We start from the raw sequence: 57,130 nt of genomic DNA on the forward strand, positions 1-57,130 counted from the left end.
CTTGGCGAACTGGGTGATGAGCGTCTTCTCACCCGGCGGCTGGTAGACGGGCACGAACTCCCACAGGGGCTTGTCGGCGATGACCACGCCGGCCGCGTGCATGCCGGGCTGGCGGTGCAGTCCCTCCAGCGCGAGCGCGATTTCCAGCACGTCCTTCGTCGTGACGGGCTTGCCCTCCACCTCGCCGATGTTGCTGGGCTTCTCCATCATCTCCTTGAGGCGAGGCTCCATCTCGATGGCCTCCTTCAAGGTGATGTTGAGCACCTCCGGCACCAGCTTCGCGATGCGATCTCCCTCGCTGAACGGCAGCGCGAACACGCGGCACACGTCGCGCAGCACGCTCTTGGCCTTCAGCGAGCCGAAGGTGATGATCTGCCCCACGTTCATCTCGCCGTACTTGCGGCCGACGTACTGGATGACCTCGTCGCGCCGGTCCTGGCAGAAGTCGATATCGAAGTCGGGCATCGACACGCGCTCCGGATTCAGGAAGCGCTCGAACAGGAGGTTGTACGGGATGGGGTCCACGTCGGTGATGCGCAGCGCGTACGCCACCAGGCTGCCGGCGCCGGAGCCACGGCCCGGGCCCACGGGGATGCCCATCTTCTTCGCCCAGTTGATGAAGTCCTGGACGATGAGGAAGTAGCCGCTGAACCCCATCTTCTGGATGACGCCAATCTCCAGCGACAGGCGCGCCTGGTACTGCTCGCGGTCGATGGGGTAGGTCACCGTGGCCGCCAGCTCGTTGAAGCGCTCGCGCAGGCCCTCGTAGGCCAGCTCCGCCATGAAGCTGTCCGGCGTGTGGCTGTCGGGCACCTTGAAGGTGGGCAGCATGGGCTTGCCCAGCTTGAGCTCCAGGTTGCACTGCTCGGCGATGCGCTGGGTGTTGTGGACCGCCTCGGGCGTGTCCTTGAAGAACTCCAGCATCTCCGTGGGGCTGGTGACGTAGAGCTTGTCGGTGGCGTGCTTCAGGCGCTTGTTGTCCGCCAGCGTCTTGCCGCTGGCGATGCACATGAGCAGCTCGTGTGCGCGCGCGTCCTCCCGCTTGATGTAGTGCGCGTCCGCGGTGGCGCACAGCGGGATGTCCAGGTCCCGCGACAGCTGCATCAGGTTCTCGTTGGCCTTGTCCTGCTCGGGCATCCCGTTGGACTGCACCTCCAGGAAGAAGTGCCCGGGCTCGAAGATGTCCTTGTACTCCTGGGCCGCGCGGCGGGCGTGGTCCATGTCCCCGCGGAAGCACGCGCTCGTCACCTCGCCGCCCAGGCACGCCGTCAGCGCGAACAGGCCCTTGCTGTGGTCGGCGAGCACCTTCTTGTCGATGCGCGGGTGGTAGTAGAAGCCCTGCATGTACGCCGTGGACGACAGGTAGCGCAGGTTGGCGTAGCCCTCCGCGTTCTTCGCCACGAGGATGAGGTGGTGGGAGACCTTCTCCGAGCGGTCCTCACGCCCCTTGGGACCGGCGACGTACGCCTCCATGCCGAGGATGGGCTTGATGCCCGCGTCTTTCGCCTTCTTGTAGAAGTCGATGGCGCCGAACATGTTGCCGTGGTCCGTCACGGCGACACTCGTCATCCCCTTCTCCTTCACCGTCTTGATGAGGTCCTTCATCCGGATGGCCCCATCGAGCAGTGAGTACAGGGTGTGAAGGTGCAGGTGGGTAAAGGACATGGTGAGGCGAACAGTATGGCCCTCGCCCCCTGCTCGCCAGTCCAGTGTGCGCCCCGCGCGCGAGGGGCCCTGGAGGCCGGAAAATCGGCCTCTTGCGCCGTCGTGTCCCCGTCGGAAAATGGCGGCCCGGGGCCCTCGGAGAACTTGACTCCGCGCGCCTCCCCACCCGGCGTCCAGGCGAGCACGTCCGGGGCGGAACTCCGGGGGCGCACGGGCCTTCATGTTTCTTCACGCCCGGTACAAGCGCGCCCAAAACCCGGCCGGCACATTGGGCAGCGTCGCCAGTACGGCGCAGCCACCGGGGCCGCTTTCCGCGCGCCCCTTGCCGGAGAGAAGACCATGATGAAGAAGCTCGCCATCGCCAGTTCCGCCGTCGTCGCCGTCGTGCTGCTCAGCGGCTTCGCCTTTCGCGGAGGGCACCACGGCTGGGGCCACAACCCCGAGCGCATCAAGCAGGTGGTGACGTGGAAGCTCAACGACAAGCTGGATGACCTGGACGCGACGGAGGCCCAGCGTCAGTCCATCCACGCGGTGAAGGACCGCATGCTCGAGCAGGGCGCGAAGCTGGCCGAGGAGCAGCGCGGGGTGCGCTCGGAAGTGGTGGGCCAGCTGGAGTCCGCCACGCCCGACGCGAAGCGGCTGCACGCGCTGGTGGACGAGCGCATCGAGGCCCTGCGCGCGTTCGCCCACCAGGCGACGGACGCCGCGTTGGAGGTGCACGGCACGCTCACGCCCGAGCAGCGCAAGGCGCTGGCCACGGAGTTCCGCGAGCGCACCGGCCTGGAGTGAGGAGCCGCGTCCCCCACTCAACGGCCTTCGTCTGCCCGCGGGTAGGAATGGGTAGGCGACGAGGCGCGCCGCGCATAGGTTGGGAGCGTGAGATACCGGTACACCGACTACGCGCAACGCATCCGCTCCTTCGAGAACCTCGGTGAAGTGGCCGAATACGGACACGTCATCGAGGGCGGGAAGACCTACCCGCTCTTCCGCATCACCGTGCCCGGTGAGCGTTGGCTGGTCATCACCTCCGGCTTCCATGGTGAGGAGCCCGCGGGTCCGCTCACGCTGGCCGAGCGCCTGCCGGAGGTGGTGGCCTACGCGAAGGAGCGCGGCGTGGGGCTGCGCGTGTATCCGTGCATCAACCCCTCCGGCTTCGAGGACGGCACCCGCTACAACCGCAGCGGGGAGAAGCCGAACAACGACTTCATGCGCTACGAGGTGGCGCCGGGCGAGTGGCGCGGAGAGCTGAACCCCGGCCAGGCGCACCTGCGCTGGGCGCTCTACGACGGCGGGCCCAAGGAGACGCGGGCGGTGCGCGCGGACCTGGCGCGCTGGCCCGCGCCGAACGCCGCGCTGGACATCCACCAGGACAACTACCTGGGCGGCGCCGCGACATATGCGTACGTCTTCGGGGACAAGGCCGCGTACCTGCCGCTCGTCGACGCCGCGTCGAAGCACGCCACGGTGATTCGCAACCAGAAGGTGGACGAGAACAACTTCACCGATGACGCGGGCCTCATCTGGTACCACGACGGCAGCGTGACGGACTGGTACATGCGCCAGGGCGTGCCGTACACGGCGGCGCTGGAGACCACCACGCCCACGAGCCTGGACGCGTGCCACCAGGTGAACCTGGCCTGGATCCGGGGCTTCATCGACCTGGCCGCGCGCAAGGAGCGCTGACCGACGCGACGTGCGGCGTGACATGCTGGCTCGCCGGTCCGTTCCCTGCGGGTCGCGCGAGGAGGCTGTCACCGTGCAACGTCTGGAGCGCCGTCCGCTGGGGATGACGGGCCTGAAGGTGTCCGCGCTGGGGCTGGGCGCGGGGCCCTTGGGGAGCGCGGAGCTGGAGGACCGGGCGGTGGAGGCACTGCTGCTCGGCGCGCTGGACGCGGGGGTGAACCTCATCGACACGGCGCCGAGCTACGGCGCGTCCGAGGAGCGCATCGGCCGGTTCCTCGGTGCGCGCCGGGGCGACGTCGTCCTGTCCACCAAGTGTGGCTACGGCGTGCCGGGGGTGGAGGACTGGACGCCCGAGTGCATCACGCGAGGCGTGGACCAGGCGCTGCGGCGGCTGCGGACGGATTACGTCGACGTGATGCATCTTCACTCGTGTCCCGAGGAGGTGCTGCGGCGCACGGAGCTGGTGGACGCCCTGCGGCGCGCGGTCGCCCAGGGCAAGGTGCGCGTGGCGGCGTACTCGGGGGACAACGCCGCGCTCCAGGTGGCGCTGGCCAACGGGGCCTTCGGCTGCGTGCAGACCTCCGTGAATGTGTTCGACCAGCGGGCGCTGGAGGGGGCGGTGCCGCGCGCGGCGGGGATGGGCGTGGGGGTCATCGCCAAGCGGCCCCTGGGCAACGCCGCCTGGCGCCACGACACGCGGCCCCAGGCGCACGACGTGGGGCAGTACTGGGACAGGATGCGGGCGATGCAGGTGGACCTGGGCGGGCTCGAGTGGGATGAGCTGGCGCTGCGCTTCGCGGCCCATGCCCCCGGGGTGAGCGCGTGCATCGTCGGCACCACCCAGGCGTCACGGCTGCGGCGCAACCTGGACATCCTGTCCAGGGGGCCGCTTGCCGAGTCACAGGTCGCCGGGCTGCGCGGGGTGTTCCGCCGCCATGACCAGGGATGGGACGGGGTGATTTGAGCGCCCCACCCCTGTCACGGGTCAGCGTCGCCGTCTCGTCGAGAGGCTCCGCTGAAGCAGGACCATGACGCCGAGCACGGTCAGCACTCCGGATGACGTGGCCCGACCGGGGGTCGCCCCACAGCCGAAGGACTCCTCGGCATCGCTCAGGGCCTCGGTGGACTCGTCACTCACGGACGCCGTGACGCCAGCCCTCACCTGGTGATTCAGGACGCGGAAGTCACTGTCCGCGATGAGGGTCCGGACGGAGGCGCGGCCGAGGTCGTCGATGGGCGGCGCCCCCGTGCGGAAGACAAACCGGTTCGCAATCTGCACCTCACTGCCTCCAGGCGGCCGCACCCAGACGCTGTAGCGACGCGCGGGCAGGTCCGCGAGGATGCGCACGTGGTACGTGCGGCCATTGACATACGGCACCCGGCTGAGTGACGCATACGCGCCTGCATTGCGCACGTCGAAGTACCCCTCCAGGTTCATGCGCACCGTCATGTTCAGCGAGGCGTAGTCCGTCACCGAGGTGGAGCTGTCCGTGTAGCCGATGGTTCCATCCTGCCGGGAGGCGAGCGGCGTCACGTCGAACTCGATGGTGCGCACGCCGGTGTTGCCACTGCCCAGCCGGTGCTGGCTCTCGAAGAAGGAGAGCTTCGAGTACCAGGGGTACGGAGGGTTGGGATTGAAGCGCAGCACCGCCTCCAGGAAGTAGTAGTCGCCGTAGATGAGGCTGACGTCGACCTCCTGGTTCGCGGGCAGGTGCCCCACGCCATGCAGCAGCAGTCCCGGGCTGTTGGTGCCCTGCGCGAAGTACGCGGGAGACACCAGGGTGTCGAGCGTGCGCAGGGCGGCGTCGCGGTAGCGCGTCTTGCGCGCGGCATCCGTCTCCAGCTGACTCAGCTCCAGCAGCGCCGAGGCGACGATGGCCGCTGCGGAGGAGTCCTTCTGCGTGCCTGGCGCATCGAAGTCCCACTTGGGCACCATGTCCGTCGGCACGCGCGACAGGTACCAGTCCGTCACCTTCCGCGCGGCGGCAAGCATCCGAGAGTCCCCCGTGTATCGGTACACCATGGTGTACCCATGGATGAGCCACGCGTGGCCTCGGGCCCAGGTGGAGTTGGTGGAGTACCCCTGGAAGGTGCCCTTGGAGCGGATGGCGCCGGTGGCGGCGTTGTAGTCCACATAGTGGAACGAGCTGCCATCCGGGCGCACCGCGTCTCGCAGCGTGGTGAGCGCATGATTGACGGCCATGGTGCGCAGCTCCGCGCGCCCGCCGTTCGCCGAGGCCCACAGGAGCAGCTCCAGGTTCATCATCGTGTCCGTGACGAGCGGCACGTCCCACGCGGAGTTCCAGTCACAACAGTCGATGATGCCGATGCGCGTGTTGTAGCGGGCCGCCAGGGACTCGGCGGAGGTCAGCAGCACGTTGCGGTAGTAGGCGTCTCCGGTGAGCCGGTAGGCATTGCCGAAGCTGAGGAACATCTTGAAGCCCAGGTCATGCGTCTTCCGGTTCGTCTTCTGCACCTCCAGGGGCCGCGTCCATCGGTCGGCCTTGCTCTGCCACGAGGGCTCCAGCCCCACCTGGTAGAGCTGCCACAGGCCGCCTGGGAAGAAGCCCTGCGTCCACGCGACCTCGTCCGTGTTGGCCACCGTCGTCCACGTCCCATCCGCGCGTGAGGCCTTCGGAGAGCGCGTCTCGTTCGGCATGGCGGCCGCGGACTTCCGAAGCTGCGTCCGCGCGAACCCCACCACCTTCAGCGCGTCCGCGTCATTGAACGCACGGGCCCCACTTCCGCCCAGGAGCAACACCAACCCCAACACCTTCCATGTCCAGGATGCCAACGCCCTCATGCCCCCTCCCCTCACCTGCGGCCAAGGTGGTCGCGAGCGCATCCGGAAGCCAGGGCGCCCAGCACGCGGGGCACTGAACGACGAGGGGAATGTGAAGCGCCGTTCGCGGCCCTCCTTCTCGAGGGCATGACAGATGCCCCTCGTACCATGCCAACCCATGCGAACCCTGCACGCCCCTCTGGTTGCGTTGGTCCTCGCGTCCTTCTCAGGCTGCACCACCCTCGGCAAGCCACCCATGCAGCAGGCCTGGGACGCAGCCGAGGTGGAATGCCACACACCCGAGGAAGACCAATGCGTCTCCCTCCTGTGTCTGGGCGAAGCCTGCGGCTTCTACCCCTGCGAACGCGCTCCCGGAGACATCGAGCTGGCGCGCTTCCCTCCGGCGCGTCCACCTGCGGCGAGCGCGGCTCCAGGCAGAGGGCCCAGGCGGAACTGGGGCGGAGCCCAACAACTCCCACCAGGCGCGGTCATGGTCTTCCCGAACTGGAATGGCGCACCAGCGACGGTCATTCCGCCTTCACGCCAGCTCACTCCGGGGCGATGGGAGAAGCACCACATCTTCCCCCAGGCCCGAGACCTCGCCGACTGGTTCGAGCAACAAGGCGTCAAGATTCACAGCTACACGATGCCCATTCCCCTTCACGTGCACAGGCGAATCCATGACGGCACGGGGCGAGGTGGAGCCTGGAACGATGCGTGGCGTGACTTCATCCGAACCTCTCCCAGGGCAAGTCCCGAGGAGATCTTCCGGCATGCGGGAGAGCTGATTCATCGATTCGACCTCATCGGAGGTCCCATCCAGCCCTACTATTCCCGCCCAGGAGCCTAGGCACGCATGAGCCGTTACTTCTTGTTGGGCGAGGACAGGGCGGCCACCGCGAAGCACGGCGGGGAAGTCGATGCGACGCATCGGTGGCGACTTCCCGGAGTGAAGTGCCCTGCGTGCGGCGCCACCTGGAGCGACGTGGGGCATGACCATCCCTCCGTCGACCTCTCGGGCCTCGCCGAGCACCGCGCATTCGAGCGACCTCGACCGGAACCTCTCGCCGAGCTCAACCGACTGCGCGAGCTGGTGCGTCCCTTGTTACCTCCCCAAGCGGAGCTTCCACCCGGCACGCACTTCGGCCCGCTGGTGGGTCAGGCCTTCGGCGCCTTCGGTCCACTGGTCTGGGTCGGAGGAATCAGACTCCTCCTCCGGTCGGAGGTCCTGGAACAACTTCGCGCCGCCGGAGTCCGTGGACTCGTCGGCTGCCGCACCGAGCTCCGACACCGGCAGAAGAACCCACCCGAGCTGCTGGAGCTTCAACTTCGACCGACAGGCCGGCTGCACCCGAGCAGCCTCCCCGCGGACACGCCTCCGGCCTGCGCAACCTGCGGACGCCAGTCCTTCCGCTGGCCCGATGCGCCCATCCTGGAGGCAGCCACCCTCCCCACCGAGGCGGACCTGTTCCGGTTGGGCGACTTCGCCACGATGGTCATCTGCACGGAGCGGTTTCGCGATGCAGTGAGCCAACTCGCCCTGGAGGGCCTCACCTTCCGCGCGCTGCCGACGCGGTAGACGCTGTCCCTACCGGCCCGACGTCAGCACGCGCGACCAGAGCATCAACAAATCCCTGACCACGGGACCCTCGGGCACCTCCGCCACGGGCGGCACGTCCACTTGAACTCCGTGGGACGCCAGCCGCGTGAACGGATTGTCCGGGTCCTCGGTCTTCAACGGCACCGCCGGGTCCGCCGGCCGGAAGCCGAACTGGAGCGCCCGCTCCTGCACCGGCCGGCTGTGCAGATAGCGAAGCCACTCCAGCGCCGCTTCCTTCTGCGCGGGCGTCACCCAGTCCCCCTGCAGCACCGCCGCCGGGTGGTCGCTCCACAACGTGAGCGCGGGATATGACACCTTCAGCTCACCCCACCGCCCCTGCGCCTGCGACACCTGCGCAATCGCCAGGTTCTCGTACACCACCGCGATGTCGTAGCGCGAAGGCCCGAAGCGGACCATGTCCGCCATGAAGGTCCCCGTCGAGGCCTCGAAGCGCGTCACCCCCCGCTCCAATGCCTTCATCCAATCCTGGTACCCCGGGTCCAGCAGGTCCTCCACCGTGAGCCCACCCCGCTTGCCGTAGTACTCCAGCGTCGCGAGCAGCAACGCCTGCAGCCCCGAGTTCGAGCGCGTCGGGTCCGTGTGGCCCAGCTTCACCAACCCCCACTCCCCCTTGCCCCCAATCGCCGGCCAGCCCCGAGGGCTCGTCACCGCCTTCTGGAGGACCTTCCACGACACCGCGCCGCCACCACTCGCCTTGCGCAGCACCTCCGCCCGGTCCGCCCACACCACGAACACCAACGGCGTTATCACCAGCGGACGCGGCGCCTGCTCACCGGCCTCCGCGAACAACGGCCGACGCGTGGCGTCCGTCGCCCAGTCCGACGCGAGCATCCGCAACACCGCGCTGTCCGCCGGGCTCCACACCGTGGGCTGCTCGCGGCCCTCCAGGATGGCCTGCGCGGCCTCCAGCGAGCCTCGCCCCACCAACGTCAGACGGATGGACGGGTGCGCGCGCTCGAAGTCCCGCGCCGCCGCCTCCACCCAGTCCTTCTTCTCCGTGCTGTAGAGGAAGGTGACGTCCACCACCTTGCCCGGCCTCGAGGGCCGGGACACCGAGGTGGGCAGCGGCGTCCCCGCCTCCGGGACCTCCGTCGACCGGGGCCCCCGCTCCGAGGTCAGGTACAGAACCCCACCCAGCGCGGCGATGAAGCCGACGACGATGAGAACCCTGGGTGTCATGTGCCGCCGCGTCCCCCATCCAGCATGTCGCGCCTCAGGCCTCCAGCCGGGAGAGTCGTCCCGCCAGCGGCGTCTCGCTTCCCGCACTCACGCCCTTGACCCACTCGGACAGCGAGCCGCCGGACTCGGACAGCTTCTTCTCCACGTGCGGCCGCAACTGATTCCAGCGCTTCGCCCAGCCCTCCTCGGAGGCGCTGCCCTTGAACCCGGGGCGCTCCGCCAACAGCAGCCCCAGCCGCAGCGCCAGCTCCGGCTCGCCCAGCGAGTCCGCGCGACGCACCATGCCCAGCTCGCCCGACTCCGGCGCGGACTTCCACAGCGCCACCGCGCGGCTGAAGGCGGCCACGTCCAGCTCGCTCAACAACCCCAGCGCGTGGCGCAGCGGCAAGCGCCCCTCCTTCGGAGTCGCCACCACGCGCTTCATCAGCGCCTCGAAGACGGGCGCCAGCTGCGCGTGCGCGGCCGGGTCCACGCCGCCCAGGGCCCTGAGCGCCCTGCGCGCGCGACGGGCGCGAGAGGTGACCTCCCAGCTGCGCCAGCCCAGGCGGGCCCGGAGCCCCGCGAGCGCCTCGGCGGCGGCGTCCAGCGTCGCCTGCGTCGGCGTGGCCACGGGCACGCGGCGCGGCAGCGGCGTCTGCTTCGGCGCGGCGGGAGGCGCGGCCACGGCGACGGCGGGAGCGCCCCCTTCCGTCACCTCCTGGTAGCCCTCGCGCACCTTCTCTGCGACCTTCTTGTCGTACTCCTTCTGCGCGCTCGCGGCGTCGGCGAAGGCCTTCTCCTTGCGCTGCCCAGCGGTGCCGATGCGGCCGAAGGTGACGATGAAGACGTTGCCCTGAACCTCCGGCTGCCAGAACTTGGAGCTGGTTCCCTCGACGAACTCGAACCTACGCATGGCCCATCCTCCCGGTGCACTGGCCGCCCACAAGGCTACCGCACACGCACCCGGCGCGCCTCAGGCGGCCTGTGACGATTTCTCCTGGAACGCCGCCTCCATCTCCTTCAGTCCCATGGCGCGCGGCATCCGCCCCTCGTAGCCCAGCTCCTGGCGGGCCTTCTCGTCGCTCACCGTCACCTCGCGGCCGATGAGCAGGACCTCGGTGCGGCTGAGCGGCGGCCGGCCCGGAAGTCCGAAGGTCCCCCACACGAGGTCCGCCACCGTGGCCACCACCGCCGCCAGGCCGTACGGAATCGTGCTGGTGCCCGGGTCCACGCCCTGGGTCCTGAGCATCGCGGTGACGAAGTCCCGGAACACCACGGGCTCCCCGTCCGTGAGGAAGTACGCCTCGCCGCCCCGCCCCTTCTCCGCGGCCAGCAGCATGCCCTCCACGCAGTTGACCACGTGGCAGGTGGAGCTCAGGTAGCGCCCGTCTCCCACCCACTTGAAACGTTTGGTGCGCACCGCGTCCACCATCTGCGGCAGCACCGACGTGTCGCCGAGCCCCCACACCAGCCGGGGCCGCACCGCCACGGTGGTGAAGTCCGCCGAGTTCACGCTCAGCACCCGGCGCTCGGACTCGTTCTTGGTGGACGGGTAGTCGCCGATGGGGCGCTCGGGGAGCGGCCAGGACTCGTTGGCCTTCACCAGGGGCGTGCCGTCCGCGAGCACCGCCTCCGTGCTGACGTGCACGAAGCGCTTCACGCCCGCGGCGCGCGCGGCCTCCAGGACGCGCTCCGTGCCGCGCACGTTGGCCTCGTAGTACTCCGCGCGAGGGGCCCACGACTTCACCAGCGCGGCCGAGTGGAAGACGGTGTCGCAGCCCTGCATGCCGCGCGCGAGGACGTCCACGTCGGACAGGTCGCCCTCGAAGGGCTCGCCTCCGGCGGCCGCCACGGTGGACATGGCGACGGGCGAGCGCGCCAGGGCACGCGCCGGCTCGCCGCGCGACTTGAGCGCCGCCAGGAGATACCTGCCCACGAAACCGGAACCGCCGGTGACGAACGCCCGCATGGACCGCTCCTCCACGAATGAGGTCCCGGGCTCCTACCACCTCCTGCCCTCGGGGCGGTAGCCACCCGGGCCCCTGGCGGGCCTGCCGTGTCAGAACATGTCGCGCAGGGACGGCTGGGGGCCGCCGAACAGGGCCATCGCCGAGCGCACCGAGGCGTCATCCGCCTCCACGAGCCCCACCGAGCGCAGCGCGGCCGCGGACTGGAAGCCCGTGTACAGCGTCGCGAGCTGGCGGATGTCCAGCTTCAGCCGGCCCTCGCCTCCGCGCGTCACGCGGCCCACGCCGTCCTGGACGTCGAGCACGAAGCGACCGCGGTTCTCCTCGAACAGCTCGTCGGCCACCTCGAGGTGCAGCGAGCCGGACAGCCCCGGCGTCCAGCCTCGCGACTCAAGCGCGCGCCGCACGTCGAGCACGCGCGCCATCCAGTGCATGTAGACCTTCACGGTGTACGACTGCTCGCGAAGGAGCAGGAGGAACGGGTCGTCCGGGCCGCCGTACCAGACGACCTCCGTGCCCAGGGAGTGGTGGTCACCGAGGAAGCGCAGGAGCCTGCGCGCCGCCGCCGGGGTGCTGGCGACCAGGTCGGTCAGGGCCAGTTCCTGGCGCAAATCCTTGAGGGGCCTGCGCGCGAGGTAGACGTAGCCCTCGATGCCGGAGGCACCCTCGACGAGATAGCCGTGGACCTGCTCGGAGCGGGGGTTTCGCACGCGGGTCCACGAGAACTCGCTGCGGTCCAACCAGCCCGGGCGGAGGCTCGCCTCGCGGTTGTAGCAGGCAGTGATGGCGGCCTCATCGCGCGGCTCGATGGCGCGGAGTGACAGCGTGCGCTCGCCCATCTCGAGCGCGGCCATCTGCACGCGGATCTCATAGCGGGCTCCAGCCTGTTCGTAGCCGGCGCGCCGGTAGAGCGGCTGGGTGGCGGGGTACAGGATGGACAGCGCGGCGCCGGAGGCACGGGCCTCCTGGACCAGCCGGGTCATCAGTCGACTGGCGGTGCGCTGTCCGCGGTGGACAGGGGAGACGCCCACGCCGCCCACGCCGACGACGGGCACGCTGCGTCCGCCGAACCACTGTCCCTTGCGGATGGAGACCAGGGTGCCGGCGACCTTGCCACCTTCGCGCAGCAGTCGGAGGTCGTTGGAGTCCAGGCGCTGTCGCCACGCGGCGCAGTCCGCGGGCGTCATGGCATAGGCATGCATCAAGATGTCCGACACGGCGGAGATTTCCTGCTCGTCTCTCGGCGGTCCAAAGTCGTCCGACGTCGCTTCCACGTCTGATGTCCTCCTGCCGGGCACATCCGCGAGCCCACGCGGCATCCTACCGGCGGTCCACCTCCTGCTCACGAAACTGGCGCGAGGCGGCTGACGCTGGCGGTAGCATGGAGCGCACCCTGCCCCCGAAAGGACGTCGCCTTGCGATTCGGCGCCTGCGCCGTGGTTGTGCTGCTCCTGTCGGCCTGCGCGACGTCGGCACCTGAGCCTCGGGAGCGCACGTCCCGGAGCCCACGGCTCGCCAATCTCCAGCGAGCGGCCTCGCTGCCGTGGATGGACCAGGGCCGGTGCGCCGTTCGCGAAGCCTCCCAGCCGTGGCCCCTGCTCGCGGAGCGGTGCTATCGGGCCCTTGACCATGAACGACTCGAGTTCCGTGACACCACGGGGAGATGCTCGGTGGCCTCCACTGGCGCCGCCGCCGTGGCGCTCGGACTCTGTGTCCTGGCGGCTCCCGAAATCATCGTGGGCACCATCATCGTCCTGGGTGTCGTGGTGGTCGCCGCGGCCATTCACGATGCACTGGAGGTGCATGAGCTACGACACCGCTACGCCGAGGAAGCGGGAGATACCTCCGGAACGACGCAGACGCTCGGAGCAGCAGAAGGCAACCGGAAGCCTGAGCGGGCCCCCGAGGAGCAGGGCGCACAACCGCCTGTGCCACCTCTGCCCGTGGGCCGCTCGCGCCATCCCCACTGCGAGCCCGTTCCCGTGCCACGTGCCTCCAAGGATGTGGCCCACAATGCCTGTGCCGACAGCTTCCCACCCAATCGGTACCCCGGCATGGACGTGAGCGTGAACGGGATTCGCTTCGATGCACTGCAAGTCGGCGCGCGCGTGCTGTGGGAAATCAAGACCCACCGCTTCGACACATACAATGGCTTCATCCAGGAGCAGGAGCTCGCGAAGGAACTCGTGCAACTGAGCAAGGAGCGAGACACGGCCATCGACTGTGGATACGACTTTGTCGTCGGCGTGAGCACCGAGGCACACCGGGACGCGCTGCTCAAACAGGAATCCAACTTCACGATCGTCGTCACGGGATGCCAGAGATGACCCCGCAGAGCCCTCTCGTCCTCAATGTCTACGCGCCGGCGCTCACAGGTGCCGACCCACGGCCGCTCGCCACCGTCCAGGGGCTGGAGCACGCCTTGCCCGGCTTGCGCTTGGATCGGACGGTCACCGAAAGCCGACGGCTCGCCGCTCTGCCTCAACGCGATGAGTGGTTGACCGAAGCGGGCATGCGCGGCGAGTTCCCGTTCGTCTGCAACGGCGACGAGCGTCACCCGGTCATCATTTCGGGACGCCTCCGCTCAGCGAACGTGAGCCCGGGGAGGCGGCCACAACTCCAGGTCCATGCGAAGCTGCCGCTGGATGCGACGGTTGCCACTGCCGCATCAGCCGTGCTCGAAGCCGTGGCCGAGGGCGTACAAGCCTTCTGGGGTCATGCGACACCGGATGACGCCACACTGGACATCGCGTTCCAGACAGCCCCCACACGGGAGGGACCACCCGCGCCTCGCCGGGGACTGCCTGCCCTGAAGCTCTTCCAGCACATCCGTCTGCCCGAGATTCCCTATCACCTGGGATGGTTGAACTACTGGTCCGCGGACGCCGTGCGAGCCCTCGGATTCCCGGACCCTTCGCTCGACGCCGAGTTGCTGTCGCGAGCGCGTCGTACGGAGTCGGGCGGGTGGCTCGTGCAACTCACCGAGACTCCGCTCGACCTGGACAGCCCCGCCCACCTGGAGACGCTCCTGCGAACCTACGAGCGCTTCCCGGAGATAGGCGGACGCGTGTCACGCTGACTCCGCCTCACGTCCCGACGCGCTTCATCTTCGCGTAGAAGGACGGCGCCAGCAGGTACGCGAACGTCGCGTCGCCGAACCCCAGCAGGTCTCCGTCCCGCAGGTGCATCTCCCCCCCGGACTCCACCTCCTGGGCGTTCACGAACGTGCCGTTGCTCGACTTGAGGTCCACCACCGTGCAACCCGCGGACGGCCCCCACCAGCACAGCTTCGCGTGACGCTTGGACACCGAGGGCTCGTTGACCACCAGGTCGCAGTCCGGCTGCCGCCCCACCGTGAGCACGTCCTGTCCGCCCACCGGCGGCAGCGTCGCCACCGTGAGCGCGTCGAAGTGCAGCCACAGCGCCACCTGCTGTCGCTCCAGGCTGGGGATGTCCCGCGCCATCGTCGTGCGCGCCGCGCCCATCTTCAGCGCCAGCTGCGCCATCACCGGACTGGGCGGCTTCTGCACCAACACGAACGGCCCCACCTGCTTGCAGAAGAAGGCCTCGGTCAGCCGCGAGCTCAACGCACGCAACTCCTGAACCGTCATCATCGCGACTCCCCCAGCGCTCTCACGCGCGCGATTCTGCGGGCCCCCCCGTCACGCGTCGAGTCTTCTCGTCACCGAATCCTCCCACCCCTCCCCCAACGCCTTGAGCCGCAGGGGCACATCCAGCCGATGCGCGAGCCAGTGCCCCAGGTGCTCCACCGGCCTCCGGTCCACCGTGTCCCGCATCAACTCGAACGAGCCGTCGGCCGACCGCAGCCACAGCGAGAACACGATGTCCCCTCCGTCCTCCGAATCCTGACGGCGCCGCGTCACCTCGAGCCGCTCCACCGGATAGCGCACCGCGTGAATGCGTCCCAGCCCTCGCGACCTGCGGACCAGCGCCCCCGGACGCACCTCCCAGGCATTGACGCCTCGCAGCGTCCACAACGCGAACCGCAGCATCCACGCCGCCAGCCCTCCCAGCACCCCCATCAGCAACAAGGCCACGACGCTCGTCCCGTCGAAGAGCTGCCGCCAGGCCAGGAGCAGCATCGACAGCAGCAACACCATCCCCAACACCCCCTGCACCCAGGCCCAGCGGAGCCGGGTCGTCCGAGCCGGCAGGACCCAGACACCTCCCTCCACGGCCACCACCTCCCGCCCCATCGGCGCGACGTGCTTCAGCTCCGAGACGGGCCCCCCCACCCCCGACACCTCCCGCATCCGCGCCCACAGCGCTTGATGCTGCTCCGCCGTTCCCCCCTGGGACAAAGCCACCTCTTCGCCCGTGTGCCGCAGCCCCATCACCGCCTGGCCTTCACGTCGGAGATACACATCCACGAGCCCGGAGAAGTCGATCCGCGTGGACCGCCCCCACGGACCGACCATCGAGCGGCGCGTCACCCCTCGCGGGTCCACCGTCACCTCCTCCCGCACGAACATCGCCCACAGCAGCCCCACCTGCGCCACGAGGCCCACCGGAACCCAGACGCACAACCACAGCGCCAGGAACAGCACCGCCAGCACCGCGCCCCAGCTCGACGTGAAGCCTTGCGGCGCATCGACCGCCAGCGGGACGGACCTCAGCAGCGCGAGCACCAGCTTCCCGAGCGCCGCGCCGGGCACCACCACCCCCGCCAACCACCCCACCGTCCAGAACACCCAGCCGAGCCCCATCATCACCCGTGAGTGCGCGGAGGGCCCGAACCTCGCCCGCCAGACCTCGCCTTCCTGGGTGAGCCACGTCACGCGATGCCTCCTGATGAGCCTCCGTGTGCCCCGGTCACAAAGGCCCGTGCCCACGATGAAAAGTCTGTCACCCCGCTGTCACGTCCGCGACGACGAAGCGCGTTCATGCCTCCTCGTCGGACTCCTGGCCGTAGCGCTCGTCCCGCGTGGTGAGGATGTGGCGATAGGGCACCACGCGCACCAGCTCCGCCACCGTGGTGATGCCCGCGTCCACCTTGTCCAGCGCGTCCTCCACCAGCGTGCGCAGCCCATGGGACCGCGCGTGCCGACGCAGGTGCACCGTGGGCTCCCCCCGGGCGATGAGGTCCTGCAGGTCCGGGTCCACCACCAGGAGCTCGAAGATGCCCAGACGCCCCTTGTAGCCCGTGTGGTTGCACGCGGCGCAGCCCTGCCCCACCTGCGTGCGCACGCCGTTCAACAGCCGCCCCAGCAGCTTCGACTGCTCGTCCGTGGGCCGCATGTCCACGGTGCACTGCGCGCAGATGCGCCGCACCAGTCGCTGCGTCAGCACCGCCAGCAGCGAGTCCGCCACGTCCACGTCGTCGAGCCCCAGGCCACGCAGGCGCGCCACCGCGCCCACCGCGTCCGCCGTGTGCAGCGTGCCCAGCACCACGTGCCCCGTGGCCGCGGCCGTCAGCGCCATGCTGCCCGTCTCCAGATCACGCACCTCGCCCACCAGCATCACGTTGGGGTCCTGGCGCAAGAGCGCGCGCAGCAACGTCGCGTACGGCATCTGCGGCGTCACCTGCTTCTGGTTCACCTTGGGGACGTAGTACTCGATGGGGTCCTCGGCGGTGACGATCTTCTTCAGCCCGTCGTTCAGCTGCGCCAGCGCCGAGTACAACGTCGTCGTCTTCCCGCTGCCCGTGGGCCCGGTGACGAGCACCAGTCCCTCCGGATTCGCCAGCAGTTGCAGGAAGACGGCCTGCATCGCGGGAGACATGCCCAGCTGCGCCACCGGCACCAGCCCCACGCTCGCGTCGAGGATGCGGATGACGACGTCCTCCCCCGCGGGGCTCGGCACCACGCTGACGCGGAAGTCCACCACCTTGCGACCCTCGGGCCGCTCGACGAGCGCGCGCAGCCGCCCATCCTGGGGGCGCCGGCGCTCCGTGATGTCCAGTCCCGCCAGCACCTTCACCCGGCTGACGACGCCCGGCAGCGAGCGCGGGTCGATGTCCGTGTACGACTGGTGGAGGATGCCGTCGATGCGATAGCGCAGGTCCACGTCGTCGAAGTAGCTCTCCACGTGGATGTCGGAGGCCTTCAACTCCACGGCGCTCACCAGCACGTGCTCCACCAGCTCCACCGTGGTGGGCGGATTCGACATGCGCGTGCCGGGCGTCAGCACCACGTCCGCGGTGACACGCGGCCCCGCGCCGAAGCCCACCTCCAGCGCGGACTCGATTTCATACGGGTTGAGCCGCACCACGCGCAGCGGCCGGCGCAGGAACTCGGTGATGAGCTCCAGGACGGAGGGCTGGTCGGGGTTCGTCATGCCCACCGTCACCGGCGCGCCGTCGGCCTGAGGGTCCACCTTGTCCAGCACCGCGACCTGGTTGCGACGACAGAAGGACTCGGGGAGCCGGCGGAGCGAGGCACGGTCCAGGGTGAACTGCGCGAGCTCGGCGAACTGAGAGGGGGTGTCCTCGGCCATGTCCCGTCCGGCTTAGCAGCCTCGTCCCGGGGAACGCCATCCTCTGGCGTCCCTACCGCTCGAGCTCGCGCTTGAACCGCACGCCGAGGCGCGGCGCCAGCCAATCGCCCAGGTGCTCCATGCGCGAGCGCTGCGAGCCCGCCTGGGACAGCTCCATCTGGCCCGAGCCCGTGCGAATCCACAGCGAGAACACCTCCCACGTGCTCCCGTCATGTTCGCTCTCGGTGCGTCGCAGCTCGAGCCACTTCACCTGATGACGCACGCGCTCGGGAGTCCCCAGGCCATGCCAGACACGCTCCAGTGAACCCGGGCGCAGCTCCCACTCCCATCGCGCCTGGAGCGCGGGCAGCGCGTTCAGCCCCGCCCAGATTGCCGCGGCCACGAGCACCACCGCGAGCAGCGTGTCCTCCACCGTGAGCCCATCGATGGACTGACGCCAGCCCACCATCGCCGCCGAGGACATCAGCAGGAGCGCCACCCCGCCGCGGACCCAGGCCTTGCGTGCCACATCCCCCCGGTCGTCGCGCAGCACCACGACGCCATCCGGGAGCGTCAGGGTCTCCTTCCCCCGGGGCACGCTCTTCTCGGGCTCCAGCGGCGTGGGCCCCAGCTCCGAGAGCGTGCACAGCATCTTCCACAGCGCATCGTGCTCCGACGACAGCCCCAGTGAAGCCAGCCGGACCACGCGTCCCGAGTGCAGTTGCAGCTCGACGCCGCCGATGGGCTTCGGCACGGCCGCCACCTCGGTGAACGGCAGGTAGCACCGCTCGCTGCCAGGGCCGTTCCACCGCCTCCACGTCACCCCTCGGGTGTCCATCGAGACCTGGTCCTCGCCCCAGAGCGAGCGCAGGAAGAAGCGCCCCACGCGGACGCCCACCACCAGCCACACCGTGAGGAAGGCGATGAGCGCCAGGCCTCCGAGCACCAGCCCCACCGCCTGGACGTTGCGCATGTCCGAACGGAGGCCCATCGGCGCGGGGTCGAACGACACCCGAAGCACCTCGACGAGGAGGTCCAGCCCCAGCTTCAGGCCCCCCAGCCCCACCGCGCACCAGACCAGCAGCATGACGCCATGGAGCGCGCGACGCTGAGGGTCCGCCTTCAGTCGCGTCTGCCAGACCGGTACCGCCCTCGCTTCGGCCATCCTGTGCTTCCCCCTCGATGCGCGACGAGCACGCGCTGCCTCCTCAGGCACTCGGGCCTCGTGAGGAAAGCGTGTCACCGCATTGTCACCCACCCGCCGTCGCGCTGCTATCCTCGGCCGCCATGAAGCGCCCCACGGAGCCGGACGCGCCCGCGATGCCGTCGCTGCTCGTCTTCGCCATCGCGGTGCTGCTCTTCGGCTCGCCGCTCCGGCGTCTGTGGTTGGCGGAGGACGCGCCCGGCTACCTGCCCTTCGTCGTCTGGCTGGGCGTCATCGCCCTGGGCGGTTGGGCCGCGTACCGGGGCGGTGGCCATGACGCTTGAGCTGGGCTCGCTCGTCGCCGCGTCCGTCGTCTACCTGCTCGTGCTGTTCCTCGTCGCCTACGCGGCGGAGCGGGGCCTCATCTCCTCGCGCATCACCCAGCACCCGCTGGTGTACGCGCTCGCCCTGGGCGTCTACGCCACGTCCTGGTCCTACTTCGGCAGCGTGGGCTACGCGGCCCGGCACGGCTACCGCTACCTGGGCATCTACCTGGGCGTCACCCTGGCGTGCCTGCTCGTGCCCGTGCTGTGGCGCCCGCTCCTGCGACTGACGCGTGAGCTGCAGCTCACCTCGCTCGCGGACCTGCTCGCCTTCCGCTACCCGGGACAGACGACGGGCACGGCGGTGACGCTGTTCATGCTGGCCGGCAGCCTCCCCTATCTCGCGCTCCAGGTGCGCGCGGTGGTGGAGTCCGCGAAGGTGCTCAGCCCGTCGGCCTCGCCCACGCTCGTCGGCATGGGCTTCTGCGCGGTGCTCGTCGTCTTCTCCGTCCTCTTCGGCGCGCGCCACCTCACCCCGCGCGAGCGACACGAGGGGCTGATGCTGGCCATCGCCTTCGAGTCCGCCGTGAAGGTGGTGGCGCTCGTCGCCGTGGGCGCGTGGGCGGTGTCGCAGGTGTTCGGCGGCGTGGACGGATTGTGGACGTGGCTGGAGGCGCATCCGGAGGCGGTGGAGCAATTGCAGCGCCCCGCGCGCGAGGCGTCGTGGGCGCCCCTGCTGGTGCTCTCGTGCGCGGCGGCGTTCCTCACCCCGCGCAGCTACCACGTCGCCTTCACCGAGGCGCCCGAGAAGGACGCGCTGTCCACCGCGACGTGGGCCTTCCCGCTGGTGCTGCTGGTGATGAACCTCGCGGTCCCCGTGGTGCTGTGGAGCGGCGAGGCGCTGGGGCTGCCCTGGCCCGCGGACTTCCACCTGCTCGCGGTGCCCGCCTCGCGCGGCGCGACGGGCCTGGCGCTGGTGGCCTTCCTGGGGGGCGTGTCCGCCTCCAGCGCCATGGTCATCGTCACCACGCTGGCCCTGGCGCCCATGTGCCTGACGCACCTGGTGCTGCCCCTGGGCTACGCGCGCGGCCAGCCGCACCTGTACGGCTGGCTGCTCTGGGCGCGGCGGCTGCTCATCGCGCTCATCATCCTGGCGGGCTACGGCTTCTACCGCCTGCTCGACACGCGGGGGATGGGGCTGGTGGACCTGGGCCTCGTGTCCTTCGTCGCGGTGGCGCAGTTCGCGCCCGGCGTGCTGGGGCTGCTCTTCTGGAAGCGGGCCACGCGCGCGGGGCTGCTCGCGGGCCTGGGCGCGGGCGCGGCGCTGTGGATGGTGACGCTGGTGGTGCCGCTGTGGGCCTCGCCGGGCGTCGTGGCGTGGACCCACCGCGTCTCGGCGCTGCTCGGCTTCCCGAGCGACGAGCCGTGGGGCTTCTCCACCTTCGCGTCGCTGACGCTCAACACACTCGCCTTCGTGGGCGTGTCCCTGGTCACCCGACAATCGCAGGCGGAGACCGAGGCCGCGCGGGCGTGCACGCGGGAAGGCCCCGGGCTCGTGTCCGGCGGCGTGGAGGCCGGCTCGCCGCGGGAGTTCCGCGAGCGACTGGCACCCCTGCTCGGCGAGGAGGCCGCGTCGGCGGAGGTGGACCGCGCGCTGGAGTCGCTCGACATGTCCCCGGACGAGCGGCGCCCCTCCGAGCTGCGCCGCCTGCGCGACGGCGTGGAGCGGAACCTCTCGGGCCTGTTGGGTCCGGTGCTCGCGAGGCTCACGGTGGCGGAGGCGCTGCGGCTGGAGCCCGGCACCCGCGCGGCGCTGGCCGAGCAGCTGCGCTTCGTGGAGGAGCGCCTGCGCGACGCGCGCGGCATGCAGGGCCCGGTGCGCGCGGTGGAGGCGGTGCGGCGCTACCTCAATCGCATCCTCGAGGACCTGCCCCTGGGGGTGTGCACCGTGGGGCCCGACGGTGAGGTGGTCATCTGGAACGCCGCGCTGGAGCGGCTGTCCGGGGTGCGCGAGCACGCCTCGCGAGGCCACCCGCTGGGGGACCTCCCCGCGCCCTGGGGCTCGCTGTTGTCCGCCTTCTCGGCCGGCGCGGAGGCCGACACCGAGACGCGCGTCGTCGTGGCCGGCGCCGAGCGCACGCTGCGGCTGCACCGCTCCCGACTGACACCCGACGAGGAGGGCGGCGGCACGTCCGAGGGCATGGCGCTGCTCGTGGAGGACCTGACGGAGAAGAAGGCCGTGGACGCGAAGCTCGCGCACCAGGACCGGCTCGCCTCACTGGGCCGCGTGGCGGCGGGCGTGGCGCACGAGATTGGCAATCCCCTCACGGCCATCGCCAGCCTCACGCAGAACCTCAAGTACGAGCTGGACGACGCGGAGGCGGTGAAGGAGCGCACCGGGCTCATCCTCCAGCAGTGCCGACGCATCGACGCCATCGTCCGCGCGCTGGTGGGCTTCAGCCACGCCGGCACCGTGGGCGGCGAGGCTCGCCCCTTCGCGCGCGTGGAGGTGGGGCCGCTCCTGGCGGAGGCGCTCCAGCTCGCGCGGATGGCGCGCTCGGCGACGCGCTCCCGCGGGGTGAGCTTCGAGCACCGCGGCGCCGAGGGGCTGGTGGTGCTGGGCGACGCGCAGCGGCTGGAGCAGGTGCTCGTCAACCTGCTCACCAACGCGGTGGATGCCTCGCCCGAGGGTGGGCGCGTGGAGCTGGAGGCGCAGGCCCAGGAGGGCCGCGTGCACCTGCGCGTGCTGGACCGGGGACACGGCATCTCCTCGGAGCTCACCCAGCGCGTCTTCGAGCCCTTCTTCACGACGAAGCAGCCGGGCGAGGGCACGGGCCTCGGGCTCGCGTTGGTGGCGGGCATCGTGCGCGAGCACGGCGGCACCATCCAGGTGGACAACCGGCCCGGGGGAGGGACTAGCGTGACGGTGAGCCTGCCCGACGCGCGAAGCCACCCGCCCCCCGCGCGTCCCGTCCCGGGAGCCACCCTGTGAGCCGCATCCTGGTCATCGAGGACGAGCCCATCATCCGCACGGAGCTGCGCCGGCTGCTCGTGCGCGCCGGGCACGACGTGTCCGAGGCGGGCGCGGTGCAGGAGGCCGCGAGCGACTACGCGCTCGACTCCTTCGACCTGGTGCTGTCGGACCTGCGGCTGCCGGGCGCGCCGGGCACGGACGTCATCGCGCTGTGTCCCGGGGTGCCGGTGCTCATCATGACCAGCTACGCCACGGTGAAATCCGCGGTGGACGCGATGAAGCTGGGCGCGGTGGACTACATCGCCAAGCCGTTCGACCACGACGAGCTGCTCCTCCAGGTGGAGCGCGTGCTGCGCGAGGGCAAGCTCACGCGGCAGAACGCGGCCCTCAAGCGCGAGGTGGAGCAGTCCTACTCGGTGAGCGGGATGGTGGGCGGCTCCGCGGCGATGCGCGACGTCTTCGAGCGCCTGCGCAAGGTGGCCCCCTCCCCCGCCACCGTGCTGGTGCTCGGGGAGTCCGGCACGGGCAAGGAGCTGGTGGCGCGCGCCCTCCACGCGCAGAGCCCTCGCGCGGACGGCCCCCTCATCTCCGTCAACTGCGCGGCCATCCCCGAGGGCCTCCTGGAGAGCGAGCTGTTCGGCCACGAGAAGGGAGCCTTCACCGGCGCGCTCACCGCGCACGCGGGCCTGGTGGAGGCCGCGCACGGCGGCACGCTCTTCCTGGACGAGGTGGGCGAACTGCCCGCGCCCGCGCAGGCGCGCCTGTTGCGCATGCTCCAGGACGGAGAGGTGCGGCGGGTGGGCTCCACGCGGCCTCGCAAGGTGGACGTGCGCATCGTCGCCGCCACGCATCGGGACTTGCCCCGCCGCGTGCAGGAGGGCGCATTTCGCCAGGACCTCTACTTCCGGCTGCGCGTGGTGGAGATCCGCCTGCCGCCCCTGCGCGAGCGCGGCGAGGACCTGCCCGTGCTGGCGAAGTACCTCCTGGAGAAGGCATGCCGCAGAATCGGCCGCCCGCCCGCGACGCTGTCCCCCGAGTCCCTCCAGGCCCTGATGACGCACCCGTGGCCCGGCAACGTGCGCGAATTGGAGAACGCCCTGGAGCGCGCCGTCATCCTCTCCGAGGGCCCCGTCATCACCCCGGACCTGCTCGCGCTGGAGCTGCCCGGTGGCGAGCTGCTCGACGCCGCCGAGCCCGCCGAGCCGGAGCCCGAGGAGACGGGCGGCGGCTCCATGGAGGAGTACTTCCGCCGCTTCGTGCTCGAGAACCAGGAGCACATGGGCGAGACGGAGCTGGCCAGGCGTCTGGGCATCAGCCGCAAGGCCCTGTGGGAGAAGCGCCAGAAGCTCGGCCTCCCTCGCACCCGCGCATGACGCACCGCCGCGCCGTCCTCGACGCGACAGGTCGCTTGCGCACGATTCGTTACGACGCATTGCGCGATTCGTTACCGAGGTAACGCACACGTCACCTTCCGTAACACCCTGACGCGCCGAGCCAACCTGCAACGTCCCGAATCTTGTCGGAGGCGGGGTTGGCCGGAGTGTTGCTCAAGGAGGGTGCATGCCCCCCTCCCCCCTGCGCTCGTCGCCGCTCCTGGTCGCGCTCGCCGTGGTCCTCCTCCCGCTGGGCTCCGCAATCGCAGGCAAGATAACCATCAACGACGAAGCGAACCTCAACATCAACCTGCTGCTCCAATCGCAGGCACAGGTCATCAAGGACGGGGCGCCCAGCGGGGGCGTGGGCACGGACTTCTTCATCCGCCGGGTGCGGCTGCTCGTCTATGGCAACGTGACGAAGCGCCTGTCCTTCTTCATGGAGACGGACCAGCCCAACTTCGGCAAGGACAACAACTACAACGTCGACTTCTTCGTCCAGGACGCGTTCGTGTCCTACGAGTTCGCGGACAAGCTCTGGGTGGACGTGGGCATGCTCATCGCCCCGTTCTCGCGCCACAACCTCCAGGGCGCCATCGCGCTCAACTCGGTGGACTACCACTCGAGCGTCATCCGCTTCACCGCGGGGGTGGGGAAGATATGGCGGGACATGGGCGTGCAGCTGCGCGGCTTCGCGGGGCCGGTGGGCTTCCGCGCGGCCATCATGAACGGCGCCGAGGGCACCAAGCGCGAGGACGCGCCCACCGTCAACCCGGATGACCTGCCGCGCGGCGTGGCGATGGTGCGCTGGAACTTCCTCACCCGCGAGGAGGACCTCTTCTTCCAGGGCATCTACTTCACCGACAAGCCGCACCTGTCCGTGGGCGTGGGCGCGGACTACCAGCCCTCCGCCATCGCCACCGCGTCGGGCGTGCACGACTCGGTGGCCTTCTCCGCGGACACGTTCCTGGACTGGCCCATGGGCCATGACCAGGAGCTGGTGTTCCAGACGGGCGTGTTCCACTACCGCCAGGGCATGGACAACCCGCAGAGCGGCACGGGCGTCCAGGCGGAGCTGGGCTACCGCATCGCCAAGGTGGAGCCCCTGGTGTCCGTCGAGTACTTCAACTCGCGCGTCACGAACCAGGACTCGCTCATCTTCCGGCCCGGCTTCAACGTCTGGTTCCAGAAGCACACGTTCAACCTGAGGACCGAGGTCGCCATCGCGCGCGTGGGCGACCTGTCCAACGCGGACACCGGCGTCACCGGCACCGCGCAGCTCCAGTTCTTCTACTGACCCCCTGCCCGTCGAGGACCCCCGATGACTGCCCAGAAGGATTCGTTCGTCGCGCCCAAGGAGCACTTCTCCCGCCAGGCGCACGTGAAGAGCATCGACGAGTACCGCGCCCTCCACGAGAAGAGCCTGCGCGAGCCCGAGGCGTTCTGGGGCGAGCAGGCCCAAAGGCTCACCTGGTTCCACCCGCCGGAGGCCATCCGCGAGGTGGACGCGGAGCAGGTGGACTTCTCCTGGTTCAGCGGCGGCAAGCTCAACGTGGCCTACAACTGCGTGGACCGCCACGCGCGCGAGCGCTCCGGCAAGGCCGCCATCATCTGGGCGAAGAACGAGCCGGGCGAGTACGAGACCATCACCTTCCGCGACCTGCAGCACCACGTGGGACGCGTGGCCAACGTGCTCAAGGCCCACGGCGTGAAGAAGGGCGACCGCGTCTGCATCTACCTGCCGATGATTCCGGAGCTGGCGTACACCATGCTGGCGTGCGCGCGCATCGGCGCGGTGCACTCGGTGGTGTTCGCGGGCTTCTCGTCGGAGTCCTTGCGCGAGCGCATCCTGGACTCGGGCGCGAGGGTGCTGGTCACCGCGAACGAGGGGCCTCGCGGTCCCAAGAGCGTGCCCACCAAGGCCATCGCCGACGAGGCGGTGGAGGGGCTCACCCAGGTGTCCTCCGTGCTGGTGGTGCGCCGCACCTCGCGCGAGGTGCCCATGGTGGAGGGCCGTGATTCATGGCTGGACCAGGAGATGTCGCGCCACCGCGGCGTGTGTCCGGCCGAGTGGATGGACGCGGAGGACCCGCTCTTCATCCTCTACACCTCCGGCTCCACCGGGAAGCCCAAGGGGGTGCTGCACACCACGGGCGGCTACCTGGTGTACGCGGCGACGACGCACCACTACGTCTTCGACGTGCGCCCCGACGACGTGCACTTCTGCACCGCGGACCTGGGCTGGGTGACGGGCCACAGCTACCTCCTGTACGGCCCGCTCACCAACGGCACCACCACCGTGCTCTTCGAGTCCACGCCGTCCTATCCGGACTCCGGCCGGCTCTGGCAGGTGGTGGACGACGTGAAGGCCACCGTCCTCTACACCGCGCCCACCGCGCTGCGCGCGCTCATCAAGGAGGGCGACGGCTTCGTGAAGAGGTCCTCGCGCAGGTCGCTGCGGCTGCTCGGCAGCGTGGGCGAGCCCATCAACCCGGAGGTATGGCGCTGGTACCACGACGTGGTGGGCGAGGGCCGCTGCCCTATCATCGACACGTGGTGGCAGACGGAGACGGGCGGCATCCTCATCTCCCCGCTGCCGGGCGCGACGCCGTGCAAGCCGGGGAGCGCCACCCTGCCCTTCTTCGGTGTGGAGCCGGTGCTGCTGGACGACGAGGGCCGCGTCATCGAGGGCAACGGCGTCAGCGGCAACCTGTGCCTGGCGCGCTCGTGGCCGGGGCAGGCGCGCACGCTGTACGGCCACCACCAGCGCTTCGTGGAGACGTACTACTCGCGCTTCCCCAACCTGTACTTCACCGGCGACGGCTGCCGGCGCGACGAGGACGGCTACTACTGGATTACGGGCCGCGTGGACGACGTGCTCAACGTGTCCGGCCACCGGCTGGGGACGGCGGAGGTGGAGAGCGCGCTGGTGGCGCACGAGGCCGTGGCCGAGGCCGCCGTGGTGGGCTTCCCCCACGACATCAAGGGCACCGGCGTGTGCGCCTTCGTCACCGTGAAGCCCGACTGGCAGGAGACCTCCAGCGAGCAGATGGTGGGCGCGCTCAAGGAGCAGGTGCGTCACGTCATCGGCCCCATCGCCACGCCGGACCGCGTCGTGGTGGTCAACGGCCTGCCCAAGACGCGCTCGGGCAAGATCCTGCGGCGCATGTTGCGCAAGATTGCGTCGGGCGAGACGGAGAACCTGGGTGACTCCACCACCCTGGCGGACCCGACGGTGCTGGACGAATTGCTCACCAAGGCCACGCCCGTGCAGGCGCGGCGCTGATTCCCACCCCTACCCGGAGCTCAAGCGATGTCCTCCCCATCTCAAGAAGAGGCGTTGGAAAGACTCGCGGCCGCGCGCTGGCGGGTGGCCGCCGTCCTCACCGTGGCCACGCTGGTGGCCTACTTCGGCTTCATCCTGCTGGTGGCCTTCAACAAGCCGTTGATGGGCCAGCAGCTCGTCCCCGGTCTGTCGGTGGGCATCCTCCTGGGCGCGCTCGTCATCGTGACGGCCTGGGCACTGACGGGCATCTACATGATCTGGGCGAACGGCAAGTACGACCGGGCCCTGCGCGAACTGCGTCGTTGAGAGGAGAATCCGCATGAATCCCCCTTCGGCAACGGGCACGCAGCTGGGCCAGCCCAACTCCACGGCCATCCTCTTCTTCCTGCTCTTCGTGGGCGTCACCCTGGCAATCACGTACTGGGCGGCGCGCAAGACGAAGACGACGTCCGAGTTCTTCGCGGCGGGCGGAGGGGTGAGCGCGCTGCAGAACGGCTTCGCGCTGGCGGGCGACTACATGAGCGCCGCCAGCTTCCTGGGCATCGCGGGCCTGGTCGCCATGTCGGGCTTCGACGGCCTCATCTACTCGGTGGGCTGGCTGGTGGGCTGGCCGGTGGTGACGTTCCTCATCGCCGAGCCCCTGCGCAACCTGGGCAAGTACACCTTCGCGGACGTCGTGGCGTACCGGCTCAAGCAGACGCCGGTGCGGCTGGCCGCGGCGCTGGGCACGCTCACGGTGGTGAGCTTCTACCTGATTGCGCAGATGGTGGGCGCCGGCAACCTCATCCACCTGCTCTTCGGGCTGTCCTACGAGGTCGCCGTCGTCATCGTCGGCGCGGTGATGATCCTCTACGTGCTCTTCGGCGGGATGATCGCCACCACGTGGGTGCAGATCGTGAAGGCGGTGCTGCTGCTGGCGGGCGCGTCCGCGCTGGCGCTGGCGGTGCTCTACAAGTTCGGCTTCAGCCCGCTGGCGCTCTTCAGCGAGGCCACCCGCCAGTACGGGGAGAAGACGCTGGCGCCGGGCACGCTGGTGAGCAACCCGCTGGAGACGATTTCGCTGGGCCTGGCGCTGATGTTCGGCACCGCGGGCCTGCCGCACATCCTGATGCGCTTCTACACGGTGCCGGACGCGAAGGCCGCGCGCAGCAGCGTGTTCTATGCCACGGGCCTCATCGGGTACTTCTACCTGGTGACGTTCATCCTCGGCTTCGGCGCGTCGGTGCTGGTGGGCCGGCAGGCGATCACGAGCGTGGACAAGGGCGGCAACATGGCGGCGCCCATGCTCGCCGAAGTTGTGGGGGGCACGGGCTTCCTGGGCTTCATCTCCGCGGTGGCCTTCGCCACCATCCTCGCGGTGGTCGCGGGCCTGACGCTGTCCGGCGCGGCGGCGCTGTCCCATGACTTGTGGTCCAGCGTGGTGCGCAAGGGCCAGGCCCCCGAGCACGAGCAGCTCAAGGTGGCGCGGCTGGCGAGCCTGTTGCTGGGCGTGCTCGCCATCATCCTGGGCGTGGCCTTCAAGGGACAGAACGTGGCCTTCATGGTGGGGCTGGCGTTCGCGATTGCCGCGAGCGCCAACTTCCCCGCGCTGCTGTTGTCCATGGCGTGGAAGAAGTTCACCACCTACGGCGCGGTGGCGAGCATGTTGACGGGCTCGTTCAGCGCGGTGGTGCTCATCTTCCTGTCGCCCACCGTACAAGTGGACCTGATCAAGAACACGAGCGCCCTGTTCCCGCTGAAGAATCCAGGCATCATCACCATGCCATTGGCTTTCATCGTGGGGGTGCTCGTGTCGCTGATGTTCCCGGAGCGCGAGTCCAGCGAGCGCTTCGCCGAGGTGAAGCACCGCATGCACATGGGCGCGGGCAGGCCTTCGGTGGCGCCCGAGGCCGCGGCGGCCTCGGTGGAACACACAGGTCGGACACCGACTCCCACGCCCAGCAAGGCTTGATGCCATCGAGATAGCCCTCCTCCGTCACTGCTCCTGGGGAGGAGGGCGGGGGTGGGCGCCGGGCCTCCAAGGGGCCCGGGGCCCGCCCCTCTTGCTCAATCCCTGACAGCAGACACGCTGGAGCGCTGCTCCCGCTGGCGCGTGCGCGCGGTGCAGACGGCGCTTGTGCGCGGGCGCGTCGATGCCCGACGGGCGCGCGGCCTCCTCCGCGGACAAGCCCTCCACGTCCCAGGGGCGCAGCGACTCCCGGTCCGACGTGGACAGTGTCCCGGGCGCATCCCAAAGCACCGCCCCCGACTCACGCGCGTGCGCCACGTCGTCGAGCGCGGGCTCGGAGGAGACCACCGGCCGCCCCTGATTCATGCGCGTGCGCCACGCCGTCGAGCACAGGCCCGGAGGAGACCACCGGCCGCCCCTGATTCACGCGTGCGCCACGTCGTCGAGCGCGGGCTCGGGGAGACCACCGGCCGCCCCCGATTCGCGCGTGCGCCACGTCGTCGAGCGCGGGCTCGGGGAGACCACCGGCCATCCCTGAGTCACACGCGTGCGCCACGTCGTCGAGCGCCGGCTCAGGGAGACCGTCGGCCGCGCCTGATTCACGCGCGTGCGCCACGTCGTCGAGCGCCGGCTCAGGGAGACCACCTGCCGCGCCACGGGCGCATCGAGCGACACGCGAGCCCCTTCCGCGCGCCTCCTTCCGGCGCTCCCGTGAGCAGTCAGCGCGCGCCACCGGGTAGAGCCATGTCGACAGCCGCGCCTGCTCCCGGAACGCCGTCACCAGCGTTTCCTGGAGCAGGTCCCTGGAGCCGCACAGGCGCAGCAGCCCGAAGCCGTGCACCGAGGGGAGGCTCATCGGGCGAGCAGCGCCTCCCGGTCCCCCCGCGTCGCCGCGGAGACGAGCACCGCGTCGCCGCGCCCCTTCGCCCTTCGTCTCACCACCGCGGCCCTGTCCTCTCCGCGCGTCGAGGCCCCGAGGGAGCCCGCGCGCCATGCCCGCCGGCCTGGGAGAACCCACCCGCCTCAACACGGGCCCCTGGGTGCTTTTCCCGGGGGCGGGCTCTCACATCCTGACCGGCGGCGTGCCACGCTCCTGAGCCGGTCGCACCCGCTTGCCTCGATTCTCTTCCTCGTCAGGTGCCTGCATCGATGAACACGTTCCTCCTTCCGCTCCTGGGCGGTGTCCTGCTGGGCCTGGGCGCGGCCCTCCTGCTCCTCTTCAACGGCCGCATCGCCGGCATCAGCGGCATCGCCGGTGGGCTCTGGGCGCCCGCGTCGGGTGACACCGGGTGGCGCGTAGCCTTCATCGGAGGGCTGATGCTGGGCGGCTTGGTGCTCGCGGCCGTGCGGCCGGAGGTGCTCGGGGCGCCGGTGCTCACTGGGGTGGCCACCCCGCTCATCGCCGGGCTGTGCGTGGGCTTCGGCACGCGGCTGGGCAGCGGCTGCACCAGCGGCCACGGCGTGTGTGGCCTGGCGCGGGGCTCCAAGCGCTCGCTGGTGGCCACGCTGACGTTCATGGCGGCGGGCGCGGCCACCGTCTTCGTCACCCGGCATCTCGTGGGAGGTGCGTCATGAAGCAGGCCCTCACGGCGGGCGCCGCGGGGCTGCTCTTCGCGCTGGGGCTGGGCTTGGGCGGCATGACGGACCCGGCGAAGGTGGTGGGTTTCCTCGACGTGGCGGGCGCTTGGGACCCCAGCCTCGCCTTCGTCATGGCGGGCGCGCTGGGCGCGTACGCGCTGGCGCGCGGGCTCATCCTCCGCCGCGCGGCCCCTGTGCTGGCGGACGCCTTCCCGAAGGCGCCCTCCGCCTCGGTGGATGGACGCCTGGTGGCGGGCGCGGTGCTCTTCGGCGTGGGCTGGGGCTTGTCGGGCTACTGCCCGGGACCGGCCCTGGTGGTGTTGCCGGTGGGCGGACTGACGGTGGCGCTCTTCGTGGTGGGGATGGTGGCCGGTATGGGCGTGTTCCGCGCCCTGGTGAAGCAACCTGGGTGAGCAGGCTCATCACACACAACCCTCACGGGTGTACGGTGCGGGCTGAAGTCACGCATTGCGGGGCACCAAATCTCAGACTTCCGGGCATGTGAAGTGATTGGGACATCACATCCGGACATTTGAGTGCGTTTGCAAAGCTTTGAGTGGATCACCGCGAGGGGCGGGGGTGGCTAGGATGACTCCTCAATGCCACGCGCCGCGAATAGGTTGCTGGACGTCGACGAAGAGAAGCTCGTCCACCAGTTCCCCGGAATCGACCGCAAGGCGGTGGGGGCGTTCTTCACGCCCGCGCCCCTGGTGGAACGCACGCTATCGCTCGCGATGGCGCACCTGGGAGCAGGGCCGCTCACGGTGATTGACCCGGCTTGTGGAGCCGGGGCCTTCCTGTCGGCGGCCTCGAAGCTCTGGCCCGGAGCCCGCCTGTGCGGCCTGGAGCTGGACCCGGCCGTGGCCCGGCTGTGTCAGGCCCGCGTCCCCGAGGCGGACGTGAAGGAGGGCGACACGCTGCGAGGCGGGCTGGAGCCCATGCTCGCCGCCACGCCGCCCGAGCACCGCGAGCTGTGGGTGGGCAATCCGCCCTACAACGGCACCTCGCCGGTGCTGAAGGACGCGGGTGCGTACGCGAAGCTGCGTGCCTTGTTGCCGCTGGCGCTGCCGCCGGGCACGAGCCTGCGCGACGACTTCGCCTTCTTCCTGCTCGTCGCCGCGCACCGGCTGTCCACGCGGCCCGGCGTGCTCGCCTTCATCACGCCCGCGAGCCTGCTGGACGCGTTCCTCTACGCCCCCCTGCGCCAGTCGCTCTTGCGCATGCTGACGCTGCGTGAGGTGGTGGACCTGGGGCCGGGCGCCTTCGCCGGCACGCAGGTGCGCACCTGCATCACCGTGTGGTCCTCGCTGCCGGGCCACGTGGACCCGCCGCGCTTCGAGCGCCGGGGGGCGTGGCAGCACTTCACCCCCGAGGCGCCCGAGTGGCGGCTGGCACCCACGACGCCGGAGGCGAGCGCGCTGGACGCGCGGTGGAGCGCGGAGGGCGAGCCGCTCACCACGCTCGTCCCCGTGAGCCTGCCCGGGGTGAAGACGCGCTTCGACGAGCTCCTGGTGGACGCGGACCCGGAGCGGCTGCTCGCGCGCATCCGCGCCTTCGCGGCGTCCTCGCTGGACGACCTGCCGGACTTCGCGCGGGTGCATGGGCTGTCCGAGGAGCTGCTCCCGAAGCTGCGCGCGCTGAAGGTGGGCCCCGCGCTGGAGGTGGACGCCAGGCACCTGCGGCCCTTCTTCCGGTATGGCGGCGCTCGGCACCGGGGCACGCTGCCTCCAGAAACGCGGGCGTACTGCTACCTGGACCGGCGGCTGATTCCGCGCGGAGACCACCGGCTGCGCGGGCCGTACGACCCGCACGTGGGCGCGGTGAAGCTGCTCTTCAACGTGCGAGAGCTGCCCCTGTCCGCGGCGCTGCTGCAGGAGGAGGGCTGCGTCCACGACCACCGGCACGCGCGCTTCGCGCCGCTGTTCGTTCCCAAGCGGCTGCGCGACGAGGGCCTGCGCGTGACGCGCTCGTCCGCGTCCGCCGAGGAGCTGGGGCCGCTGGTGCCCAACCTGTCGCCGCGAGGCCTCGAGTGGGCGGAGACGCTGGGAGGTCCTGAGGAGGCCTTCAAGGCCATCGTGCGATTCCTCAACGGCCCCGAGGTGCAGCGCACCTGGGCACCGGCCTTCGGCGCTTCACGCGTGGTGCCGGTGCCGCTGGTAGTGCCACCCATCGGACAGGAGTGACGAGGCGGTGGGCGGCCCGCATGGTTTCCCTGCGGGCTGCGCGGACAACCGCTAGTGTCCACCTTCGCTGAGCAGCATTTCCCCTCTGGAGGAGGACCCCGACCCATGAAGATTCGCGCGCTGCTGACCGCCACCGTTCTCACCGCCGCCGCGCCCGCGCTGGCCCAGGCCCCCGCGGCGACGCCCCCCGCGCCCGCCCAGGCCGCCCCCGCCGCCGCGGCGCCGGCGAAGAAGGAGGCGCCCAAGGGCGAGACGGCGAAGGCGACGGTGAAGGACGCGCAGGGCAAGGACGTGGGCGAAATCACCTTCGAGCAGGCCAAGCAGGGCGTCCTCATCAAGGGCACGCTGCACGACCTGCCCCCCGGCCAGCACGCCTTCCACATCCACGAGACGGGCAAGTGCGAGGCGCCGGAGTTCAAGACGGCCGGCGCGCACTTCAACCCGACGAAGAAGGCGCACGGGATGATGGCCCACAAGGGCAAGCACCTGGGCGACCTGCCCAACCTCTACGTGGGCCAGGACGGCAAGGTGCAGTTCGACACGTTCGCCCAGGGCGGGCTGACGGTGAAGTCGCTGTTCGACAAGGACGGCTCGGCCGTCGTCGTCCACGTCAAGGAGGACGACTACGCCACGGACCCGACCGGTGACGCCGGCGGTCGCCTGGCGTGCGGCGTGGTGGAGAAGCAGTAGCGGCCCGATTCACCCGGTGACGCGCCCGTCTGGCATTGCTGGCCGGACGGGCGAGTCCCAGAGCGGCCCCTCTTCAGGGCACGGGCTTCGCGACGGCGTCAGGCGCCTTCTTCACGGGCGTGAAGCGCAGGTCCTGGAAGTCGAAGCTGAAGTCGGTGAGCGGTGAGACGGGCTGCATGCGCATCTCCCCCACCGCGCCGTCGGGCTTGAGCGAGAAGGACACGAACGCGTCCGCGTTGAGCGAGCGGTCCTTCCAGCGCGCGACGAAGGTGTCGTATTGCCAGTGCTCCACCTCACCCACGAGACCCGGCGTCCGGCTGAAGCGCAGCACCAGCTTGTCCGCCTCCCGCGTCAGCGTCACGTCGCCGTACCAAGCGTCGCGGAACGTGCCGGTGTACGCGTCGAGCGGGAGCGACGGCTTGCTCTGGGCGTTGCGGCTGCCGCGGAGCCCCGCCACCTGGGCCTCCGCCTTGGCGCGCTTCGCGTCGTCATCCGCCTTGAACGCGGCCACCCAGTCCGTGGCGGGCCCGCCCATGAACGCGTCCAGCACCGTCCACATCGGCGCCTCGATGGCCCCGCGCTCCTCCTGGTTCGTCAGCACCGCGACGCCCAGGTTCAGCTCCGGCACCAGCATCACCCGCGAGTAGTAGCCCGGCAGCGCGCCGCCGTGGCCCACCAGCTTATAGCCCTTGTAGTCGCGCAAGGACCAGCCCAGCGCGTACGCCGCGAAGTTCGCGCGCAGCCCGGCGAGCGGCTTGGACGGCTCGGTGACGTTCATCACCGTCTGCGCCGCCCACATCTCCTTCGACTGCGCCTCGCTGAACAGCCGCTTCTTGCCGTCCGTCCCCGGAATCACGCCCAAGGCCAGCTGCGTCATCATCCACTTGGACAGGTCGTTGACGCTGGAGTTGATGGCCGCCGCGGGCGCGTTGTTCTCGAAGCCCATGGGCGAGATGGCCTTGAGCACCCCGTCCGCCTTCGCGTGCGGCGTGGCCACGTTGCCGCTCACGCGCAACGCCTTGAAGAGCGTGCTGCTGTCGCGCATGCCCACCGGCACGAAGATGCGCTCACGCACGAAGTCGCGCCAGTGACGGCCGCTGACCTTCTCGATGACCTTGCCGGCCACGAGGTAGAGGATGTTGTCGTACGCGTACTTGCTGCGAAAGCTCGACGCCAGGGGCAGGTGGCGCAGCTTCGAGACAATCTCGTCCTCGGTGAACGTCGACTGCGGGAAGTAGAGCAAATCCCCCGCGCCCAGCCCCAGCCCGCTGCGGTGCACGAGCAGGTCCCGAATCGTCAGCTCGCGCGTGACGTACGCATCGTGCATCTGGAACGACGGCAGGTGGTCCACCACGCGGTCATCCCACTGCAGCTTGCCCTCCTCGACGAGCATGGCCAGCGCCGCCGCCGTGAAGGCCTTGCTGTTGGACGCGATGCCGAACAGCGTGTCCGCCGTCACCGGCGTCTTGTCCCCGAGCTTGCGCACGCCATAGCCCTTGGACAGCACCACCTTGCCGTCCTTCACCACGGCCACGGCGATGCCGGGCACGTCGAAGGTCTTCATCGCCTTCTCGAGGGTGGCGTCGAAGTCGGTGGGCAGCGACTGCGCGAAGGCCGGGGACAGCGGAAGGACGACGAGGAGTAGCGCGAGGACGTGACGCACGAAGGGCTCCAGGAAGGGGCTCGAACGTCCCCTCTCTACCGCACCTGGCGAACACGCCCCAGCCGCCCTTGTTCCGGGCTGGCGCGTCAGACGTAGCCGAAGCGGCGCCGCGCGAACCACTCCGCGCCGAGCAGCCCGATGAGGGCCACCAGGTAGTACCAGCGGTCCCACAGCGGCTGGTCCTTGGCGCGGCCCACCTCCACCACGGGCGGGTCCAGCAGCGGCACGTCCGGCAGGCTGTCCTGGGGCAGCTTGTACGCCTTGCCGCCCGTCACCTTGGCCACCTGCTCCATCAGCTCCGGCCGCACCGACGCGTCCGACAGCTCCGGGCCCACGGCGCGCACCGCCACCGCGTCCTCGCCCTGGCCCAGCTCCGTGTCGCCCTTCTTCGCCGTGGCGAGGAGCTTGTAGGGGCCCGGCTCCGGCGGCGCGAACTCCAGCCGCACCACGCCGTCCGGCCCCGTCGCCCCCGTCTGCACCGCCACCGGCTTCTGCGCGGCCACGGAGAACAGCTCCACGCGCACCTGCGCGTCCTGCGCCGGCTGGTAATCCGCGCTGCGCGCCTGCACCACCACTGCCACCGGACGCCCCGGCTCCACCGAGGGCGGGTCCGCCGTCACCTTCAGCGTCGTCAGGTCCGGGTCCCTCACCAGCCAGCGCAGCGCGTTGCCCCAGAAGCGGTCATACGCGCGGCTGGGCGAGCCATCCCGGTGCGCCGCGAAGGCCCAGTACCACGACGCATCCGTGGCCATCACCAGCGCGCGCCCCCGGCCGTAATCCCACACGGCGACGAGCGGCGCGTTCTTCCCGTCCGAGGTGAGATGCGGATGCTCCAGCAACACGGTGGCGCCCTGCCGCGCGCGCGTCAGGTTGATGCCGGGGATGGGAGGCAGCTCGCCCCACGCGGCCTCGGTGCTGGAGGCGCCGGTGCCGATGGCCGTCACCGGGTGGCGCAGGCCCTCCGGCGTCAGGCGCGCGGTGAACGCGTCCAGGTTGGCGGGGCCCGCGGCGGCCACGGGCAGCGCGTCCATCAGCGTGGGCATGGTGGCGCGGCCCTCGCCCAGCACGCTGTCGCCGCCAATCATCACGAAGGCGCCGCCGTTGTGGATGTAGCGCTCCAGGTTGCGCTCGTACTCAGCGATGGACAGCGACGGGTCCGAGTGCCCGAAGTTCTGGAAGATGACGACGTCGAAGGTGTCCAGCTTCGTGTCGAAGATCTCCTCCATGGGGAACGGGATGAGCGACAGCTCCCGGTCGTTCGACGTCCCCGGGTCGTCCGACAGCGTGCGCAGGATGTAGAACGAGATGAGGTCCACGTTCGCGTCCTGCTTGAGCAGCCCGCGCAGGTAGCGCTCGTCCCACGAGGGGCGGCCCACCACCAGCAGCACGCGCACCCGGTCCCGGATGACCTTCAGCGTGAAGGAGCGGCTGTTGTTGTCCGCCACCGCCTCGTCCGGGAAGGTGGGCACCGACACCGTGTAGACGAAGCGGCCCGTCTGGTCCGGCGTGAAGGTGAAGGACACCGGCTTCACGTCGTCGTTCGTCTCCAGGCGCACCGTCTTGGTGGCCACCGTCTTGCCCTCCTGGCTGAGGACGACGGGAATCTCCTTGCCCCGGAAGCCCTTGCCGTGGATCTCCGCCTCCACCGTGAGCGAGTTGCGCACGAAGGCGAAGTCATCGACCTTGAGGCCTTCAATCGCCAGGTCCTTGAGCGCCTCCTGGCCCACGGTGAAGGTGGACACCGGCACGCCCAGGTCCGCGAGCGCCGCGCGCGCGCGGCCCACCACGCCCGCCTTCAGCTCCGCGTTGTCCGCGCCGTCGCTGAACAGCAGCACGCCGGAGAGCTTGCGAGCGCCCTGCCCCGCCCCCGCCGACGCACGCAGCGCGGCGAGCAGGTCCGTGGTGCCCGCCCGGGGCGGCTCCTTGGCGAGCGACGCGGGCGTCACCGGCGAAAGCTCCGGGTCCACGCCGTACATCTCCACCGTGAAGCGGTCCTGCAGCCCCGCGAACGCCGGGCCCGCCTTCTCCAGGAACGCGGCCACCTGCGCGTTGCGCGTGGGCCCGCCCGGCTCGGTGGGAAAGCCCATGGACGCCGAGCGGTCCACCAGCACCGCCACCCGGTTCTTCATCCGCGCCACCTGGAGGTGACGGATGCCCGGCTCCAGCAGGAAGAAGAGCGCGGCCACGCCCGCGCCCACGCGCAGGGCCCACAAGAGGATGCGACGGCCACGCGCGGGCTCGCGGCGCACGCCCCAGGCCGCCAGCCCCACGCCCAACAGCAGCCCGAGCGCGAGGAACACCAGCGCCCACGAGGGCAGCGGAGAGAGGCTGACGAGCTTCCAGGCGTTGAAGGTGGGGGAGTTCATCCAGGCTCTTGAGGTGAGGCCCTTCGCGTCAGCGCCGCTTGTTGAGGATGAGCTGCAGGTGGACCGCGTCGTCCTTGTAGTCCAGGCAGAGCGCGTACATGCAGACGTTGATGCCCAGGCGCACCGCCAGCTCGCGCTGCGGCTCACCGCCGGGGCTCACGTCGAACTCGTAGTCGCCCGTCTCGTTGCGGCTCCACGCCCCCGCCACGTCGTTCTGCGAGTACAGCACCGCGGCGCGCTTGCCCAGGTTGGCCGCCAGGAGCTGCGGCTTGTTGAGCAGCCGCCCGGGCGCCGCGTCCAGCATGAAGAAGGACTTGAACACCACGTGCGTGGAGGGCACCTCGGTCAGCGGGCTCTGCGGCAGCACGCGCCGCATCTCCCGGCGGAAGCTGGCGTCGAAGCCGTCCCCGTCGCTGCCGTCGTTGGCGTCCGCCAGCATGAAGCCGCCGTACGTCAGGTAGCGGCGCAGGTTGGTCACCTCCGCCTCGCTGAGCGCGGGGAACGCGCCGTCGCCGCCGAAGTACAGGAAGGGGTACTCGAAGAGGTCGGGGCTGCTCAGCGCGAACGGGCGCGCGTCCGGCACCACCTCCACCGAGGTGCGCCGCTGCAGCTCCCACGCAATCCGACGCAGGCCCGACAGCCGCCCGTCCCAGCGGCCGCCGTGCTTCGCCACCGCGGGGATGAAGCGGTTCTTCTCACCGAAGGCGCGCGCACGCCCAGACAGCAGCGGGACGAGCGCGGAGGTGCCGAGCAGGAGGTTTCGTCGGGTCAGGCGCCGCGCGGACATAGAGCGCATCTATATACCGTCGACGGGTGCTCGCATTCCCCGGTATACAGCGGGCCCATGGCGAAAGGCGGACAGACGCCCGAGCCGCCCGGCGCCCCCGAGGTCCGCGCGGCCTGGGCCCTCAAGGAGGCCGGTGACGTCGCCGGGGCCCGACGCCAGGCCGAGCGTCTGTTGGCGAGCAATCCGGCCCCCCAGGACCGCGCCCAGGCCGAGGAGCTCTTGCGCCGCACGTCCACGCCCCGTGCCCTCTACGGCTTCGCGGCGCTGGGGGCCGCCGTCTTCGTGGTGCTGCTGCTGTTGGCGCTGAGGCGCTACGCTTAAGCTACATCGTCGGCGCCCGCGCCCCTCGGGGGCGGCTCGAGCCGCGCCGCAATGCGAAGGAGTCGGAAGTCATGGAAGGCCTCCTCCAGGCACTCAGGGCCTATCAGGAGTTCAATCCGTCGGGCTGGGTCGCCATCTACCGGCTCCTGCCGATGTGGGCGGGCATCGTCTGCTGTGTCCTCGGGGTGACGCTGCTCTTGGTCGGCGGAGGCCCCCGGGTGTTCCGGGTGCTCGCCGGCCCCATCGGCGCGCTGCTGGGCCTGGTGTGGACGGGCGCGGTGGCCGTGAAGCTGGGCCTGCCGGACCTGGACCCCCGGGCGCCGTCCATCGCCGCGGGGGTGCTGCTGGTGCTGGGCTTCCTCTTCCCGCCCGCCATCACCTTCGTGGGCCTGGGCGTGCCGCTGGGCCTGGTGGCCGGGCAGATCGCCGGCCCGCAGGACTTCCTGCTCGGCTTCGCGCCGGGGTTCATCATCGGCGGGCTGGTGGGCGCGCTCCTGCACCGGGTGGTCAGCGCGCTCGTCGCCTCCGCGGCGGGCGGGTGGGTGCTCGTCATCGGCGCGCTGGCGGCGCTGCACCAGTTCGGCAGCCTGGTGGAGGCGGTGGCGAGCCGTCCCTGGGGCGTCATCGTCGCGGCGGGCATGTTCGCCATCGCGGGCTCCGTCTACCAGCTGGCCATGCGCCCCTCCCCCGAGGAGGCCGACAAGCAGCGCGCGGAGAAGGAGCGCGTGAAGCTGCGGCAGGCGGAGCAACGGGCGCTCGAGAAACGTTGGGGGGTCAAGTAGCCGGCCTCCCCCGGTCGTCGGCCGTGCTTTACCTCCACCCGGGTGGCGCGTAGATTCCGCCGCCTTTCCCCCCGGAAAACCCCCGAAGGATTGATGGGCCAGGCCAGGCGCAAGGAGAAGGAGAAGCAGGAGTCCCCCCCGGAGCCATCCCCCGGGCAGGAGCCCCTGGCTCAGGGAGCCTGGGTGAAGCCCGAGGGACTGTCGCGCCGGGGCTGGGCCGTGCTCGTCGGCCTCATCGTCGTCATCCAGTTCCCCCTCATCCACTACGTCCTCTTCCGCGGTGACGCGGAGGTGACGGCGACAATCCCCTACACCCAGGACTTCAGCGACCCGGGCGTGGTGAAGCGCGACTTCTTCACCACGGGCGGCTACTGGCGGGTGATTCAGGGCGAGCTGCTGGCGCCGGGGGTGAAGAACAACCCGCTGTGGCTGCAGGCGCCGCTGCCGGACGACGTGGCGGTGGAGCTGGACGTGCGCTCGGAGCTGCCCGAGGGCGACATCCGGGTGGAGCTCTTCGGCAACGGCGTGGACCCGGCTTCCGGCTACGTGCTGATGCAGGGCGGCCAGAACAACTCCGTGTCGGCCATCGCCCGGCTGGACTTGAACGCGCCCACGCTGGACGCGCTCCAGCGCCGCGCGCAGCGCAAGGCGGAGTCGTCGGGCGCCGCCGCGGACCTGGCTTCCGTGTTCAAGGACGACACCCGGGTGAAGGTGGAGGCGCGGGGCACGCCGGTGCAGGCGGGCCGCACGTACCACTGGCGCATCGAGCGCCGGGGCACGCTCTTGCGCTGGTCCATCGACGGGGAGCTGTTCCTGGAGCTGGATGACCCGCGCCCGCTCAAGGGGCCGGGGCACGACCGGCTGGGCCTGTCCGGCTTCGAGTCGCAGATCTTCTGGGACAACCTGCGCGTGGACACGCCGGACCGGCTGCCCGCCAAGGTCGCGGCCGTGACGCCGGCCATCCCCCCGGGTCCGTACGCGGACGACTTCGAGCGCGACACGCTCGGCGACGCGTGGAACGTCACCAACCCCACCGCGACGCGCATCGTCGACGGCGCGCTGGTGGTGGAGCAGCTCCACAACCGCCCCGTGTGGCTCAAGCGCCCTTTGCCCCGCGACGCGGTCATCGAGTTCGACGCATGGACGGACAGCCCGCAGGGCGACATCAAGGTGGAGGCCTGGGGCGACGGCCGCTCGTTCTACGCGGGTGATTTGCGGCTGCAGTACACCGCCACCGGCTACGTGTTCATCTTCGGCGGCTGGAAGAACACCCAGTCCGCCATCGCCCGCAGGAGCGAGCACACGCCCGACCGCGTCACGCGGGATGGGGCCGCGGTGGTGCCGGGCAAGCGCCACCACTTCAAGCTGACCCGCCGCGGTGACACCCTCGCCTGGGAGCTGGACGGCCAGCCGTTCCTGACCCTCAAAGACGCCACGCCCCTCGAGGGCTCGCGCAACCAGTACTTCGGGTTCTCGGGCTGGCAGACCCGCGTCCACTTCGACAATTTGAAGATTGAGCCGCTCGCCCCCTAGCGGCCCAAGGAAAGTCACACCGTGCGCAGAGTTGGCATCTTCGGCTGGGGCGTCGTCGCCCCCCGGTCCAGGAACATCGAGGCGTTCGAGAGGAACCTCGCGTCCTCCGAGAGCTGGCTGTCCCCCTTCAACGGCTTCGGGCCGGACAACTTCCTGGTCGGTACGCCGGACTTCCAGCTGGCGGACTACAAGCCGTGGATCGACGAGCGCTTCCCCGCCAACCGCTTCTCCCAGCTGGAGCGGAAGATGGGGCAGCCGACGCAGTTCGCCATCGGCGCGTTCATCCAGTCGCTCGCGCAGAACCCGGGCCTGGAGCAGGAGCTGCAAGCCCTGGGGCCCCGCGCGCACGTGTACGTGGGCACGGGCCTGGGGGACCTGCCCACCATCCAATCCATCTCGCTGGATTTGTACCGCGCCCAGCGCCGGTGGGACCGCTTCTGGTCCGCGCCCGAGCGCAACGCGGTGCTGCGCCAGTGGCTGGAGACGCGCGAGCCCGCCGAGGGCGTGCCGCCCGAGCCGTCCACGGTGGACGAGGGCGTGCGCGACGAGGCCGAGGACGCGTGGTGGCACTACTGGACGGGCCGGTCCACGGAGCTGCGCGAGTACCTGGCGGAGCTGCGCGACATCGAGGCCATCGGCGTGCCGGACGGCGCGGACGTGGAGTCCGCGAAGCTGGCCGTCATCAAGGAGAAGCGCACGCGCAACGGCCGGCTGCAGAAGAAGTGGAACGCGCCGGAGCCGCCCTGGAACGCCGTGTCCTCCAACGTGCTGTGGAACATCCACAACACGCCCGCCTCGCAGATTTCGATGCTCGGCCGCATCACCGGCATGACGTTCGCCCCGGTGGCCGCGTGCTCGTCGTTCGGCTACGGGCTGAAGCTGGCGATGAACGCCCTGCAGCTGGGTGAGGCGAAGGCCGTCGTCATGGGCATGACGGACGCGGCGCCCAACCCGCTCGTCGTGGGCGGCTTCTACAACGCGCGCGTCATCTCCGCGGACGCGGCCATCTCCAAGCCCCTCACCGCCCTGCGCGGCACGCACATCGCGGGCGGCGCGGTGGTCTGGGTGCTGGGCGACTACGACTACTTCACGGCCAAGGGCTTCAAGCCCCTGGGCATGGAGCCCGTCTCCGTGGGCGTCACCGCGGACGCGGACCACATCATCACCCCGTCCAAGGAGGGCCCCACGCTGGCCATCCGCGAGGCGCTGGCCCAGGCGGGCTGCGGCCCCGCCGACGTGGGCAGCTGGGACCTGCACGCCACCGCGACGCCGGGGGACTACCTGGAGGTCCAGAACCTGCGCGACGTGATGCCGGAGTCGGTGCTCATCACCGCGCGCAAGGGCACCTTCGGCCACGGCATGTCCGCGGGCGGCGGCTGGGAGCTGACGGCGCAGTACCTGGGCTACGGGCGCGGGCAGGTGTTCCCCACGCCGCTGAAGAAGACGGAGCTCAACCAGCAGATTTCGCGCGTCCACGGCCGCTTCGTCTTCGACGAGGCCCAGGCCGCGCCCGAAGGCTGCGCGGGCAAGCTGTCCATGGGCGTGGGCGGCATCAACGCCTGCGTCATCTCCCGCCCCTGGAAGAAGTGACGCGCCGGGCGGCGCTGGGAGGGCCCCTGGTTCAGGGGTACTCGAGCGCCGCCTGCTGCGCCAGCCGGCCGGCCGCGTCGGGCTCGATGCGCCGCAAGAGCTCCAGTTCCAGCTCCAGGTCCCTCGCGTAGTTCTGCTGCGTGGGCAGCACGCCGGTGGTGTTGGCGTTGGCGCGCGCCACGGCCTGCTCCTCCTGCGCGCGGGCGGAGCCTCCCTGGGCGATTCGCTGCTCCACGTTGCCCCCGCCGATGGCCTGCGACATCCGGTTGCCGCGCATCACCCGGAGGATGCTGCCGCCGTTGGGCAGCGTGTGGCCCTCAATCAGGAAGCGCGAGGACGACGTGGGCCCCAGCGTGCCGCCCCCCGCGTCGCGCCACTCCGTCTCCAGCACGTAGCGGCCCGGCATCTCCTTCCAGGAGTAGCCCTCCTTCTGGAGGTGCGCCTTCACCTCCGGCCACAGGTCCGGCAGCGTGCGCTGGTAGACATGGCTGGCCGCCTTGTCGCGCTGGTAGTTCTCCCGGAGCGAGCGGGAGCACCCCGCCAGCAGGCACAGCACGACGACGAGCAGACTGCGCATGGAGCAACCTCCGACCCGCGGAGACGGGGGCGCCCAGCATAACGCCCCCACCTCTCCACCGGGCAGCCCCCCGCCCGGGCCGGTCCGTCAGCTCTTGGGCGTGGCCACCAGGTCGAAGTCCGGGATGTGTTCGCGCATGAACTCCCGCATCCGCGCAATCAGGGCGGCTTCAATCTGACGGGCGCGCTCGCGGCTGACGCCGTACTTGTCGCCGATGTCCTGCAGCGTCAGGGGCTCGTCGGAGGTGAGGCGGTTCTCGAAGATGAAGCGCTCCTTGCCCTCCAGCGTCCGGGAGAACTCGGCGAGCTTCTCGCGGAACAGGGCCTTGAGCTGCTCGGCGCCCAGCCGCTCGTCGGCGGGCACCGCGCCCGACGGCAGGTAGCGGTCCGCGCGCGTGGCCCGCGAGCCCTCGTCGTCCCCGCCCAGCGGCGCGTCGATGGACACCTCGTCGTGCCCCAGCCGCTGGTCCATCTCCATCACGTCCTGCTCGGAGACGTTGAGCCGCTCCGCCAGCAGCTTGGGGCTCGCCTCGAAGCCCTGGGCGATGAGCTTCTCCTGCTCCTGGCGCAGCTTGAAGAAGAGCTTGCGCTGGGCCTCGGTGGTCCCCAGCTTCACCATCTTCCAGTTGTCCATGATGTAGCGGAGGATGTACGCGCGTATCCACCAGGCCGCGTAGCTGGAGAGCTTCACGCCCCGCTCCGGGTCGTACTTCTTCACCGCCTGCATCAGCCCGATGTTCCCCTCCTGCACCAGATCCAGCAGGGACAGGGGGTTGCGGTGGTACTCGTGGGCCAGCTTCACCACCAGCCGCAGGTTGGAGGCCACCAGCCGGTACGCCGTCCTGACGTCCCCCGTCTCGCGGTAGTGCCGCGACAGGGCCAGCTCCTCCTCGCGCGTCAAAAGGGGGTGGCGCGTCACCTCGGCCATGTAGGCCTGCAGCGGGTCCCGGTTGGACAGCCCCGACTCGCTCGCCCGGACCAGGGCCTGGGCGGGCGCGGGCCGGGGAGCGGCCTCCTCCTCGGGCTCCACGTCGGTCAGCTCGGCCTCGTCCGGCTCCAGGGAATCCGGGTCTGGGGAGGCCTCCACCCCGGTGTCCTCGACCTCGGCGTCGACGGTATCCGCCCTGGCGGGGGCGCTCGCGGGCGCCCGCTTCGCCCGGCGTCCGGGCGACGTTCCTTTGGTTCTCTTCCCTCCACTCGCCATCGGCTCTCCATACCCCAAAGTGCCGCGATTGTTGCCAGAGGGTAATGCAGGGGCTATGCCCCTGCTTGATGAGCGACATCCAAGAGCCCACCGCGCCGGGCAGCCCGGCCACTGACGAAGCCCCGACGCGTCCCGCCGAATACATCGCGGACATCGGCTTCGACGACATGAATCTGTCCGAGCCCCTCCGCCGCGCGCTGGCGGAGCGCGGCTACACCCACCCCACCCCTGTCCAGGCGCGCGCCTTCCGGCCCGCCATCGAGGGAAAGGACCTGATTGTCCGCAGCAAGACGGGCACGGGGAAGACGGCCGCGTTCGGCCTGCCGCTGCTGGAGAAGATTCCCGCGGATGAGAAGCGCGTGCGCGCGCTCATCCTCTGCCCCACGCGCGAGCTGGCGCTGCAGGTGGCGGAGGAGCTGACGCTCCTGGCCAAGTACAAGGGCGTGAAGGTGGCGGCCATCTACGGCGGCGCCTCCATGAAGCAGCAGGAGGACGCGCTCGAGGAGGGCACGCCCATCATCGTGGGCACGCCCGGCCGCGTGTTCGACCACATCAACCGCGGCAACCTGAAGCTGGACGGGTGCGACCACGCGGTGCTGGACGAAGCCGACGAGATGCTCAACCAGGGCTTCTACGAGGAGGTCACCCGCATCCTCGACCGCCTCCCGAAGTCGCGCCAGGTGCTGCTCTTCAGCGCCACCGTCCCCACGGACATCCAGAACCTCATCGCCCGGTACACGACGAACGCGGAGACGCTCTTGCTCTCCGGCGACGTCTTCACCGTGGAGCACATCCACCACGTCCGCTACGACGTGTCGGACGCCTTCCCCAAGCCGCGCAACCTCATCTACATCCTGGAGAAGGAGGAGCCGCCCAACGCCATCATCTTCTGCAACACGCGGGATGACACGGCGCTGGTGACGGCGGTGCTCAACCGCAACGGCTTCGACGCGGAGCTGCTCAACGGAGACCTGCCGCAGAAGGAGCGCGAGCGGGTGATGGGCAAGGTGAAGCGCGGCGAGGTGGCCTTCATGGTCGCCACGGACATCGCGGCGCGCGGCATCGACATCTCCGGGCTGGAGTACGTCATCAACTACTCGCTGCCCGAGGACCCGGCCGTCTACCTGCACCGCGTGGGCCGCACCGGCCGCATCGGCAACAAGGGCACGGCCATCAACCTCTTCTCCGGGCGCGAGCTGGCCACGTACACCGCGCTGGAGAAGAAGTACGGCATCAAGTTCGACAAGCAGGAGATGCCCGCCCCCGAGGAGGCGATGCGCCTTTGGACCGAGCGCCACGTGCGCGAAATCCAGGAGGCCGCCGGCGGCTCGATTTTCGAGGGCTTCCTGCCCCTGGCCGCGCAGTTGAAGAACCGCCCCAACGCGGATGACCTGGTCGCGTTCCTGCTCAAGTACTTCTTCAGCCACCTGCGCATGGAGAAGCTGCAGGCGGCCCAGGAGACGGAGCGCCGCGAGCCCGCGCCCGAGCGCAAGTCCAGCGGCGGCGAGGGCCGTCGTCGGGACCGCGAGGAGCGCGGTGGCCGGGGCGAGCGTCGTGAGCGCGAGGACCGTCGCGAGCGCGGTGAGAAGCCCATGGCGCGTCCGGAGCATCCGGACCGCGAGCGCCGTCCGCGCCGCGACGAGCCCCGGCGGGAGCGTGACTCCGGCCGTGGCGGCGCCGCCGCGCTGGAGGCGGGCCCCGGCGAGGCGAAGCTGTGGGTGAACCTGGGGACCGCGGATGGCCTGGGGCCGGGCAGCATCGCCACGGCGCTGGAGGACGCGGGCGCGCCCCTGGGGAAGGTGGTGCGCGCGGAGCTGCGCCCCACGTTCGCGTACGTCTTCGTCGCGGAGGAGGACAGCGCGGCGTTCGAGACGCTCAACGGCAAGCAGCACGGGACGAAGACGCTGCGCGTGGAGAAGAGCAAGCCGCGCACCGAGCGTGAGCCCGGCACCCGTCCGCCCCCGTCCCCGGACGCGGGCCCCGGCGAGGTGAAGCTGTGGACCAACCTGGGCATGGACGACGGGATGGACGAGGCGAAGCTGCCCGCCGCCCTGGAGGCCGCGGGGGCTCCCGCCGGCAAGGTGCTCAAGGCGCTGCTGCGCCCCACCTACGGCTACGCGTACGTGGCCGAGGCGGACGCGGCGGGCTTCGAGGCGCTCAACGGAAAGCAGCACGGCGAGAAGGTGCTGAAGATTGAACGGCACCGTCCGCGCGGTTCACGCGAGGAGCGTCGCCCGCGTCACGAGGCGCTGCCGGACCTGCCGGGCCAGGTGCGCCTGTGGGTGGGCCTGGGCAAGCAGGACGGCCTGGACGAGGCGGGCGTCACCAGCGCGCTCGAGGCCGCCGGGGCTCCGGCCGGCAAGGTGGTGCGCATGGACCTGCGCCCCACGTACGCGTACGTGTTCGTCGCGGACGAGGACGCCGCGGGCTTCGAGGCGACGCACGGCAAGCAGCACGGTGAGCGCACGCTGAAGGTCGAGCGCGCTCGCAAGAAGTAGTCACACCGCATGGGCGTCCAGCGGGCCTTCGGGCCATGCCGGACGCCATGGGCGCGGAGGGCTCGGACAGGGCCCCGCGCGTCAGTCCCAGGCGGGCCGTGCGCCAGCCCTCCTCTCAGGGTTCCTCGGACGCGGCGGCCTTCCTGCGCCGCTCCCGGTGGTAGTGCGCGGTGCACAGGCCCCGGGCCAGCACGGGCCGCTCGCAGCCCGCTTGCGAGCACGGGACGGGCTCGGGCCGCGCGGGCCGCGTCGCCGACGGGCCGCCGCTGAACATCACCTCCGCCACCTCGAGCAGCCGGTCCACGTCCGGACGGGAGAGGTGACGGGTGCGCGCGAAGCCCTCCAGCCGGTGGCCCCCGGCGTCGTCCACGTCCTCCACCCGGAGCAGCTCCCACAGGGGCATCTCCAGCGCGGAGGCCACCTGGAGGAGCGTCTCGTAGCTGGGGCTGCGCTCCCCGCGCTCCAGCAGCGACGCGAAGGACACGGAGATGCCGCACCGGACGGCGAAGTCCTCCTGGGTGAGGCCCCGGCGCTCCCTCAGCGCGCGAATCCGTCGGGCCAGGCCCTGCAGGTGTCCGTTCACCGTGGAAGCATCCGGGGGACCGGGTGACATGGCAGTTTCCTATGGTAGCGCACCCCTTCTGTTAAGGTCTCGCGCGCGGTGCGGGCCCACCCGGGTCCACCGCCACCAGGAGCCCTGCGAATCATGAGCGCCGTCGAGGGTACCAACTACTACTTCCGCAAGGCCGCGCGGATCATGGACGTGGGAACCCCCATCGAAACGCTGCTCGCCACGCCCCTGCGCGAGGTGAAGGTCCAGGTCTCCATCGAGATGGACTCCGGGGAGATTCGCACCTTCCTCGGCTACCGCATCCAGCACGACAACAGCCGCGGCCCCATGAAGGGCGGCCTGCGCTACCACCCCGCGCTGAACCAGGACGAGTCCTCGTCGCTCGCGTCGCTGATGACGTGGAAGACGGCCGTGGTGAACGTGCCCTACGGCGGCGCCAAGGGCGGCATCGCGTGCGACCCGTCGCAGCTGAGCCTCAAGGAGCTGGAGCGGCTGACGCGCAAGTTCGTCGACCAGATCCAGGACGTCATCGGTCCCACGCGGGACATCCCCGCCCCCGACGTCAACACCAACCCCCAGGTGATGGCGTGGATCATGGACCAGTACTCGCGCTACCACGGCCACTCGCCCGCCGTCGTCACGGGCAAGCCGCTGGAACTCTACGGCTCCAAGGGCCGCGAGGCGGCCACCGGGCGCGGCCTGTTGTACGTGTGCCGTGAAATCCTGAGGGATTTGGGCCTGCCGGTGAAGGGCACGCGCTTCGCGGTGCAGGGCTTCGGCAACGTGGGCAGCCACACCGCGCAGCTGTTGTGGGAGGACGGCGGCGTGGTGGTGGCCGTGGCGGACGTGCTGGGCGGCATCCGCAACCCCGCGGGCCTGGACATCCCGTCGCTCTTCGAGCACGTCAAGCGCACCGGCACGGTGACGGGCTTCACGGGCGGCACGGCGTGCACCAACGAGGAGGTGCTCGCGGCCGACTGCGAGGTGCTCATCCCCGCGGCGCTGGGCCACGTGCTCACCCGCGACAACGCCAACCATGTCCGCGCGCGGCTCATCATCGAGGGCGCCAACGGCCCCACCCAGCCGGAGGCGGACGAAATCTTCGAGAAGCGCGGCATCTTCGTGGTGCCGGACGTGCTCGCCAGCTCCGGCGGCGTCACGGTGAGCTACTTCGAGTGGGTGCAGAACCTCCAGCACCTGTCCTGGGAAGAGGACCGCGTCAACGCGGAGCTGGAGAAGACGATGAAGGAGGCCTACGAGCGCGTGGCGCAGATTGCCCGCTCGCGCAAGGTCTCCATGCGGACGGCGGCCTACATCCTCGCCATCGGCCGGGTGGGCAAGGCCACCGTGCTGCGCGGCATCTGATACTCCGGGCGCCCGTCCGTCCCCCGGGCGGGCGAGCCTGCCGCATCGCGGCAACGCGTCGGGGCCCCAGGTCCGGTGCAGGCTGTCCCTTCCGCCCGGGGCGCGCTTCCGCTAGACGCGCACGCTCATGGTCACCCTCCAGGACATCCTCACCGCGCGGGAGCGTCTGCGCGACGCCATCCGGCCCACGCCCTGCCCCGCCTCGGACTACTTCACCGAGCGCACCGAGTGCGGCGCGGTGTACTTCAAGCTGGAGAACCTCCAGCGCACCGGCGCCTTCAAGGAGCGCGGCGCGCTCAACAAGCTCTTGACGCTGTCGCCGGAGGAGCGCCAGCGGGGCGTCATCGCCGCGTCCGCCGGCAACCACGCGCAGGGCGTCGCGTACCACGCGCGCCGGCTGGGGGTGAAGGCCACCATCGTCATGCCGGAGCGCACGCCGCTCATCAAGGTGTCGCGCACGCGCGACGACTACGGCGCGCGCGTGGTGCTCAAGGGCACCAACTACGACGAGGCCTACGCGGAGGCGCTGCGCATCCAGCAGGCCGAGGGGCTGGTCTTCGTGCACCCCTTCAACGACCCGCACGTCATCGCGGGCCAGGGCACCATCGGCCTGGAGCTGCTCGAGCAGTGGCCGGACGTGGAGGTGGTGCTGGTGCCCATCGGCGGCGGCGGGCTCATCTCCGGCATCGCCTGCGCGCTGAAGGAGAAGAAGCCCGGCATCCAGGTCATCGGCGTGCAGACGTCCACCATCGACAGCATGAAGGCCTCCGTCGCGGCGGGGAAGCTGATGGAGCTGCCGGCGGCGGGGACCACCATCGCGGACGGCATCGCGGTGAAGCGGGTGGGCGAGCTCACCTTCGAGATGGTGCGCAGGTACGTGGACACCATCGTGTCGGTGGACGAGGAGGAGATCGCCGCCGCCATCCTCACGCTGCTCGAGCAGGAGAAGAGCGTGGTGGAGGGCGCGGGCGCGGTGGGCGTGGCCGCGGTGCTCAACGGGCACGTGCCCCAGGCGAAGGGCAAGCGCACCGCCATCATCCTGAGCGGCGGCAACATCGACATGAACGTCATCAGCCGCATCATCGAGCGGGGCCTGGTGAAGGCGGGCCGCCTGGTGCAGCTCGAGGTGCGGCTGCCGGACCGGCCCGGCATGCTCGCGCGGCTGACGACGCGCATCGCGGACCTGAGGGCCAACGTGGTGGACCTGCACCACGAGCGCGCCTTCTCCAAGGCGGGGCTGGGCGAGGCCATGGTGGAGGTGACGCTGGAGACCACGGGCCCCTCTCACATCCGCGAGCTGGAGCAGGCCCTGGAGGAGCTGGGCTGGCAGGTGGCCCGGAAGTAACGGGAGGGGGCCTTGCACGCGGCCCGAGGGGGTCGGCCATACTGGGCCCATGCGTTCCCTGCTCGTCGCGCTGCTGGTCGCCGCCACTCCGCAAACCCCCGCCCAGAAGGCGAAGGAGCTCTCCGGACAGAAGGCCTGGGAGGAGCTGTACCTGGCCTTCTCCTCCGGTGACGCGACGGCGGTGCCCCCCGAGCAGCGCGCCGGGGTGTCCGGCGCGCTCGTGAAGGGCTGCCAGGCCCTGCTGAAGGACGACGCGGTGATGGCGTACTCGCTGGGCGAGCGCGCCGTGGTGTTCCAGGAGTCCGCTCCCGCGCTGCGCTGCCTGGCGAGCGCGGCCCGGAAGACCGAGCAGCGCGCCGCGGCCGAGGCGACCCTGGTCAAGGGCGTGACGCTCTTCCCCAAGGACGGCGCCTTCCCGCTGGAGTTGGGCAAGCTGCTGCTGGAGGAGCAGGACTCGGCGGGCGCCCAGGCGGCGCTGGAGAAGGTGCCCCCGCGCAGCCGCGAGGCCGCGGAGGCGAAGAAGCTGCTCCAGCAGGCGCGGCAGCAGACGCTGCAGGAGGACTCGGCGCGGGCGGAGGCGTCGCGCATCGAGAAGAAGCTCGGGGGCTCCCCCTCCCGGGGCGCTGAGACACGGCCGGCGAGCGCCCAGGCGGGCGACGACTCCACCGTCGTGGCCCTGGAGACGCGGCCAGGGATGAGCGTGCGCACGCCGCGCGTCGGCTTCGAGTCCGGCGTGAACTCCCTGGGCATGCGCGTGCGCGCCAACAGCCGGTACGTCATCACCTACTTCAACAACGACCGGGACTTCGCCCAGCGCGCCGAGTACGAGGGCCGCATCGTCGAGATACTCGATACGGCGCACCACTTCGTCCAGAAGGTCCTGGGCGAGACGCGTGAGCAGCCCGTGACGGTCGTCCTCTACACGTCGGCGGAGTTCCGCGTCGTGTTCGGTGACAGGGTCGCCAACAGCGTCGCGGGCATCTACAAGACCAACGCCATCCACATCAACAACGCCGCCGAACTGAACAGCCAGAACAAGGCGACCATCGTCCATGAGTACGTCCATGCCGTCATGGCGGAGATCTGCGGCAGTGGTGACCTCGACACCGCCTTCCTCCCCATGTGGTTCAGCGAGGGCGTGGCCATGTTCGTGGAGTGGAAGTACCTGGACATCCCGGGCCCCACCCCGGACATGATGGAGCAGATTCACGCCCTCCTCTCCACGTCGGACGTTCGCGTCATGAGCCTCCGGTCGATGACGAAGATCCCCCCTATCCGGATGGGGAACGCGGGGATGGCGTACGACATCTCCGGACTGGGGGTTAAGGAGCTGATGCGCCGTGAGGGGGCCTACCGCCTGATGACCCTCACCCGAGCCGTATGCAGGGGCCGGGGGCAGCCCTCCTTCGAGAAGGCGTTACTGACCCACTATGGGATGACCATGGATGACCTCGAAAAAGAGGTCGAGGAGTCGGTCCAGAAGAGGTAGCGGCCGGGCAAGCTCGGTCCATTTGGTTTACCCCTCCCCGGGAGTCACCTACACTCGCAGCCCCCCCATTTGCGCTGCGACGGTAACCGGGCAGTCCGCCGTCCGCAGCAAGGTGACGGATGTCGGACACGCGCGCGGCAATGAGAGAGTTTCGCTTCCTCGACGAGAAGCGAAAGCTGGGAAGCCTGTCTCCCGTGGAGGAGGCTCGCTGGGGTGAGCTGCGTGGTCTCCTCGGCATCCAGGATGCGCCCGCCGACGCCTCCGCGTGGCAGCAGCCGGAGGCCGCGCCCCAGGGCTACTACGGCGCCGATGGCCAGTGGTACGCCTACCCCGCCGGCTACGACCCCAACCAGGCCTATGCCCAGCAGGCCCAGGGCTACTACGGCGCCGACGGCCAGTGGTACGCCTACCCCGCCGGCTACGACCCCAACCAGGCCCAGGGCTACTACGGCGCCGATGGCCAGTGGTACGCCTACCCCGCCGGCTACGACCCCAACCAGGCCTACGCCCAGCAGGGGTACGACCCGAACCAGGCCTACGCCCAGCAGCCGTACGATCCGAACCAGGCCTACGCGGGCTACCCGCAGCAGGGCTACGACCCGAATCAGGCCTACGCGCAGCAGGGCTACGACCCGAACCAGGCCTATGCGCAGCAGGGCTACGACCCGAACCAGGCCTACGCGCAGCAGCAGGGGTATGATCCGAACCAGGCCTATGCGCAGCAGGGGTACGATCCGAACCAGGCCTATGCGCAGCAGCAGGGCTGGGCAGGGCAGGACCCGAGCGCCTACGCGCCGCAGCCCGCCGCCGAGCCGGAGAACCTGCACCTCAGCTCGGACGACATCGACATCCCGGCGCTGAGCGAGCCCGCGCCGTGGATGGCGCCCGCCGCGACGCCCGAGGTCAGCGCGCCCGCCTCTGACGCCACCTCTTTCGAGGACGTGCTGGAGGTCTCCGAGGCGGAGGTCGCGTCGGGGTCCGAGGCGGCGACGCCCGTGGAGGTTCCGACGAGCGCCGAGGATGACTTCAGCGCGCTGGGTGGCGCGGAGGAGCCCGCGGCCGCCGCGCAGGCGCCCGAGTCTTCGCTCGAGTCGTCCTTCGCCGACCTCTCCCTGGAGGTCGAGACGACGCCGGACGTCGCCGAGACGCCGGTGCTGGAGGCGCAGCCCGTCGAGGAGTCCTCGCTCGAGTCCTCCGATGTGGAGGTTCCCTCGTCCGAGGTCGAGCTGCTCGATGCCTCGGCGGAGAGCGAGCCGGTGCTCGCGGAGGACCTCTCGTCGGCCCCCGTGGACGAGGCGTGGGCCTCGGCTCCGCTGGCGGTGGATCCACTCGAGTCCTCGCCGACGGAGGTCGCCGACGCGAACGACATCATCGATGTCGGCGCCATGGAGTCCGCCGAGCCCATCGCGCTCGACGCGGGTGATGTGGCGGAGGAGTTGGTGCTCGAGGCCTCGGAGGTGAGCGACGCGTCGTCCTCCACCGTGGAGCTCTCGGCTGGGGACGTCGATGCGGGCACGGCCGAGGAGATCTCGCTCGACGCCTCCGACGTCAGCGAGGTGTCCGCGTCCACGGATGACACGGCTGCCTCGACGCAGCCTGAGCCCACGCAGGAGGCGACGGACGCCGAGGTGTGGATGGCCTCCACGGCCACGCAGGCGACCTCGGGCGAGGACGGCACATCCGCGGGCGAGTCGCCCACGCTCGACGTCGCGGAGGTTGGAGCGGAGGCGGTCTCGACGACGCCGCTGCCCTTCAGCTCGAGCACGGTTCCCTCGTTGGAGCTTCGCTCCGTGCAGGTGGGACCCGACCTCCAGGCGGACACCATCGAGGTCGACACGGAGGCCGCGCCCGCGTCGCAGGATGCGTTCGACCTGAGCGGCAGCCCCGAGGAGGCCGTTCCCCTCGCGACCGCGGGAGACTTCCTGGAGCCCGGGCAGTTCACCGCCTCGGCGGAGCGCAGCCTGGACCTTCCGGCCTACGGCGGCGCGGAGGAGGACTGGAGCACGCAGTCGAGCGAGCTGGAGCCGCTGGCCAGCAGCGCGGGCATGGCGTCACAGACGACGGGCGGCGCGGAGTGGTCCTCCGGCGAGGCGCCGGCCGAGGGTGGTTCCGCGGAGTGGAGCGCGGAGGCGCAGGGCTCGGAGGTCATCGAGCTGCAGCCGGAATGGGCTTCGGCCAACGCCGAGGCCGCGCAGCCCACCTGGGACGCGACGGGAGAGCAGACGGCGGAGGCCGCATCGACCGAGTGGTCGACGTCCGAGGCACAGCCCGAGTGGAGCGCGACGAGCGAAGGCGCCTCGGCGGGCGAACTCGCGGCGACCACGTCATCGGAGTGGTCGACGGGTGAGGCGGGAGCAGAGGCCCCGGCGACCGACGCCGCGGCGGACGCGACCTCGGCCGCGTGGAGCGCGTCCGAGACGGAGCAGGCACACGACACGTCGGAGAACACCGCCGCGCAGTCCGAGTGGGCCGCCACGGAAGAGCTTCCTGCTGACGCCGTGCAGACGGATGAGTCCGCGCCCGTGACGGAGTCGCCTGGAGCGCAGCCCGAATGGATGGCGGCCGAGGAGCTTCCCGCGGACACCGTGCAGTCGGAGTGGTCTGCGTCCTCCGCGCAGACGCCGGATACGCAGGCTGAGTGGGCGGCCACGCCGGAGATTGCTCCGGACGCGGTGCAGACCGACGGGGCTGCCTCATCGACGGAGACGCCTGCCGCGCAGCCCGAGTGGGCCGCCACGGAAGAGCTTCCCACCGATGCCGTGCAGGCTGAGTGGTCGGCCACGTCGACGGAGACGCCCGCCGCGCAGCCCGAGTGGGCCGCCACGGAAGAGCTTCCCGCCGACGCGGTGCAGGCCGAGTGGTCCTCGTCCACGACGGAGACTCCCGCCGCTCAGTCCGAGTGGGCGACCACGGAAGAGCTTCCCGCCGACGCCGTGCAGGCCGAGTGGTCTTCGTCCACGACGGAGGCACCTGCCGCTCAGCCGGAGTGGGCTGCTACCGAAGAGCTTCCCGCCGATGCGGTGCAAGCCGAGTGGTCCGCCACCTCAACGGAGACTCCCGCCGCTCAGCCTGAGTGGGCCGCCACGGAAGAGCTTCCCGCCGACGCCGTGCAGTCCGAGTGGTCGGCCACGTCGACGGAGACTCCCGCTGCGCAGCCCGAGTGGGCCGCTACGGAAGAGCTTCCCGCCGATGCCGTGCAGGCTGAGTGGTCTGCCACGTCGACGGAGACTCCCGCCGCGCAGCCCGAGTGGGCCGCCACGGAAGAGCTTCCCGCCGACGCCGTGCAGTCCGAGTGGTCTTCGTCCACGACGGAGGCACCTACCGCTCAGCCCGAGTGGGCTGCTACCGAAGAGCTTCCCGCCGACGCCGTGCAGGCCGAGTGGTCTTCGTCCACGACGGAGGCACCTGCCGCTCAGCCCGAGTGGGCCGCCGCCGAAGAACTTCCCGCCGACGCCGTGCAGGCCGAGTGGTCCGCCACCTCGACGGAGACGCCTGCCGCTCAGCCCGAGTGGGCCGCCACGGAAGAGCTTCCCGCCGATGCGGTGCAAGCCGAGTGGTCCGCCACCTCGACGGAGACGCCCGCCGCCCAGCCCGAGTGGGCCGCCACGGAAGAGCTTCCCGCCGACGCCGTGCAGTCCGAGTGGTCCGCCAGGTCGACAGAGACGCCCGCCGCCCAGCCCGAATGGGCCGCCGCCGAAGAACTCCCTGCGGATGCGGTGCAGGCCGAATGGTCTTCGTCCTCGACGGAGACGCCTACCGCGCAGTCCGAGTGGGCCACCACGGAAGAGCTTCCCGCCGACGCCGTGCAGGCCGAGTGGTCCGCTTCCTCGACGGAGACTCCCGCCGCCCAGCCCGAGTGGGCCGCCACGGAAGAGCTTCCCGCCGACGCCGTGCAGTCCGAGTGGTCCGCGACAGAGGCGAGCGCTCCGCAGCCCGAGTGGGAGGCGACGCCGGAAATTGCCCCGGACGCCGTGCAGGCAGAGTCATCCTCCTCAACAGATGTAATTGCCGCGCAGCCCGAGTGGGCGACCACGCCGGAGATTGCCCCGGACGCCGTTCAGACGGAGTGGACTGCGTCATCAACGGAGACGCCTGCCGCGCAGACTGACTGGTCTGCCGCGGAAGAGCTTCCCGCGGACGCGGTGCAGGCCGAGTGGTCTTCGTCCACGGCGGAGCCCCCTGCGGCGCAGCCTGAATGGGCCGCCACGGAAGAGCTTCCCGCGGATGCAGTGCAAGCCGAGTGGTCCGCCACCTCGACGGAGACTCCCGCCGCTCAGCCCGAGTGGGCTGCCGCCGAAGAGCTTCCCGCGGATGCGGTGCAGACTGACTGGTCCGCGACCTCCGCGGAGACTCCAGCCGCGCAGCCCGAGTGGGCGGCCACGTCGGAGCTTGCTCCAGACGCGGTGCAGACCGACTGGTCTGCCTCGTCGACCGCCGCGCAGCCCGAATGGGCCGCCACCGAAGAGCTTCCCGCGGATGCCGTGCAGTCCGATTGGTCCGAGACCTCCGCGGAAACTCCCGCCGCGCAGCCCGAGTGGGCGGCGACAGAAGAGCTTCCCGCGGACGCCGTGCAGACCGATTGGTCCGCATCCTCGACGGAGGCGCCTGCCGCGCAGCCCGAGTGGGCCGCCGCCGAAGAGCTTCCCGCGGATACGGTGCAGCCCGAGTGGTCCGCCACGGAAGAGCTCCCTGCGGACGCCGTGCAGTCCGATTGGTCCGCAGCCTCGACGGAGGCTCCTGCCGCTCAGCCCCACTGGTCCGCCACCGAAGAGATTCCCGTGGACGCGGCGCAGCCCGAGTGGGCTTCCACGCCGGAGATTGCCCCAGACGCTGTGCAGACCGACTGGTCTGCCTCGTCAACTGCCGCGCAACCGGAGTGGGCCTCCACGACGGAAGAGCTTCCCGCGGACGCCGTCCAGGCCGAGTGGTCCGCCAACGCCACGGCGGCCCCCTTCGAACAGTCCCAGTGGTCCGCGACGCCGGAGATTGCGGCGGACGCCGTGCAGACCGATTGGTCCGCGTCGGCCGCAGAGTCCCCCACCGCTCAGCCCGAGTGGTCCGCCACCGAAGAGCTCCCCGCCGACGCCGTCCTCTCTGAAGAGCCCACTGCTTCGACCGAGCCCCCCACGGCTCAGCCCGAGTGGTCCGCCACCGAAGAGCTCCCTGCCGACGCCGTCCAGGCCGAGTGGTCCTCGACCGACGCGCCCCACACGGCTCAGCCCGAGTGGTCCACCACCGAAGAGCTCCCGGCCGACGCCGTCCAGTCCGAGTGGTCCTCCGCCCAGGACTCGTCGACCTGGAACAACACCGCCACGGAGGAGCCGTCCAACGCGCAGGCCGAGTGGAGCGAGGCCCCGGTCGACGTGGAGCCGATGGTCGAGCTCTCCGCCACCGAGCAGCTCCCAGCCGAGCCCATCCAGGCCGAGGAGGTCTCCTGGGCCGAGGAGCAGCCCGCCGCGCCCGCCTCTTCCTGGCAGGCCCAGAACGGCCACGCGTTCGGCGCCCCCGCGACGGACCTCTCCGCCTCCATCGAGGAGGAGGTCCCCGTCGAGCTCGAGCAGGAACAAGAACAGGAGCTCGCCGAAATCGAGCTGGTGGAAGAGGCCCCCGAGCCCACGCCGACGCCCGCCACCGCCGTGGCCGCCGCGGCGATGAGCGCGGCCCTGCGCTCGCCCTACCCCGCGCCTCCCGCGCGAGCCACGCCCTCCCTGGCCTCGAGCCCGCAGCCGCTCGCCGCCGTGAGGGAGCCGCTCTTCGCCGCCGCCGTGCCCCTGCACGCCGACTCCATCACCTCGTTCATCGAGGGCGAACACCGCGTCATCATCCACACCGTGGAAGGCCAGGTGAAGCGCGGCACCATCCGCGACGCGGACCTGCTCGACGAGGTCATCTCCCTGGAGCAGCAGAGCGGCTTCGCCCCGGAGCAGATTCCCGGCAAGCGCGTGAAGGCCATCTTCTTCATGCTCCCCGCCGGCGCGCGTCAGCCCCAGGCCGAGGGCCAGAAGATTCGCGTCACCTTCAACGACGGCCGCCAGGTCGCGGGCTTCTCCCAGGACTTCAAGAGCACCACCCCGGGCTTCTTCGTCGTCCCCGCCGACCAGCGCACCAACACCGCGCGCATCTTCATCTACCGCGCCAGCGTGCAGGCCGTCGCCGAGGGCTGAAGCCCTCCACGAAAGCCACACCCGAGGGGCCCCACCACCGTGGCGGCCCCTCTTTCATTTCCGCGC

At 70.5% G+C, this 57,130-nt stretch carries 45 protein-coding genes (1 of these 45 cut by a window edge); 27 read left to right on the top strand and 18 right to left on the bottom strand.

The window, feature by feature from the left end; translation table 11 throughout:
- On the bottom strand, positions 1–1,665 hold the 5' portion of the coding sequence (gene dnaE / locus AC6JA9_RS33340) for a DNA polymerase III subunit alpha (protein ID WP_408889413.1). Its footprint begins 1,887 nt before the window's first position; the window shows 1,665 of its 3,552 coding nt (coding positions 1–1,665); it begins with the start codon at positions 1,663–1,665; its stop codon lies beyond the left edge, outside the window.
- Between the two features lie 339 nt (positions 1,666–2,004).
- On the opposite strand from dnaE, the gene AC6JA9_RS33345 reads away from it, so the two are divergent.
- The 3 genes from AC6JA9_RS33345 to AC6JA9_RS33355 all read left to right on the top strand — a co-directional run bounded on the left by AC6JA9_RS33345 (position 2,005) and on the right by AC6JA9_RS33355 (position 4,312).
- On the top strand, positions 2,005–2,454 hold the full coding sequence (locus tag AC6JA9_RS33345) for a Spy/CpxP family protein refolding chaperone (protein ID WP_141325788.1): 450 nt from the start codon (positions 2,005–2,007) through the stop codon (positions 2,452–2,454).
- A gap of 87 nt (positions 2,455–2,541) precedes the next feature.
- Positions 2,542–3,348, top strand: coding sequence for a M14 family metallopeptidase (locus AC6JA9_RS33350; protein WP_497958365.1), 807 nt, complete (start codon positions 2,542–2,544; stop codon positions 3,346–3,348).
- A 73-nt stretch (positions 3,349–3,421) separates the two neighbouring features.
- Complete coding sequence (locus AC6JA9_RS33355; RefSeq protein ID WP_497958366.1) at positions 3,422–4,312, top strand: aldo/keto reductase; 891 nt, start codon at positions 3,422–3,424, stop codon at positions 4,310–4,312.
- A gap of 21 nt (positions 4,313–4,333) precedes the next feature.
- Here the strand turns inward: AC6JA9_RS33355 and AC6JA9_RS33360 are convergent, their stop codons facing one another.
- Positions 4,334–6,151: a glycoside hydrolase family protein gene (locus AC6JA9_RS33360; RefSeq protein WP_223781721.1), complete on the bottom strand. Its 1,818-nt coding sequence runs from the start codon at positions 6,149–6,151 to the stop codon at positions 4,334–4,336.
- Positions 6,152–6,308: 157 nt separating this feature from the next.
- Here AC6JA9_RS33360 and sitA6 point away from each other — a divergent pair, with 157 nt between their 5' ends.
- Both sitA6 and sitI6 read left to right on the top strand, forming a co-directional pair.
- Positions 6,309–6,980, top strand: coding sequence for a SitA6 family polymorphic toxin lipoprotein (gene sitA6, locus AC6JA9_RS33365; protein WP_426745289.1), 672 nt, complete (start codon positions 6,309–6,311; stop codon positions 6,978–6,980).
- A 6-nt stretch (positions 6,981–6,986) separates the two neighbouring features.
- On the top strand, positions 6,987–7,709 hold the full coding sequence (gene sitI6 / locus AC6JA9_RS33370) for a SitI6 family double-CXXCG motif immunity protein (RefSeq protein WP_497958367.1): 723 nt from the start codon (positions 6,987–6,989) through the stop codon (positions 7,707–7,709).
- Positions 7,710–7,718: 9 nt separating this feature from the next.
- Here sitI6 and AC6JA9_RS33375 read toward each other — a convergent pair whose 3' ends face one another.
- The 4 genes from AC6JA9_RS33375 to AC6JA9_RS33390 form a co-directional block, all read right to left on the bottom strand.
- On the bottom strand, positions 7,719–8,930 hold the full coding sequence (locus tag AC6JA9_RS33375) for a substrate-binding domain-containing protein (protein WP_223748064.1): 1,212 nt from the start codon (positions 8,928–8,930) through the stop codon (positions 7,719–7,721).
- A 34-nt stretch (positions 8,931–8,964) separates the two neighbouring features.
- Positions 8,965–9,822: a WGR domain-containing protein gene (locus tag AC6JA9_RS33380; RefSeq protein ID WP_223748063.1), complete on the bottom strand. Its 858-nt coding sequence runs from the start codon at positions 9,820–9,822 to the stop codon at positions 8,965–8,967.
- Positions 9,823–9,882: 60 nt separating this feature from the next.
- Entirely contained in the window at positions 9,883–10,878 is a 996-nt protein-coding gene (locus AC6JA9_RS33385; RefSeq protein WP_223748062.1) for an NAD-dependent epimerase/dehydratase family protein, read from the bottom strand.
- 90 nt (positions 10,879–10,968) lie between these two features.
- Positions 10,969–12,150: a GNAT family N-acetyltransferase gene (locus AC6JA9_RS33390; RefSeq protein WP_497958368.1), complete on the bottom strand. Its 1,182-nt coding sequence runs from the start codon at positions 12,148–12,150 to the stop codon at positions 10,969–10,971.
- Positions 12,151–12,546: 396 nt separating this feature from the next.
- Between AC6JA9_RS33390 and AC6JA9_RS33395 the strand changes: the two genes are divergently transcribed.
- Together AC6JA9_RS33395 and AC6JA9_RS33400 are read left to right on the top strand one after the other, a co-directional pair.
- Positions 12,547–13,203: a DUF6310 domain-containing protein gene (locus AC6JA9_RS33395; protein WP_370640357.1), complete on the top strand. Its 657-nt coding sequence runs from the start codon at positions 12,547–12,549 to the stop codon at positions 13,201–13,203.
- Positions 13,200–13,955, top strand: a complete 756-nt coding sequence (locus tag AC6JA9_RS33400; protein WP_223748059.1) for a DUF5953 family protein — start codon at positions 13,200–13,202, stop codon at positions 13,953–13,955. The genes AC6JA9_RS33395 and AC6JA9_RS33400 overlap by 4 nt, the downstream gene beginning before the upstream one ends.
- 7 nt (positions 13,956–13,962) lie before the next feature.
- On the opposite strand, the gene AC6JA9_RS33405 is transcribed toward AC6JA9_RS33400, so the two are convergent.
- From AC6JA9_RS33405 to AC6JA9_RS33420, 4 genes are all read right to left on the bottom strand, one after another.
- Complete coding sequence (locus tag AC6JA9_RS33405; protein ID WP_141332062.1) at positions 13,963–14,490, bottom strand: FHA domain-containing protein; 528 nt, start codon at positions 14,488–14,490, stop codon at positions 13,963–13,965.
- A gap of 48 nt (positions 14,491–14,538) precedes the next feature.
- A complete protein-coding gene (locus AC6JA9_RS33410) occupies positions 14,539–15,675 on the bottom strand; it encodes a hypothetical protein (protein WP_497958369.1) in 1,137 nt (378 codons plus the stop codon).
- Between the two features lie 103 nt (positions 15,676–15,778).
- Positions 15,779–17,332: a GspE/PulE family protein gene (locus AC6JA9_RS33415; protein ID WP_497958370.1), complete on the bottom strand. Its 1,554-nt coding sequence runs from the start codon at positions 17,330–17,332 to the stop codon at positions 15,779–15,781.
- A gap of 52 nt (positions 17,333–17,384) precedes the next feature.
- The gene (locus AC6JA9_RS33420) at positions 17,385–18,476 is read right to left on the bottom strand and encodes a hypothetical protein (RefSeq protein ID WP_497958371.1); all 1,092 of its coding nucleotides are present in this window, start codon (positions 18,474–18,476) and stop codon (positions 17,385–17,387) included.
- 122 nt (positions 18,477–18,598) lie between these two features.
- Here AC6JA9_RS33420 and AC6JA9_RS33425 point away from each other — a divergent pair, with 122 nt between their 5' ends.
- The 7 genes from AC6JA9_RS33425 (at position 18,599) to AC6JA9_RS33455 (ending at position 28,362) form a co-directional block, all read left to right on the top strand.
- Complete coding sequence (locus AC6JA9_RS33425; RefSeq protein ID WP_046715727.1) at positions 18,599–18,799, top strand: hypothetical protein; 201 nt, start codon at positions 18,599–18,601, stop codon at positions 18,797–18,799.
- Entirely contained in the window at positions 18,789–21,770 is a 2,982-nt protein-coding gene (locus tag AC6JA9_RS33430; RefSeq protein ID WP_426745283.1) for an ATP-binding protein, read from the top strand. The genes AC6JA9_RS33425 and AC6JA9_RS33430 overlap by 11 nt, the downstream gene beginning before the upstream one ends.
- The gene (locus tag AC6JA9_RS33435) at positions 21,767–23,125 is read left to right on the top strand and encodes a sigma-54-dependent transcriptional regulator (protein WP_223748054.1); all 1,359 of its coding nucleotides are present in this window, start codon (positions 21,767–21,769) and stop codon (positions 23,123–23,125) included. Before AC6JA9_RS33430 ends, AC6JA9_RS33435 begins: the two co-directional genes overlap by 4 nt.
- Positions 23,126–23,489: 364 nt before the next feature.
- Complete coding sequence (locus AC6JA9_RS33440) at positions 23,490–24,422, top strand: porin (RefSeq protein ID WP_483578578.1); 933 nt, start codon at positions 23,490–23,492, stop codon at positions 24,420–24,422.
- Positions 24,423–24,446: 24 nt separating this feature from the next.
- Positions 24,447–26,411 carry an acetate--CoA ligase gene (acs, locus tag AC6JA9_RS33445; RefSeq protein ID WP_497958372.1) on the top strand — a complete coding sequence of 655 codons (1,965 nt, stop codon included), beginning with the start codon at positions 24,447–24,449 and terminating at the stop codon, positions 26,409–26,411.
- A gap of 27 nt (positions 26,412–26,438) precedes the next feature.
- Positions 26,439–26,717: a DUF485 domain-containing protein gene (locus tag AC6JA9_RS33450; RefSeq protein WP_046715732.1), complete on the top strand. Its 279-nt coding sequence runs from the start codon at positions 26,439–26,441 to the stop codon at positions 26,715–26,717.
- Positions 26,718–26,730: 13 nt separating this feature from the next.
- On the top strand, positions 26,731–28,362 hold the full coding sequence (locus AC6JA9_RS33455) for a sodium:solute symporter family transporter (protein ID WP_497958373.1): 1,632 nt from the start codon (positions 26,731–26,733) through the stop codon (positions 28,360–28,362).
- Between the two features lie 24 nt (positions 28,363–28,386).
- Here AC6JA9_RS33455 and AC6JA9_RS33460 read toward each other — a convergent pair whose 3' ends face one another.
- Both AC6JA9_RS33460 and AC6JA9_RS33465 read right to left on the bottom strand, forming a co-directional pair.
- Positions 28,387–28,725 (bottom strand): sigma-70 RNA polymerase sigma factor region 4 domain-containing protein, encoded by a 339-nt coding sequence (locus AC6JA9_RS33460; RefSeq protein WP_426745279.1) that lies wholly within the window; start codon positions 28,723–28,725, stop codon positions 28,387–28,389.
- A 57-nt stretch (positions 28,726–28,782) separates the two neighbouring features.
- The gene (locus AC6JA9_RS33465; RefSeq protein WP_497958374.1) at positions 28,783–29,034 is read right to left on the bottom strand and encodes a hypothetical protein; all 252 of its coding nucleotides are present in this window, start codon (positions 29,032–29,034) and stop codon (positions 28,783–28,785) included.
- A 474-nt stretch (positions 29,035–29,508) separates the two neighbouring features.
- Here AC6JA9_RS33465 and AC6JA9_RS33470 point away from each other — a divergent pair, with 474 nt between their 5' ends.
- From AC6JA9_RS33470 to AC6JA9_RS33485, 4 genes are all read left to right on the top strand, one after another.
- Positions 29,509–29,934, top strand: coding sequence for a YeeE/YedE family protein (locus AC6JA9_RS33470; RefSeq protein ID WP_223781705.1), 426 nt, complete (start codon positions 29,509–29,511; stop codon positions 29,932–29,934).
- Positions 29,931–30,350, top strand: coding sequence for a DUF6691 family protein (locus tag AC6JA9_RS33475; protein WP_223781704.1), 420 nt, complete (start codon positions 29,931–29,933; stop codon positions 30,348–30,350). The genes AC6JA9_RS33470 and AC6JA9_RS33475 overlap by 4 nt, the downstream gene beginning before the upstream one ends.
- 186 nt (positions 30,351–30,536) lie before the next feature.
- Complete coding sequence (locus AC6JA9_RS33480; RefSeq protein ID WP_141333196.1) at positions 30,537–32,120, top strand: HsdM family class I SAM-dependent methyltransferase; 1,584 nt, start codon at positions 30,537–30,539, stop codon at positions 32,118–32,120.
- Positions 32,121–32,225: 105 nt separating this feature from the next.
- The gene (locus AC6JA9_RS33485; protein WP_223781703.1) at positions 32,226–32,810 is read left to right on the top strand and encodes a superoxide dismutase family protein; all 585 of its coding nucleotides are present in this window, start codon (positions 32,226–32,228) and stop codon (positions 32,808–32,810) included.
- A gap of 73 nt (positions 32,811–32,883) precedes the next feature.
- Here the strand turns inward: AC6JA9_RS33485 and AC6JA9_RS33490 are convergent, their stop codons facing one another.
- From AC6JA9_RS33490 to AC6JA9_RS33500, 3 genes are all read right to left on the bottom strand, one after another.
- Positions 32,884–34,473: a serine hydrolase gene (locus AC6JA9_RS33490; protein ID WP_408889394.1), complete on the bottom strand. Its 1,590-nt coding sequence runs from the start codon at positions 34,471–34,473 to the stop codon at positions 32,884–32,886.
- A gap of 86 nt (positions 34,474–34,559) precedes the next feature.
- Positions 34,560–36,839 (bottom strand): glutamine amidotransferase, encoded by a 2,280-nt coding sequence (locus AC6JA9_RS33495; RefSeq protein WP_426745276.1) that lies wholly within the window; start codon positions 36,837–36,839, stop codon positions 34,560–34,562.
- A 28-nt stretch (positions 36,840–36,867) separates the two neighbouring features.
- Positions 36,868–37,626 carry a DUF4159 domain-containing protein gene (locus AC6JA9_RS33500; protein WP_223748044.1) on the bottom strand — a complete coding sequence of 253 codons (759 nt, stop codon included), beginning with the start codon at positions 37,624–37,626 and terminating at the stop codon, positions 36,868–36,870.
- A gap of 57 nt (positions 37,627–37,683) precedes the next feature.
- On the opposite strand from AC6JA9_RS33500, the gene AC6JA9_RS33505 reads away from it, so the two are divergent.
- The 4 genes from AC6JA9_RS33505 to AC6JA9_RS33520 all read left to right on the top strand — a co-directional run bounded on the left by AC6JA9_RS33505 (position 37,684) and on the right by AC6JA9_RS33520 (position 41,852).
- Positions 37,684–37,947: a molecular chaperone DnaJ gene (locus AC6JA9_RS33505; protein WP_497958375.1), complete on the top strand. Its 264-nt coding sequence runs from the start codon at positions 37,684–37,686 to the stop codon at positions 37,945–37,947.
- Between the two features lie 71 nt (positions 37,948–38,018).
- Positions 38,019–38,729, top strand: coding sequence for a hypothetical protein (locus AC6JA9_RS33510; protein ID WP_223748042.1), 711 nt, complete (start codon positions 38,019–38,021; stop codon positions 38,727–38,729).
- A 93-nt stretch (positions 38,730–38,822) separates the two neighbouring features.
- Complete coding sequence (locus tag AC6JA9_RS33515; RefSeq protein WP_255653188.1) at positions 38,823–40,262, top strand: DUF6250 domain-containing protein; 1,440 nt, start codon at positions 38,823–38,825, stop codon at positions 40,260–40,262.
- 21 nt (positions 40,263–40,283) lie between these two features.
- The gene (locus AC6JA9_RS33520) at positions 40,284–41,852 is read left to right on the top strand and encodes a beta-ketoacyl synthase N-terminal-like domain-containing protein (protein WP_223781699.1); all 1,569 of its coding nucleotides are present in this window, start codon (positions 40,284–40,286) and stop codon (positions 41,850–41,852) included.
- 31 nt (positions 41,853–41,883) lie between these two features.
- Here AC6JA9_RS33520 and AC6JA9_RS33525 read toward each other — a convergent pair whose 3' ends face one another.
- Together AC6JA9_RS33525 and AC6JA9_RS33530 are read right to left on the bottom strand one after the other, a co-directional pair.
- Positions 41,884–42,429 (bottom strand): hypothetical protein, encoded by a 546-nt coding sequence (locus AC6JA9_RS33525; protein ID WP_267699759.1) that lies wholly within the window; start codon positions 42,427–42,429, stop codon positions 41,884–41,886.
- A gap of 87 nt (positions 42,430–42,516) precedes the next feature.
- Entirely contained in the window at positions 42,517–43,632 is a 1,116-nt protein-coding gene (locus AC6JA9_RS33530; RefSeq protein ID WP_223781698.1) for an RNA polymerase factor sigma-32, read from the bottom strand.
- A 68-nt stretch (positions 43,633–43,700) separates the two neighbouring features.
- Here AC6JA9_RS33530 and AC6JA9_RS33535 point away from each other — a divergent pair, with 68 nt between their 5' ends.
- Positions 43,701–46,130, top strand: coding sequence for a DEAD/DEAH box helicase (locus AC6JA9_RS33535; protein WP_223748037.1), 2,430 nt, complete (start codon positions 43,701–43,703; stop codon positions 46,128–46,130).
- A gap of 115 nt (positions 46,131–46,245) precedes the next feature.
- Here AC6JA9_RS33535 and AC6JA9_RS33540 read toward each other — a convergent pair whose 3' ends face one another.
- Positions 46,246–46,743, bottom strand: coding sequence for a helix-turn-helix domain-containing protein (locus AC6JA9_RS33540; protein WP_223748036.1), 498 nt, complete (start codon positions 46,741–46,743; stop codon positions 46,246–46,248).
- A gap of 93 nt (positions 46,744–46,836) precedes the next feature.
- Between AC6JA9_RS33540 and AC6JA9_RS33545 the strand changes: the two genes are divergently transcribed.
- The 4 genes from AC6JA9_RS33545 (at position 46,837) to AC6JA9_RS33560 (ending at position 57,064) form a co-directional block, all read left to right on the top strand.
- On the top strand, positions 46,837–48,066 hold the full coding sequence (locus AC6JA9_RS33545) for a Glu/Leu/Phe/Val family dehydrogenase (protein ID WP_223748035.1): 1,230 nt from the start codon (positions 46,837–46,839) through the stop codon (positions 48,064–48,066).
- Positions 48,067–48,193: 127 nt separating this feature from the next.
- Complete coding sequence (gene ilvA / locus AC6JA9_RS33550; RefSeq protein ID WP_223748034.1) at positions 48,194–49,411, top strand: threonine ammonia-lyase; 1,218 nt, start codon at positions 48,194–48,196, stop codon at positions 49,409–49,411.
- Between the two features lie 49 nt (positions 49,412–49,460).
- Positions 49,461–50,900 carry a peptidase MA family metallohydrolase gene (locus AC6JA9_RS33555; protein ID WP_141323531.1) on the top strand — a complete coding sequence of 480 codons (1,440 nt, stop codon included), beginning with the start codon at positions 49,461–49,463 and terminating at the stop codon, positions 50,898–50,900.
- Positions 50,901–51,019: 119 nt separating this feature from the next.
- Positions 51,020–57,064, top strand: coding sequence for a DUF6982 domain-containing protein (locus AC6JA9_RS33560; protein WP_497958376.1), 6,045 nt, complete (start codon positions 51,020–51,022; stop codon positions 57,062–57,064).
- Positions 57,065–57,130: the final 66 nt, after the last annotated feature.

The sequence above is a fragment of the Myxococcus sp. MH1 genome, assembly GCF_059738865.1.

What these genes read in the sequence shown, in the direction of transcription:
- AC6JA9_RS33455 (WP_497958373.1), top strand. Translation starts at nt 26,731, where the DNA reads ATGAATCCCCCTTCGGCAACGGGCACGCAGCTGGGCCAGCCCAACTCC.
- AC6JA9_RS33540 (WP_223748036.1), bottom strand. Translation starts at nt 46,743, where the DNA reads ATGTCACCCGGTCCCCCGGATGCTTCCACGGTGAACGGACACCTGCAG.
- AC6JA9_RS33375 (WP_223748064.1), bottom strand. Translation starts at nt 8,930, where the DNA reads ATGACACCCAGGGTTCTCATCGTCGTCGGCTTCATCGCCGCGCTGGGT.
- AC6JA9_RS33475 (WP_223781704.1), top strand. Translation starts at nt 29,931, where the DNA reads ATGAAGCAGGCCCTCACGGCGGGCGCCGCGGGGCTGCTCTTCGCGCTG.
- AC6JA9_RS33400 (WP_223748059.1), top strand. Translation starts at nt 13,200, where the DNA reads ATGACCCCGCAGAGCCCTCTCGTCCTCAATGTCTACGCGCCGGCGCTC.
- AC6JA9_RS33495 (WP_426745276.1), bottom strand. Translation starts at nt 36,839, where the DNA reads ATGAACTCCCCCACCTTCAACGCCTGGAAGCTCGTCAGCCTCTCTCCG.
- AC6JA9_RS33535 (WP_223748037.1), top strand. Translation starts at nt 43,701, where the DNA reads ATGAGCGACATCCAAGAGCCCACCGCGCCGGGCAGCCCGGCCACTGAC.
- AC6JA9_RS33480 (WP_141333196.1), top strand. Translation starts at nt 30,537, where the DNA reads ATGCCACGCGCCGCGAATAGGTTGCTGGACGTCGACGAAGAGAAGCTC.
- AC6JA9_RS33385 (WP_223748062.1), bottom strand. Translation starts at nt 10,878, where the DNA reads ATGCGGGCGTTCGTCACCGGCGGTTCCGGTTTCGTGGGCAGGTATCTC.
- AC6JA9_RS33505 (WP_497958375.1), top strand. Translation starts at nt 37,684, where the DNA reads ATGGCGAAAGGCGGACAGACGCCCGAGCCGCCCGGCGCCCCCGAGGTC.
- AC6JA9_RS33510 (WP_223748042.1), top strand. Translation starts at nt 38,019, where the DNA reads ATGGAAGGCCTCCTCCAGGCACTCAGGGCCTATCAGGAGTTCAATCCG.
- AC6JA9_RS33415 (WP_497958370.1), bottom strand. Translation starts at nt 17,332, where the DNA reads ATGGCCGAGGACACCCCCTCTCAGTTCGCCGAGCTCGCGCAGTTCACC.
- AC6JA9_RS33545 (WP_223748035.1), top strand. Translation starts at nt 46,837, where the DNA reads ATGAGCGCCGTCGAGGGTACCAACTACTACTTCCGCAAGGCCGCGCGG.
- AC6JA9_RS33470 (WP_223781705.1), top strand. Translation starts at nt 29,509, where the DNA reads ATGAACACGTTCCTCCTTCCGCTCCTGGGCGGTGTCCTGCTGGGCCTG.
- sitA6 (WP_426745289.1), top strand. Translation starts at nt 6,309, where the DNA reads ATGCGAACCCTGCACGCCCCTCTGGTTGCGTTGGTCCTCGCGTCCTTC.
- AC6JA9_RS33485 (WP_223781703.1), top strand. Translation starts at nt 32,226, where the DNA reads ATGAAGATTCGCGCGCTGCTGACCGCCACCGTTCTCACCGCCGCCGCG.
- AC6JA9_RS33360 (WP_223781721.1), bottom strand. Translation starts at nt 6,151, where the DNA reads ATGAGGGCGTTGGCATCCTGGACATGGAAGGTGTTGGGGTTGGTGTTG.
- AC6JA9_RS33525 (WP_267699759.1), bottom strand. Translation starts at nt 42,429, where the DNA reads ATGCGCAGTCTGCTCGTCGTCGTGCTGTGCCTGCTGGCGGGGTGCTCC.
- AC6JA9_RS33530 (WP_223781698.1), bottom strand. Translation starts at nt 43,632, where the DNA reads ATGGCGAGTGGAGGGAAGAGAACCAAAGGAACGTCGCCCGGACGCCGG.
- sitI6 (WP_497958367.1), top strand. Translation starts at nt 6,987, where the DNA reads ATGAGCCGTTACTTCTTGTTGGGCGAGGACAGGGCGGCCACCGCGAAG.
- AC6JA9_RS33345 (WP_141325788.1), top strand. Translation starts at nt 2,005, where the DNA reads ATGATGAAGAAGCTCGCCATCGCCAGTTCCGCCGTCGTCGCCGTCGTG.
- acs (WP_497958372.1), top strand. Translation starts at nt 24,447, where the DNA reads ATGACTGCCCAGAAGGATTCGTTCGTCGCGCCCAAGGAGCACTTCTCC.
- AC6JA9_RS33560 (WP_497958376.1), top strand. Translation starts at nt 51,020, where the DNA reads ATGTCGGACACGCGCGCGGCAATGAGAGAGTTTCGCTTCCTCGACGAG.
- AC6JA9_RS33380 (WP_223748063.1), bottom strand. Translation starts at nt 9,822, where the DNA reads ATGCGTAGGTTCGAGTTCGTCGAGGGAACCAGCTCCAAGTTCTGGCAG.
- AC6JA9_RS33555 (WP_141323531.1), top strand. Translation starts at nt 49,461, where the DNA reads ATGCGTTCCCTGCTCGTCGCGCTGCTGGTCGCCGCCACTCCGCAAACC.
- AC6JA9_RS33420 (WP_497958371.1), bottom strand. Translation starts at nt 18,476, where the DNA reads ATGGCCGAAGCGAGGGCGGTACCGGTCTGGCAGACGCGACTGAAGGCG.
- AC6JA9_RS33500 (WP_223748044.1), bottom strand. Translation starts at nt 37,626, where the DNA reads ATGTCCGCGCGGCGCCTGACCCGACGAAACCTCCTGCTCGGCACCTCC.
- AC6JA9_RS33405 (WP_141332062.1), bottom strand. Translation starts at nt 14,490, where the DNA reads ATGATGACGGTTCAGGAGTTGCGTGCGTTGAGCTCGCGGCTGACCGAG.
- AC6JA9_RS33430 (WP_426745283.1), top strand. Translation starts at nt 18,789, where the DNA reads ATGACGCTTGAGCTGGGCTCGCTCGTCGCCGCGTCCGTCGTCTACCTG.
- ilvA (WP_223748034.1), top strand. Translation starts at nt 48,194, where the DNA reads ATGGTCACCCTCCAGGACATCCTCACCGCGCGGGAGCGTCTGCGCGAC.
- AC6JA9_RS33460 (WP_426745279.1), bottom strand. Translation starts at nt 28,725, where the DNA reads ATGAATCAGGGGCGGCCGGTGGTCTCCTCCGAGCCCGCGCTCGACGAC.
- AC6JA9_RS33425 (WP_046715727.1), top strand. Translation starts at nt 18,599, where the DNA reads ATGAAGCGCCCCACGGAGCCGGACGCGCCCGCGATGCCGTCGCTGCTC.
- AC6JA9_RS33515 (WP_255653188.1), top strand. Translation starts at nt 38,823, where the DNA reads ATGGGCCAGGCCAGGCGCAAGGAGAAGGAGAAGCAGGAGTCCCCCCCG.
- AC6JA9_RS33450 (WP_046715732.1), top strand. Translation starts at nt 26,439, where the DNA reads ATGTCCTCCCCATCTCAAGAAGAGGCGTTGGAAAGACTCGCGGCCGCG.